Annotated in this window: 48 protein-coding genes and 2 tRNA genes (1 of these 50 running past the window's edge); 22 read left to right on the top strand and 28 right to left on the bottom strand. The window is 67.5% G+C overall.

The genetic code is table 11. The features are described 5' to 3' along the window. The 4 genes from AC1DCJ_RS11575 to cydD form a co-directional block, all read right to left on the bottom strand. Window positions 1–534: the 5' portion of an alpha/beta hydrolase gene (locus AC1DCJ_RS11575; protein WP_478071002.1), read on the bottom strand. 525 nt of this gene lie to the left of the window's left edge; the window shows 534 of its 1059 coding nt (coding positions 1–534); it begins with the start codon at window positions 532–534; its stop codon lies off the left edge, out of view. Window positions 535–753: 219 nt separating this feature from the next. After that, window positions 754–1848: an alpha/beta hydrolase gene (locus AC1DCJ_RS11570; protein ID WP_478071001.1), complete on the bottom strand. Its 1095-nt coding sequence runs from the start codon at window positions 1846–1848 to the stop codon at window positions 754–756. Window positions 1849–2002: 154 nt separating this feature from the next. Further along, complete coding sequence (cydC, locus tag AC1DCJ_RS11565) at window positions 2003–3673, bottom strand: thiol reductant ABC exporter subunit CydC (RefSeq protein WP_478071000.1); 1671 nt, start codon at window positions 3671–3673, stop codon at window positions 2003–2005. Beyond that, window positions 3670–5400 (bottom strand): thiol reductant ABC exporter subunit CydD, encoded by a 1731-nt coding sequence (cydD, locus tag AC1DCJ_RS11560; RefSeq protein ID WP_478070999.1) that lies wholly within the window; start codon window positions 5398–5400, stop codon window positions 3670–3672. The genes cydC and cydD overlap by 4 nt, the downstream gene beginning before the upstream one ends. A 229-nt stretch (window positions 5401–5629) precedes the next feature. Here cydD and AC1DCJ_RS11555 point away from each other — a divergent pair, with 229 nt between their 5' ends. The 10 genes from AC1DCJ_RS11555 (at window position 5630) to pgaD (ending at window position 16803) form a co-directional block, all read left to right on the top strand. Further along, window positions 5630–7213, top strand: coding sequence for a cytochrome ubiquinol oxidase subunit I (locus tag AC1DCJ_RS11555; RefSeq protein WP_137189938.1), 1584 nt, complete (start codon window positions 5630–5632; stop codon window positions 7211–7213). A gap of 15 nt (window positions 7214–7228) precedes the next feature. Beyond that, a complete protein-coding gene (gene cydB / locus AC1DCJ_RS11550) occupies window positions 7229–8383 on the top strand; it encodes a cytochrome d ubiquinol oxidase subunit II (RefSeq protein WP_038687450.1) in 1155 nt (384 codons plus the stop codon). Between the two features lie 58 nt (window positions 8384–8441). Beyond that, window positions 8442–8555 carry a cytochrome bd-I oxidase subunit CydX gene (cydX, locus tag AC1DCJ_RS11545; protein WP_038687448.1) on the top strand — a complete coding sequence of 38 codons (114 nt, stop codon included), beginning with the start codon at window positions 8442–8444 and terminating at the stop codon, window positions 8553–8555. Window positions 8556–8611: 56 nt separating this feature from the next. After that, window positions 8612–8688, top strand: a tRNA-Pro gene (locus tag AC1DCJ_RS11540). Window positions 8689–8826: 138 nt separating this feature from the next. Continuing rightward, a tRNA-Pro gene (locus AC1DCJ_RS11535) sits at window positions 8827–8903 on the top strand. A gap of 690 nt (window positions 8904–9593) precedes the next feature. Continuing rightward, the gene (locus tag AC1DCJ_RS11530) at window positions 9594–10805 is read left to right on the top strand and encodes a CynX/NimT family MFS transporter (protein WP_478070998.1); all 1212 of its coding nucleotides are present in this window, start codon (window positions 9594–9596) and stop codon (window positions 10803–10805) included. 333 nt (window positions 10806–11138) lie between these two features. Further along, a complete protein-coding gene (gene pgaA / locus AC1DCJ_RS11525) occupies window positions 11139–13172 on the top strand; it encodes a poly-beta-1,6 N-acetyl-D-glucosamine export porin PgaA (protein WP_478070997.1) in 2034 nt (677 codons plus the stop codon). Window positions 13173–13182: 10 nt separating this feature from the next. After that, complete coding sequence (gene pgaB / locus AC1DCJ_RS11520) at window positions 13183–15081, top strand: poly-beta-1,6-N-acetyl-D-glucosamine N-deacetylase PgaB (RefSeq protein ID WP_478071054.1); 1899 nt, start codon at window positions 13183–13185, stop codon at window positions 15079–15081. A gap of 7 nt (window positions 15082–15088) precedes the next feature. Then, window positions 15089–16336, top strand: a complete 1248-nt coding sequence (gene pgaC, locus AC1DCJ_RS11515; RefSeq protein ID WP_141059256.1) for a poly-beta-1,6-N-acetyl-D-glucosamine synthase — start codon at window positions 15089–15091, stop codon at window positions 16334–16336. Then, complete coding sequence (gene pgaD, locus AC1DCJ_RS11510) at window positions 16333–16803, top strand: poly-beta-1,6-N-acetyl-D-glucosamine biosynthesis protein PgaD (RefSeq protein WP_448134050.1); 471 nt, start codon at window positions 16333–16335, stop codon at window positions 16801–16803. Before pgaC ends, pgaD begins: the two co-directional genes overlap by 4 nt. Window positions 16804–17384: 581 nt before the next feature. On the opposite strand, the gene AC1DCJ_RS11505 is transcribed toward pgaD, so the two are convergent. The 11 genes from AC1DCJ_RS11505 to AC1DCJ_RS11455 form a co-directional block, all read right to left on the bottom strand. Continuing rightward, window positions 17385–18683, bottom strand: coding sequence for a glutamate-5-semialdehyde dehydrogenase (locus AC1DCJ_RS11505; protein ID WP_478070996.1), 1299 nt, complete (start codon window positions 18681–18683; stop codon window positions 17385–17387). Window positions 18684–18761: 78 nt separating this feature from the next. Beyond that, window positions 18762–19910, bottom strand: a complete 1149-nt coding sequence (proB, locus tag AC1DCJ_RS11500) for a glutamate 5-kinase (protein ID WP_137189944.1) — start codon at window positions 19908–19910, stop codon at window positions 18762–18764. Between the two features lie 14 nt (window positions 19911–19924). Next, window positions 19925–20185, bottom strand: a complete 261-nt coding sequence (locus AC1DCJ_RS11495; protein WP_428711020.1) for a YciI family protein — start codon at window positions 20183–20185, stop codon at window positions 19925–19927. A gap of 77 nt (window positions 20186–20262) precedes the next feature. Beyond that, window positions 20263–21558 (bottom strand): argininosuccinate lyase, encoded by a 1296-nt coding sequence (gene argH / locus AC1DCJ_RS11490; protein ID WP_137189946.1) that lies wholly within the window; start codon window positions 21556–21558, stop codon window positions 20263–20265. Between the two features lie 70 nt (window positions 21559–21628). Continuing rightward, window positions 21629–22591 (bottom strand): N-acetyl-gamma-glutamyl-phosphate reductase, encoded by a 963-nt coding sequence (gene argC / locus AC1DCJ_RS11485; protein ID WP_038687429.1) that lies wholly within the window; start codon window positions 22589–22591, stop codon window positions 21629–21631. Then, window positions 22588–23187 carry a GNAT family N-acetyltransferase gene (locus AC1DCJ_RS11480; RefSeq protein ID WP_478070995.1) on the bottom strand — a complete coding sequence of 200 codons (600 nt, stop codon included), beginning with the start codon at window positions 23185–23187 and terminating at the stop codon, window positions 22588–22590. The genes argC and AC1DCJ_RS11480 overlap by 4 nt, the downstream gene beginning before the upstream one ends. Before the next feature lie 5 nt (window positions 23188–23192). After that, window positions 23193–24518, bottom strand: a complete 1326-nt coding sequence (locus AC1DCJ_RS11475; RefSeq protein ID WP_478070994.1) for an acetylglutamate kinase — start codon at window positions 24516–24518, stop codon at window positions 23193–23195. A 73-nt stretch (window positions 24519–24591) separates the two neighbouring features. Continuing rightward, window positions 24592–25680, bottom strand: coding sequence for an acetylornithine deacetylase (locus AC1DCJ_RS11470; RefSeq protein ID WP_478070993.1), 1089 nt, complete (start codon window positions 25678–25680; stop codon window positions 24592–24594). Window positions 25681–25835: 155 nt separating this feature from the next. Further along, a complete protein-coding gene (locus AC1DCJ_RS11465) occupies window positions 25836–27029 on the bottom strand; it encodes an argininosuccinate synthase (RefSeq protein ID WP_478070992.1) in 1194 nt (397 codons plus the stop codon). A gap of 155 nt (window positions 27030–27184) precedes the next feature. After that, window positions 27185–28195, bottom strand: coding sequence for an N-acetylornithine carbamoyltransferase (locus AC1DCJ_RS11460; RefSeq protein WP_038687420.1), 1011 nt, complete (start codon window positions 28193–28195; stop codon window positions 27185–27187). A gap of 395 nt (window positions 28196–28590) precedes the next feature. After that, window positions 28591–29154: a hypothetical protein gene (locus tag AC1DCJ_RS11455; protein WP_038687418.1), complete on the bottom strand. Its 564-nt coding sequence runs from the start codon at window positions 29152–29154 to the stop codon at window positions 28591–28593. Between the two features lie 191 nt (window positions 29155–29345). Here AC1DCJ_RS11455 and cysS point away from each other — a divergent pair, with 191 nt between their 5' ends. The 3 genes from cysS (at window position 29346) to AC1DCJ_RS11440 (ending at window position 32533) form a co-directional block, all read left to right on the top strand. Then, the gene (cysS, locus tag AC1DCJ_RS11450) at window positions 29346–30716 is read left to right on the top strand and encodes a cysteine--tRNA ligase (protein ID WP_141059263.1); all 1371 of its coding nucleotides are present in this window, start codon (window positions 29346–29348) and stop codon (window positions 30714–30716) included. Window positions 30717–30836: 120 nt separating this feature from the next. Continuing rightward, window positions 30837–31283 carry a SufE family protein gene (locus tag AC1DCJ_RS11445; RefSeq protein WP_141059264.1) on the top strand — a complete coding sequence of 149 codons (447 nt, stop codon included), beginning with the start codon at window positions 30837–30839 and terminating at the stop codon, window positions 31281–31283. After that, window positions 31280–32533: an MFS transporter gene (locus AC1DCJ_RS11440; RefSeq protein ID WP_038687413.1), complete on the top strand. Its 1254-nt coding sequence runs from the start codon at window positions 31280–31282 to the stop codon at window positions 32531–32533. The genes AC1DCJ_RS11445 and AC1DCJ_RS11440 overlap by 4 nt, the downstream gene beginning before the upstream one ends. 438 nt (window positions 32534–32971) lie before the next feature. On the opposite strand, the gene dksA is transcribed toward AC1DCJ_RS11440, so the two are convergent. Next, entirely contained in the window at window positions 32972–34210 is a 1239-nt protein-coding gene (gene dksA, locus AC1DCJ_RS11435; RefSeq protein ID WP_478070991.1) for an RNA polymerase-binding protein DksA, read from the bottom strand. Between the two features lie 271 nt (window positions 34211–34481). Here dksA and yidD point away from each other — a divergent pair, with 271 nt between their 5' ends. The 3 genes from yidD to AC1DCJ_RS11420 are packed head-to-tail and all read left to right on the top strand — an operon-like array spanning window position 34482 to window position 36932. Further along, on the top strand, window positions 34482–34739 hold the full coding sequence (yidD, locus tag AC1DCJ_RS11430; RefSeq protein WP_478070990.1) for a membrane protein insertion efficiency factor YidD: 258 nt from the start codon (window positions 34482–34484) through the stop codon (window positions 34737–34739). Between the two features lies 1 nt (window position 34740). Next, window positions 34741–36087: a dihydroorotase gene (locus AC1DCJ_RS11425; protein WP_137189955.1), complete on the top strand. Its 1347-nt coding sequence runs from the start codon at window positions 34741–34743 to the stop codon at window positions 36085–36087. Then, window positions 36087–36932: a M23 family metallopeptidase gene (locus AC1DCJ_RS11420; protein WP_478070989.1), complete on the top strand. Its 846-nt coding sequence runs from the start codon at window positions 36087–36089 to the stop codon at window positions 36930–36932. Before AC1DCJ_RS11425 ends, AC1DCJ_RS11420 begins: the two co-directional genes overlap by 1 nt. 748 nt (window positions 36933–37680) lie before the next feature. Here the strand turns inward: AC1DCJ_RS11420 and AC1DCJ_RS11415 are convergent. From AC1DCJ_RS11415 to efp, 5 genes are all read right to left on the bottom strand, one after another. Beyond that, window positions 37681–38388 carry a squalene/phytoene synthase family protein gene (locus tag AC1DCJ_RS11415; RefSeq protein ID WP_478070988.1) on the bottom strand — a complete coding sequence of 236 codons (708 nt, stop codon included), beginning with the start codon at window positions 38386–38388 and terminating at the stop codon, window positions 37681–37683. 173 nt (window positions 38389–38561) lie between these two features. Further along, the gene (locus tag AC1DCJ_RS11410) at window positions 38562–39251 is read right to left on the bottom strand and encodes a phosphoglycolate phosphatase (RefSeq protein ID WP_478070987.1); all 690 of its coding nucleotides are present in this window, start codon (window positions 39249–39251) and stop codon (window positions 38562–38564) included. Continuing rightward, window positions 39235–39966, bottom strand: a complete 732-nt coding sequence (gene ubiG / locus AC1DCJ_RS11405; protein WP_141059268.1) for a bifunctional 2-polyprenyl-6-hydroxyphenol methylase/3-demethylubiquinol 3-O-methyltransferase UbiG — start codon at window positions 39964–39966, stop codon at window positions 39235–39237. The genes AC1DCJ_RS11410 and ubiG overlap by 17 nt, the downstream gene beginning before the upstream one ends. Window positions 39967–39982: 16 nt before the next feature. After that, the gene (locus AC1DCJ_RS11400) at window positions 39983–41326 is read right to left on the bottom strand and encodes a TRZ/ATZ family hydrolase (protein WP_478070986.1); all 1344 of its coding nucleotides are present in this window, start codon (window positions 41324–41326) and stop codon (window positions 39983–39985) included. Between the two features lie 252 nt (window positions 41327–41578). After that, window positions 41579–42148 carry an elongation factor P gene (efp, locus tag AC1DCJ_RS11395; RefSeq protein WP_038687396.1) on the bottom strand — a complete coding sequence of 190 codons (570 nt, stop codon included), beginning with the start codon at window positions 42146–42148 and terminating at the stop codon, window positions 41579–41581. 100 nt (window positions 42149–42248) lie between these two features. Here efp and epmB point away from each other — a divergent pair, with 100 nt between their 5' ends. Beyond that, window positions 42249–43277 (top strand): EF-P beta-lysylation protein EpmB, encoded by a 1029-nt coding sequence (epmB, locus tag AC1DCJ_RS11390; protein ID WP_137189961.1) that lies wholly within the window; start codon window positions 42249–42251, stop codon window positions 43275–43277. Window positions 43278–43732: 455 nt separating this feature from the next. On the opposite strand, the gene AC1DCJ_RS11385 is transcribed toward epmB, so the two are convergent. Genes AC1DCJ_RS11385 through AC1DCJ_RS11375 form a run of 3 tightly spaced genes read right to left on the bottom strand, consistent with a single transcriptional unit; the run spans window position 43733 to window position 47608 of the window. Beyond that, window positions 43733–45859: a putative bifunctional diguanylate cyclase/phosphodiesterase gene (locus AC1DCJ_RS11385; protein WP_137189962.1), complete on the bottom strand. Its 2127-nt coding sequence runs from the start codon at window positions 45857–45859 to the stop codon at window positions 43733–43735. Beyond that, window positions 45856–46785: a phosphate/phosphite/phosphonate ABC transporter substrate-binding protein gene (locus AC1DCJ_RS11380; protein ID WP_181406270.1), complete on the bottom strand. Its 930-nt coding sequence runs from the start codon at window positions 46783–46785 to the stop codon at window positions 45856–45858. Before AC1DCJ_RS11380 ends, AC1DCJ_RS11385 begins: the two co-directional genes overlap by 4 nt. 55 nt (window positions 46786–46840) lie before the next feature. Beyond that, window positions 46841–47608 (bottom strand): RNA methyltransferase, encoded by a 768-nt coding sequence (locus AC1DCJ_RS11375; RefSeq protein WP_038691999.1) that lies wholly within the window; start codon window positions 47606–47608, stop codon window positions 46841–46843. 121 nt (window positions 47609–47729) lie between these two features. Here AC1DCJ_RS11375 and AC1DCJ_RS11370 point away from each other — a divergent pair, with 121 nt between their 5' ends. Together AC1DCJ_RS11370 and AC1DCJ_RS11365 are read left to right on the top strand one after the other, a co-directional pair. Beyond that, window positions 47730–48557, top strand: a complete 828-nt coding sequence (locus AC1DCJ_RS11370) for an inositol monophosphatase family protein (protein WP_038687391.1) — start codon at window positions 47730–47732, stop codon at window positions 48555–48557. 164 nt (window positions 48558–48721) lie between these two features. Then, window positions 48722–49108 carry a hypothetical protein gene (locus tag AC1DCJ_RS11365; RefSeq protein WP_478070985.1) on the top strand — a complete coding sequence of 129 codons (387 nt, stop codon included), beginning with the start codon at window positions 48722–48724 and terminating at the stop codon, window positions 49106–49108. Window positions 49109–49831: 723 nt separating this feature from the next. Here the strand turns inward: AC1DCJ_RS11365 and htpX are convergent. Next, the gene (gene htpX / locus AC1DCJ_RS11360) at window positions 49832–50698 is read right to left on the bottom strand and encodes a protease HtpX (RefSeq protein WP_038687387.1); all 867 of its coding nucleotides are present in this window, start codon (window positions 50696–50698) and stop codon (window positions 49832–49834) included. Window positions 50699–50791: 93 nt separating this feature from the next. Here htpX and gluQRS point away from each other — a divergent pair, with 93 nt between their 5' ends. The 3 genes from gluQRS (at window position 50792) to phaR (ending at window position 53405) form a co-directional block, all read left to right on the top strand. Continuing rightward, on the top strand, window positions 50792–51676 hold the full coding sequence (gene gluQRS, locus AC1DCJ_RS11355) for a tRNA glutamyl-Q(34) synthetase GluQRS (protein ID WP_478070984.1): 885 nt from the start codon (window positions 50792–50794) through the stop codon (window positions 51674–51676). Window positions 51677–51749: 73 nt separating this feature from the next. After that, entirely contained in the window at window positions 51750–52490 is a 741-nt protein-coding gene (phbB, locus tag AC1DCJ_RS11350; RefSeq protein ID WP_038687383.1) for an acetoacetyl-CoA reductase, read from the top strand. A gap of 384 nt (window positions 52491–52874) precedes the next feature. Next, window positions 52875–53405: a polyhydroxyalkanoate synthesis repressor PhaR gene (gene phaR, locus AC1DCJ_RS11345; protein WP_137189966.1), complete on the top strand. Its 531-nt coding sequence runs from the start codon at window positions 52875–52877 to the stop codon at window positions 53403–53405. Between the two features lie 76 nt (window positions 53406–53481). On the opposite strand, the gene AC1DCJ_RS11340 is transcribed toward phaR, so the two are convergent. Genes AC1DCJ_RS11340 through mutL form a run of 3 tightly spaced genes read right to left on the bottom strand, consistent with a single transcriptional unit; the run spans window position 53482 to window position 57251 of the window. Continuing rightward, complete coding sequence (locus AC1DCJ_RS11340; protein ID WP_478071053.1) at window positions 53482–54393, bottom strand: TraB/GumN family protein; 912 nt, start codon at window positions 54391–54393, stop codon at window positions 53482–53484. Between the two features lie 39 nt (window positions 54394–54432). After that, a complete protein-coding gene (locus AC1DCJ_RS11335) occupies window positions 54433–55371 on the bottom strand; it encodes a DUF1684 domain-containing protein (RefSeq protein ID WP_141059274.1) in 939 nt (312 codons plus the stop codon). Between the two features lie 11 nt (window positions 55372–55382). Next, window positions 55383–57251, bottom strand: a complete 1869-nt coding sequence (gene mutL / locus AC1DCJ_RS11330) for a DNA mismatch repair endonuclease MutL (RefSeq protein ID WP_478070983.1) — start codon at window positions 57249–57251, stop codon at window positions 55383–55385. Between the last annotated feature and the right edge of the window lie 420 nt (window positions 57252–57671).

The following is a 57671-nucleotide window of genomic DNA, read 5'->3' as shown; positions in this document are numbered from 1 at the left end:
GGCCATGAACCGCTTGTCAGTCTGCGCGGCCGCTAACGAATAGCCGCCGCCGCCACAGATGCCCAGCAAACCCAGGCGCGCAGTGTCGACCCAGGGGAATCGACTGATGAAGTCCGCCATGCCGTGGATGTCTTCGATGCGGTGTGAAGGCATGTCCACGCTGCGCGGCTGGCCGCCACTCGCGCCCTGATAGGCCGCATCGGCGGTAATGGCGATGTAGCCCTGCTCGGCCAAACGCTGCGCGTACAGGCCGGCCACCTGCTCCTTGACCCCACCATTGGGGTGGGCAACCACGATGGTCGGGTATTTCCGCGCGGCATCGAAGTTGGCCGGCGTGTAGAAGTTTGCCGCGATCTCGATTCCATTCAGCGGATAGGACACCGAGTGGACGTTGACCTCGCTGGGCACATTCCGCGTGATCGCACCTTCGTAGGCCAATTTGAAGGGGTTGAGCGTGTAGTCGGCGGCGGACGCGTTGCCTGCCGCCAGGCCAAGGGACATCGCCAACAGCGTGGCGTGCACGATGTGCTTCATTCAACTGCTCCCAGTGTGGACGTTACCCCGGCCGGTGCATGTGGCGCGCCCACGTTGGCCGGGATCAGGCGTAAAACTAACCGCCGTGCACTCATGGAAAAAGAGCATCAGCCGGATATCACTCATGCATGAATGATATGAATTATGGATCGGAGAGCGATACAGCACCGGCGCGCCACAGTCCTTTCATGGCGCGATCAATGCATGAGGCAATCCGGCTCAATGATCCAGATTCTTCTTCGATAGAAACTCGCTCACCAGATCGGCGATCTGGACGTTGTTGAGGTCCGAGAACAAGAAATGGCTGTTGCCACGGATTCCCAGGTCCGGCAAATGGATCAGGGTGACGTCCCCGCCCTGCCGATTGACGGCGTCGCGCCAGGCGCGGGCCATTTCCAACCGCGCCCGCCAGCTGTCCTGCGCGGGCAGGTCAACGGGCTTGTCAGGGATGTTGTCGCCATACAGCACCAGAATGGGGATCCGCGTCAGCGCCTTGAACGCTTCGGGCGACACCACCGCCGGTGCGACCGTATCGAATGCACTGGGAATCGGCGCCGGCGCGTCGTTTTTGGCAAATACGAAACTGCTGCCAGGCTCGAAGGCGACGATGGCGCGCACATTGGGGCTCTTTATCGCCGTCATCCAGCCAGGGCCTCCCGCCTGCGAATGGGTAAACAAGATCGCGGGCCCTGTTTTTTGCAGCACGGTAGCTACTCCGTCAGAGACTACCCCGAGGTCGAACGGCCCCGTGTTCGGCGTGACCGAACGGAAAAACTGGTCCAGCGTGGCCTCCCCTGTCGGGAATTGACTGCCGTCGAAGTATGTCGGCCAGAGGCCAATTCGGAACTGGTTGAACCACATCTGATCGTCTGCCACGGGCTTCAGCGTGGACTCGACCATGCTTCGGCCGGCTTTGCCTCGCCGTGGCTGATCGATCAGGTAGGTAGTGAAGCGACGACGCAGGAACAGGTTCTGGAAGCCCTCGCGCCCATCGGCCGTCGTTTCCCAACTCTTGGACGACTGGCCCGCACCGTGCCACATCACGATCGGCAGCGAACGCGCATTCACCGGCTTCTGGTAGAAGGCATAGACGTGATCACCGTGGTAGCTCTGGCCCTCCGGATTGGACGGTTTCAACGGATCGAACGTGCCAGGTTCCGTCTTTTCCATGCCACCTGCGAGGAAACTCCCCTGCGCCTCGATCTGCAGTGGCTCGTTGGCCATGGCGGTCGTGGCACAGAGGGAAACCGCCATCCAGATCAGTGAGGAGGGGAAGCCAAACACCAGAGTGCGAAGGCGGGTGCGTGTCTGCATGGGTCACTCCGTGACAGATTGTCAGGAGAATCTACCCTCGGGTTCACCTTGGAAGAAGCGCGGACGCGCATATCACTCATGCATGGAGGGTATAGATGCCATGTCTACGACATGGCAGTGGCGGTGGCCTGCCAGTGCCCTTCGTGCCGCACTTCTATGCCAACTTCCCATCCCGCAACCGGTAGCTCCGATGCACGATGCCGTCCGGCAACACATCATGCGTAATCATCACCAGACTTCGGCTACCCAGCGCAGCCACCATGTCATGCAACAACGCATGCGCGGTATCCACATCCAGCCCTTCGGTAGGCTCATCCAGCAACAGAATCGGTGAGCCGCGCAGCAGCGCCCGCGCCAGCGCCAGGCGCCGCGCCTGCCCGGCCGACATGGTGGCGCCGTTCTCGCCCACCCACGCCTGCAACCCGCCAATCTGTTCGGCCCAGCCCTGCAGGCGCACATCGGCCAGCACCTGCCACAACTGCGCATCCGTCGCCTGCGGATCACCCAGGCGCAGATTGTCGGCCACGCTGCCCGCAAACACCGGCGCGTTCTGCGGCAACCACGCCACCTGCCGGTGCCAATCGGCCTGGGCGAACTGGCGGATGTCGACGCCGCCGTAGCGCACATAACCCGCGTCGGGGTCCCACAGGCGCAGCAGCAGCGACGACAGCGTGGTTTTGCCACAGCCGCTGTCGCCCTGGATGGCGATACGATCACCCGGGCGCAGCTGCAACTGCAGCCCGTCCAGCAATGCCCGCTCCTGCCCCGGCCAGCGGAACGCCACGTGTTCAACGCGGAGCGTGGCCGGTTCGGCGGGCACCGGCACCGGGTTCACCGGCTCGGCGACACCGGCGGGTTGATCGACGATCTGCTCCAGCCGCACCGCCGCCACCCGTCCGGACAGCCACGACTGCCAGGCCAATCCGATGGCCGCCCACAGTTCCAGCAGCGCGACGGTGAGGAATACCAGGCCCGCGGCCAAGGCGGCATCGATGGCGCCGCGCTCGAAGCCGCGCAACGCCAGCCACAGCATGGCCACCAGTCCAGCGGCCGCGCACACGCCATGCAGCGCATTGCCGCCGATCAACCGCCAGCGGCGGCGACGGTCGCGCGATTTCAGCTGTTTGGCGGCCACCAGCACGCGCAGGTTCCAGTGCTCGCGCGCCTGCAGGGCGGTCAGGTCCGCCGCGCCTTCCAGGCCTTCGAAGGACTGCGCGCGCAGCTGTGCGCGATGCAGCGCGCGGTCGCGCTCCTGGTCGCCGGCACCACGCACAGTGAGCCACGGCACGCCCGCGCCGATCACCAGCGCCAGCACGCCCAGCAGCACCGCCGCAGGCGGATGGATGATGCCGGCGGCGATCACGCCCACCAGCGAGATGCCGCCCAGCGCCAGCAGCGGGCCGATGGCGCGCACCAGCAGGCCGTCCACTTCGCCGATGTCCGACATCAGCCGCGCCAGCAGCTCGCCGGTGCGCACACCGGCCAGTCGCGCCGGCGCCAGCGGCAACGCGCGGCGGAAGAACCACACGCGCAGGTCGCGAGCGATGCGCAGGGTGACGTCGTGGCCCACCAGCTTTTCAAAATAGCGCGAGGCGATCCGCGCCATGGTCAGCCCGCGGATGCCCGCCGAGGGCGAGAAGAAGTTGAAGCCGCTGCCCAACCCGGCCGCACCGGCCAGTGCAGCCGCGGTGAGGAAGCCACCGGACAGCCCAAGCAAGGCGGTGCCGGCCAGCATGGTGGTCCACAGCAGCAGCACGGTCAGTACCAGGCGGCCGCGGTGCCGGGTGAAGACCTGCTTCAACGAATCGATACGCGGCGCACTCATGCCGGCACCTCCCGCGTGTTGCGGGTGCCGCTGGCGGTCAAGGTCAGGCGCGTATCGGCCCAGGCCATGGCGGTGTCGCTGTGGGTGGCGATGATGACGCTGCGGCCGCGCGCGAACGCGGCCAGCGTGCGCAGCAGGTCGGCCTCGGTGTCCGGATCAAGAAAGGCGGTGGGCTCGTCGAGCAGCAGCAGCTGCGGGTCGCGCAGCAGCAACCGGGCCAGACCGATGCGGCGTGCTTCGCCGCCGGACAGACCAAAGCCACGCTCGCCGATCACCGTATCCAGGCCGTTCGGCAGGGCGGACGCGAAGCGCATCACCTGCGCCGCCTCGGCAACCGCGCGCAGGTGCGCATCGGTGGCGCCCGGGTCGGCCAGGCGCAGGTTGTCGGCAATGCTGCCGTGGAACAGGTAGGGGCGCTGCCCGGCATAGCCGATCTCCAGCCCGGGGCGCAGCACGATGCTGCCCGACTGCGGCGGCAGCCAGCCGGCCAGCGCTTCCAGCAGGGTGCTCTTGCCACTGCCACTGGGGCCCACCAATGCCAGCCGCTGCCCGGGCTCGATCTGGAAGGACAACCCTTGGATCACATCGTGCTGCGCCCCCAACGGGCGCAACACCAGGTCGCGCACCTGCACCGGCGGTGCATGTTGTTCCAGCAGTTCGGGGGCACGTGCAACGGCGGCCTGCACATCGCCGCCCTCCTCCGCATCGGGCAGCTCGCCGAGCAGGCGCTCCACCTCGGCCGCGGCGGCCAGCGCGTTGGCGCGGTCGTGGTAGTGCGCGGCCAGGCGCCGCAGCGGCGCGTAGAACTCCGGCGCCAGCAGCAGGCAGAACATGCCCACGCCCAGTGTGGGCACCTGCGCGTGCAGCGACATCAGGCCCAGGTAGCTCAGGCCGAAATACAGCGCGACCATGGCGACGCTGATCGAGGCGAAGAATTCCAGCACCGTAGACGACAGGAACGCGATGCGCAGCACCTTCATGGTGCGCTCGCGCACGCCTTCGGCGGCAGCGGCCACGCCCTCCAGTTCGGCCTCGCCCCGCCCGTACAGGCGCAGCAGGCCCAGGCCCTTGATGCGATCGGCGAAATGCCCGCTCATGCGCGCCAGCTCGCCCAGCTGCGCGCGCCCGGCCGCTTCTGCGCCCCAACCCACCAACATCATGAAGAACGGCACCAGTGGCGCGGTGAACACCAGGATCAGCGCCACCACCCAGTCGGTCCAGGCCACCGCCAGCGCGATCAGCAGCGGCACCACCACCACTTCGATGCGGACCGGCTGATAACCGGCGTAATAGTTCTCGATTGCATCGGCATGGGCCAGCATCAGCTCGCCCAGTTCACCGGTACGCTGCTGGCGCAGCCACAACGGCCCGCGCCCCAGCAGGCGCCGGTAGACCCGCTCACGCAGGGCCAGCCGCGCGGCATCGGCCACATCGCCGGCTGCGGCCTGGGTGGCGCTGCCCAGCAGCGCGCGCGCCACCAGTACCACCAGCAGGCCCAGCAGCACTGGGGTGGCGTCGGCCAGCGGCCGGTGCTCCACCAGCACGGCCTGGATCAACCAGGCAATGGCCGCGGCCTGGCCGATCAACAGCGCCCCGGACACACAGATGCACAGCGCAGCCATGCGCTGGCGCCCCCGCGCGGCCACGCCCAGCCCGCCCAGCCAGTGCAGGCGGCGACGGCGCAGGGCCGCGTTTTCAACAACAGTGGCGTCGGGGGGTATGCTCAAGGCAGATCACGCAGGGACACAGGGAGGTTTCCGTCGATTGTAGTGGGTGCCGGCATGGCCCCCGTGCGGCAAGCGGTCGCAGGTTGCCAGGAACGCATACGATTCCTTGCAAAGACCGCTCGTACATTGATCTGAATCAAGGCTATTTGAAGTTGCAGGTCACAGAATTCATCCCGTAGACCCCCCTTCCCGCCACCTGAAACGCTAAACCCAACGAGGTAGCCAGGCCATGATTGATCAGACAGTCGTAGAACTGTCGCGGCTGCAATTCGCTCTGACCGCGATGTACCACTTCCTATTTGTCCCCCTCACGCTCGGGCTGTCCTTCATGGTGGCCATCATGGAGAGCGTGTACGTCATGACCCGCAAACAGGTCTGGCGGCAGATGACCCTGTTCTGGGGCACCCTGTTCGGCATCAACTTCGCCATCGGCGTGGCTACCGGCCTGGTGATGGAATTCCAGTTCGGCATGAACTGGTCGTACTACAGCCACTACGTCGGCGACATCTTCGGCGCACCGCTGGCCATCGAAGGGTTGATGGCGTTCTTCCTGGAAGCCACCTTCATCGGCCTGTTCTTCTTTGGCTGGAAGCGGCTGAGCGCGGTCAAGCACCTCACCGTGACCTGGCTGATGGCGCTGGGCACCAACCTGTCGGCGGTGTGGATCCTGATCGCCAACGGCTGGATGCAGAACCCGACCGGTGCGGTGTTCAACCCTGAAACGATGCGCATGGAAGTGGTGGATTTCGCCGCGGTGCTGTTCAACCCGGTGGCCCAGGCCAAGTTCGTGCACACCGTCAGTGCCGGCTACGTGACCGGTGCGATCTTCGTGATGTCCATCAGCGCGCTGTACCTGCTGCGCGGCAAGTACAAGGACATGGCCCGCCGTTCGTTCGCGGTGGCTGCGGCCTTTGGCCTGCTGTCGTCGCTGTCGGTGGTGGTGCTGGGTGACGAAAGCGGGTATGCCGCCAGCGAACACCAGAAGATGAAGCTGGCCGCGATCGAAGCGATGTGGGAAACCGAGCGTGCCCCGGCCGACTTCACCGCCTTCGGTATTCCCAACCAGACCACCCATACCAACGACTACGCGATCAAGATTCCGTACCTGATGGGCCTGATCGCCACCCGTTCGCTGGACCAGCCGATCCCGGGCATCCTGGAACTGGTGGGCCGCGCCGAGAACCGCATCCGTGGCGGCCAGCTGGCTTACGGTGCACTGGAACGCGTGCGCAAGGACAAGAACGACGTCGAAGCGCGCGAGATGTTCGACCGCCATTGGCAGGATCTGGGCCACGGCCTGCTGCTTAAGCGTTACCGCGAGGACATCCTCAACGCCACCCCGGAAGAAATCTCCAAGGCGGCGATGGACACGGTACCGCGCGTGGCACCGCTGTTCTGGACCTTCCGCATCATGGCCGGCCTGGGCTTCTACCTGATCGCCTTCTTCGCCCTGGCGTTCTACTTCTCGTGCCGCAACAGCTTCCAGGACAAGCGCTGGTTCCTGCGCCTGGCCGTGTGGTCGCTGCCGGCGCCGTGGATCGCGATCGAGTGCGGCTGGTTCGTGGCCGAATACGGTCGCCAGCCGTGGGCGGTGGATGGCGTGCTGCCCACCTTCTATGCCGCATCGGGCCTGGCCCTGCATGAAATCCTGACCACGCTGGCGGTGTTCACCGGGTTGTACACGGTGCTGCTGGTGATCGAGGTCAAGTTGATGCTGAAGGCGATCCGCAAGGGTCCGGACGAGATCCTGCCCACGTTGCAGGCCGACATCCGCCCCGTTTCCCCCGTTGCCGCCGCCCCCGGCCAAGCCTGAGGCAGGAGAATCCAGATGGAATTCATTGCACTTGATTACACCACGCTCCGCGTGATCTGGTGGCTGCTGCTCGGCATCCTGCTGGTCGGCTGGGCCGTCATGGACGGGTTCGACCTGGGCGTTGGCACCCTGCTGCCGTTCGTGGCCCGCACCGATGACGAACGCCGGCTGGTGATCAACACCGTCGGCCCGGTATGGGAAGGCAACCAGGTCTGGTTGGTGCTGGGTGGCGGCGCGATCTTCGCGGCGTGGCCCCCGCTGTACGCGGTCAGCTTCTCCGGCTTCTACCTCGCCGTGTTCCTGATGCTGTTCGGGCTGATCCTGCGCCCGGTCGCCTTCAAGTACCGCAGCAAGATGCCCGGCAAGCGCTGGCGCCAGAACTGGGACCGGGCGCTGTTTGTCGGCGGCCTGTTGCCGGCCCTGATCGCCGGCGTGGCGGTGGGCAACGTGCTGGTGGGTGTGCCGTTCCACTTCGATGACAGCATGCGCATCTTCTACACCGGCACCCTGATCGGCCTGCTCAACCCGTTCGCCCTGGTGGCGGGTCTGGTCAGCGTGGCGATGGTGGTGTCGCACGGTGCGGCGATGCTGGTGCTGAAGACCGATGGTCCGGTGGCCGAGCGTTCGGCGCGCTATGGCAGCGTGGCTGCACTGGCGAGCTTCGTGTTGTTTGCCGCCGCCGGCGCCTGGGTGGCCTTCGGCCTGCCGGGCTACCAGATCACCTCGCAGGTGGTCACCGATGGCCCGACCAACCCGCTGTTGAAGACCGTTGAACTGGGCAGCGTCGCCGGTGGCTGGCTGCGCAACTACAGCAGCATGCCCGCCACCGTGGTGTTCCCGTTGATCGGCCTGCTGGGTGCCCTGGCCAGCGCAGTGCTGCTGCGTGCCCGTCGTGGCGGCCTGGCCTTCCTCGCCTCGGGCGCGTCCATCGCCGGCATCATCCTCACCGTCGGCTTTGCGATCTTCCCGTTCCTGCTGCCGTCCTCCAGCCAGCCCATCTCAAGCCTGACCGTCTGGGACAGTTCGTCCAGCCATCTGACGCTGTGGATCATGCTGCTGGCCACGGCCATCTTCCTGCCGATCATCATCGCGTACACGAGCTGGGTATACCGCGTCATGAAGGGCAAGACGACCGCCGAGGAAATGGGCGACAACCCCAACGCGTATTGAGTGTTTTCACGCGTGCCGACCCACGGTCGGCACCGCCCCCGAATGAAGGAGAGTGAACATGTGGTATTTCGCCTGGATCCTCGGCGCCGGCCTTGCCTCGGTCGTGGCCATCCTCAACGGCATGTGGTTCGAAGCCCGCGAAACCAGCCGACTGGACAACGAGCAACGCTGAAAGTGTAAAAAAGAGTTGCCGATACGGCCTTCACACCGTATTCTTGGCGGCTCCTTCGGGGTGTAGCTCAGTCTGGTAGAGCGCTACGTTCGGGACGTAGAGGTCGCAGGTTCGAATCCTGTCTCCCCGACCACTCAGGTGGTCGCATTGAAGCCTGGAAACACGATTTCCAGGCTTTTGTGTCTAAGCCGTGGCAACACGGCACCGAAGGAAAGCAACACGGTCCCCCTTGCCGCCGAAGGGCGGGATCGATACAATAGGCGGCTCCTTACGGGGTGTAGCTCAGTCTGGTAGAGCGCTACGTTCGGGACGTAGAGGTCGCAGGTTCGAATCCTGTCTCCCCGACCATTTGATGGTCACATTGAAGCCTGGAAGACATATGTCCTCCGGGCTTTTTTGTGTCTGACGTTCAGGGCACGCACCCGTGGCGCGTGGCCATGCGGGACACGCCGGTAGAGCCGACCGTTGGTCGGCTGCACGTCCATGCGGTGGAGGGATCCGCGTACCCACACGCCGCGGCCTGGCCCGGACTGACGACATCGGCATCCGGGGGATCTGGCGCTGGCGTCAAAGCGCAGCCGACCAACGGTCGGCTCTACCGGGGTGGTTTGCACATCCACATGACCCGGTCCGGTGTTTCGCATACCCACATGCCCCGGTCCGGTGGTTTGCACATCCACACGCCCCGATCCGGTGGTTTGCACATCCACACGCCCGGGTCCGGTGGTTTGCACACCCGCATGCCCCGTTCGGTGTTTGCACACCCACATGCCCCGATCCGGTGTTTTCGCATGGCTACACGCCCCGGCCCTGTGGTTGGCATAGCCACACGCCCGACGCGGTGTTTTGTATGGCCAGACGCCCGGGCCGTCGGCACGACCCATTCATTTGGCGCAGGTACAATGCCCCGCTTCGGGACGCGCGCGGCGCGCGCCATTCCTCTTCTACCCCACGCAGCCTCCGGCCATGCGCCAGCGGCGGCGTTTCCGCACATCCGGCCCCCACCGTGATCGCGCCACCTGCATGAGATCCACGTCCATGACCCAAACCGACCCACACGCCTCGTCCCTGCTGCGCGGACGCGTGCTCGCCTTTGCCGCCATCCTGCTGGCCGCGCTCAACCTGCGCACCGCCGTCACCTCGGTCACCCCGCTGCTGGACCTGCTCGGCCAGACCTTCGGCTTCGGCACCACCATGACCGGCGTGCTCGGCATGCTGCCCACCGCCTCGTTCGCCCTGTTCGGCGTCACCACCCCCATGGTGGCCCGCCGCATCGGCCTGGAGCGCACCGCCCTGCTCGCCATGGGCCTGGCCACCGTCGGCCTGCTCCTGCGCTCCATGGCCGGGGGTATTGGCAGCCTCCTGTTCGGCTCCATCGTCGCCCTCGCCGGCATGGGCATCGGCAACGTCGTCGTCCCGCCGCTGGTCAAGCGCTATTTCGCCAACCGCGTCGGCACCGTCAGCACCCTCTACATCAYCGTCCTGCAGATCGGCACCATGATGCCCGCCCTGCTCGCCGTGCCCCTGGCCCAGAGCGCCGGCTGGCGCGTCTCGCTCGGCATCTGGGCCATCCTCGCCCTGGCCGCCGCCCTGCCCTGGATGATGCTCGCCCGCCGCCGGCCCCATCCGGACCCGCTCGACACCGCCGCCGACCCGTCCGCCCAGCCGCACGGCAAGGTCTGGCGCACCCCGCTTGGCTGGGGCATGACCCTCATGTTCGGCATGACCTCGCTCATGACCTACTCCATGTTCACCTGGCTGCCGCGCATCGTCGTCGAAGCCGGTGCCACCCCCGCCTTCGGCGGCATCATGGTGGCCATCTTCGCCGCCTGCGGCCTGCTGCCCTCGCTCACCATGCCCGCCCTGGCGGTGCGCCTGCGCAACCCGTTCCCGCTGGTCCTGATCGGCTTCTCGGCCTTCCTGATCGCCTTCGCCGGTCTGCTCTTCGCCCCGATGAAGGCACCGTGGCTGTGGGCCATTCTGCTGGGCGTCGGCCCGTCCACGTTCCCGCTCGCGCTGACCCTGATCAACCTGCGCACCCGCACCCCCGCGGGCTCGGCCGCGCTGTCCGGCTTCATGCAGGGCGTCGGCTACGCCTTCAGCTGCCTGGGCCCGTTCCTGTTCGGCTGGCTGCACGAAATGAGCGGTGGCTGGCACCTGCCGTTCGGCTTCCTGGTGGTCTGCGCGGTGGTGCTGCTCACCGCCTCGTGGGTGGCCTGCAAGCCGCAGAAGCTGGAAGACCAGTGGTAAGCGTCGCTTCTACACACCGCTTGCGCACCTGCTGACGTAGCGTGTCAGTCACTGACCTGCCGACAACGGCAGGCAGTCGGGGCCTGGAGCATTCCAGCGCGTTTCACTGAACGGCTTCAGTACGCAACGACCCCCGGGACATCGCCGTGGCGGCGGCCTGCCGGTCTTTGCGATCAGTACGTTACATCCTGTTTCTCTTCCCGCTCCACAGCGGGGGACGGACGCGCGTGCTTTAACGATTTGTAAACAACTGCGCAGTCAGGCACGATTGGCATGTGATGTGCGTCACATTTTTGCACACCATATTCTCTGAAGGGATGCACTGGGGGTTCCATGTACAACCATCGGCCGCTGGCGCTTTGCGTCGGCCTGGCATGCGCCACACTCTGTCTGACCAGCACCGGCGCACGCGCCGCCGCGACTGCGGATCAGCTCGGGCAGATCAGCCAATTCCGCGACCATGCCCAATGGCTGGATGCGCTGGCCGCCATCGAGCGGGCCCAGCTGCAGTCGCCCGACGACGAGCTTCTGTACAAGCTGCAGGTGCTGACCCTGTCCGACATCGGCAACGCACACCGCGCCTGGCAGCTGTATCAGGCCCGCCCGCAGCTGTTCGACGACGGCCAGAAGCAGCGCTTCGAGGCTAACTACCTGGCCAAGCTGGTGGGCTGGAGCCTGGCCTACGGGGCCAGCGAAGACACCCGCCTGGACGAAGCCGAAGGCGCGCTGGCGCAGATGCAGCAGTATCTCGACCGCGACGGCAGCAGTGTGCAGGCCGCGCCGCTGCGCATCCGCTACGACCGCCTGATCCTGCTCAACCGGCTGGGCCGGCACACGCAGGTTCGCGACGAGTACCGCAGCCTGTTGGCCGAAGGCCATCCGGTGCCGAACTACCTGATGGCCCCGATCGGCGATTCGCTGATGGCCACCCAGCATCCGCAGGAAGCCATTCCCGTGCTCGAGGCGGCCATGAAGGCCGACCCCTCGCAGCCGCAGGTGCGCTCCGAGCTGGCCTACGCCTACCTGGAAAGCGAACAAGCCAACACCGCCATCGCGCTGCTCACCAAGTGGCAGGCCGACGAGCCCGCATGGCGCTGGACCAACGGCGCCAAGGCACCGCACGCCAACTGGCCACGTTACGAAGCCGACCTCAACCTGGCCATGGTGCGCGCCTACAGCGGCGACCTGCCCACCGCCCAGCGCGACCTGGAGAAGATGGTCGACATCGGCCCGGGCAACACCGGCACCCAATCCTCGCTGGGCAACGTCTACCTCATGCGCGGTTGGCCACGCCGGGCGCTGGAACGCTACAGCATGGCCAACACGCTGGACCCGCGCGACGTACCGGCCCGCCTGGGCCAGTACGACGCCTACGTGGAGCTGCAGCGCGACGACCTCGCCCGCCCGATCCGCGACACTCTGCTGGAACGCTACCCCGGCCAGCCGTCGGTGCAGCGCCTGGACCGCAGCTGGCGCGCCCACCGCGGCTGGCAGCTGCATGCGTACGCCGAGGGCGGGCGCAGTTCCGGCGGCGGCGGTGCATCGCCGTTGGGCAACGATGACGGCCGTTACGGCGTGGAAGTGCAGTCCCCGATCCTCGACGACCGCTGGCGCGTGGTGGCCTTTGCCGACCGCCGCAACGTCGACTTCCAGGACCAGACCATCAACCCGCTGCGGGTGGGCCTGGGCACGCGCTACCGCTATGGCCGCGCCGACGCCGAAGCCTTCGTCAACCGCGCCAACGACCACATCGGCGATACCGGCCTGAGCGCCGGCCTCGGTTGGCAGTTCAGCGACCAGTGGCACGTGGGCGTCACCGCCGCGCGCAACGATGCCGATGCGTCGATGCAGGCGCGCGTGGCCGGCATCACCGCCGACAGCGTGGCCGTGGCCGCGGACTACCGCCGCAACGAACGCACCCACTGGAGCATCGGCGCCAGCCAGTTCCGCTACGACGACGGCAACCGCCGCGATACCGTCACCACCGCCATCGAGCAGCGCCTGCTGACCCGCCCCACCCTGATCCTGGATGGCCTGGGCAGCCTCTACGCCAGCCAGGGCAGCCGCGACGACGTGCCCTACTTCAACCCGTCCGAGGACCACTCGGTGGAACTGGGCCTGCGCGTGGACCAGCAGCTGTGGCGCCACTACGAGCGCCACTTCCGGCACCGCCTGACGGTGTCGGTGGGCCAGTACTGGCAGCAGGGCTTTGGCAGCGCGATCGTGCCGTCGGCCGAATACCGCCACGAATGGCAGATCGGCGAAGGCCGGATTTTCGAGTACGGCGTGAGCTGGTCGCGACCGGTCTACGACGGACAACGCGAACGACACGTCGGCCTGGATGTCGGCCTGCGCTGGGGAGAATGAGATGGACCATATGGATCTGAAACGCTGGACCCTGGGCCTGCTGCTGGCATTGCTGGCCGTGGTCGTTCCCGCGCACGCACAGCCGCCCTCGGCCGCCGTGCTCGACGCGGCCGACAATGGCCTGCTGGTGCTCAGCTACCACGACATCCGCGATGACGTGGCCACCACCAGCGACCTGGACGCCTATGCGGTCAGCACCCAGAACTTCGCCGCGCACCTGGACTGGCTGTCCGCGCACGGCTACCACCCGGTGTCGCTGTCGCAGCTGATCACCGCCTCGAAGGGCGGCACCCCGCTGCCGCCCAAGCCGGTCCTGCTGACCTTCGATGACGGCCTGCGCAGTGTGTACAGCAAGGTGTTCCCGCTGCTGCGCGCCTACAACTACCCGGCACTGGTGGCGGTGATCACCGACTACGTGGACATGCCCGCCGGCCGCCAGATCGACTACGGCTACCGGCCCTTCACCCGCGACGATTTCCTGACCTGGGAACAACTGCGCGAGATGCAGAAGAGCGGGCTGATCGAACTGGCCAGCCACACCGACAACCTGCACCACGGCGTGCAGTCCAACCCGCAGGGCAACTCCACCCCGGCGGTGATCACCCGCATCTACGACCCGACCGCCAAACGCTACGAAACCGCGGCCCAGTACGAAGTCCGCCTGCGCGCGGACCTGCAGCTGAGCGTGGACCGCATCCAGAAGAACGTGGGCGTGTCGCCCAAGGCGATCGTGTGGCCGTATGCCGCCTACAACGCGCTGAGCAACGACATCGCCGAGCAGCTCGGCATGCCGGTGTCCTTCGACCTGGAAGGCCGCAGCACGCCGGTGACGCGTGACCTGCACGGCCTGGCCCGCTTGCTGGTGACCAACAACCCGACCGTGGTGCAGCTGGCCTACGAACTGCGCCGCGACGTCGAGCGCGACGGCATGCGCGCCCTGCAGATCGACCTGGACGCGGTATACGACGCCGACCCGGCGCAGCTGGGCAAGAACCTGGATGCGCTGATCGAGCGGGTCAAGAAGATCGGCCCCACCCACGTGTTCCTGCAGGCCTTCGCCGACCCGGACGGCAACGGCTCGGCCGACGCGCTGTACTTCCCCAACCGGCACCTGCCGATGCGCGCGGATCTGTTCAACCGCGTGGCGTGGCAGCTCAAGACGCGTGCCGGGGTGAAGGTGTTCGCGTGGCTGCCGGTGCTGGGTTACGAGCTCAAGGACCCGGCCATCCGCACCGCGCTGGCGATCGAGAGCCCCGAGCGCGATGGCATCTTCCGGCTGGATTTCACCAACCCGAAGGTACGCCGGATCATCGATGACATCTACGAAGACCTGGCGATCAACTCCTACTTCGAGGGGCTGCTGTTCCACGACGATGCCTACCTGCGCGACACCGAGCTGAGCCAGCTGCCGCCCGAAGGCGACGACGGCGCGCGGACCCAGGCACTGATCGACTTCACCCTGGAGCTGCGCACCGCTGCACAGCGCTGGCGGCCCAAGCTGGCCACCGTGCGCAACCTGTATGCGCAGCCGGTGCTGCAGCCGCAGAGCGCCAGCTGGTTCGCCCAGCGCCTGGACCTGTTCAACAAGGCCTACGACCACACCGCGTTGATGGCGATGCCGTGGATGGAAGGCAGCCGCAACCCGGAAAAATGGCTGGACACGCTGGTGGTGGCGGTGCGTGCACACGACCCGCAGCTGTCCCAGACCATGTTCGAACTGCAGACGGTGGACTGGCGTACCCAGAAACCGATTCCCGGTGAGCGCCTGCGTGCGCAGATCCGTCGCCTGCAGGCGCAGGGCGTGCGTCATTTCGCCTGGTACCCCGACGACTTCATCGCCGGCCGTCCGTCCACTTACGATGCGCGCGCGGCGATGTCCTCGCGCAGCTTCCCGTACGAGGAAAAGTGAGGCTGCCATGCATCCCTTCCTGTTCGCGCTGTTCCAGTTCGCCTTCTTCTATCCGATGGTGATGGCGTTCTTCTGGATGTCCGGCGGCCTGTACTATTTCTTCCGACGTGAGCGAAAGGCGCGCGATCGCAACGATCCGCCGCCGATGGACAGCTACCCGTTCGCGTCGATCCTGATCCCGTGCCACAACGAAGCGGACAACCTGGCCGACACGCTCGGCTCGGCGCTGCGCCAGAACTACCCGGACTTCGAAGTGATTGCCATCAACGATGGCAGCAGTGACGACACCGGCGCCCGCCTGGACGCGATGGCCGCCCTGCATCCGCGGCTGCGCGTGGTCCATCTGGACCGTAATCTGGGCAAGGCCAACGCGCTGCGCATGGGCGCACTGGCGGCACGCTCGGAGTACCTGGTGTGCATCGATGGCGATGCGATGCTGGAGGAATACGCCACCCACTGGATGGTCTGGCACCTGACCAGTGGCCCGCGTGTGGGCGCGGTGACCGGCAACCCGCGCATCCGCAACCGCTCCACCCTGCTGGGCCGCCTGCAGGTGGCCGAGTTCTCTTCGATCATCGGCATGATCAAGCGCGCCCAGCGCGTGTACGGGCGCATCTTCACCATCTCCGGGGTGATCGCCGCGTTCCGCCGCACCGCGCTGCACCGTATCGGCTACTGGGCCGATGACATGGTCACCGAGGACATCGACATCAGCTGGCGCCTGCAGCTGGACCACTGGGACATCCGCTACGAACCCAACGCGCTGTGCTTCATCCTGATGCCGGAAACGCTGAAGGGCCTGTGGCGGCAGCGCCTGCGCTGGGCCCAGGGCGGCGTGGAAGTGATGCTGCGGCATGGCAGCTCGCTGTTCCACTGGCGCAAGCGCCGCATGTGGGGCGTACTGCTGGAATACCTGCTGAGCGTGCTGTGGGCCTACACCATGCTGGCCATCATCGTGCTCTGGGCATTGGGCAAGTTCATGCCCCTGCCGCAGGATCTGTACATCGCCACGCTGCTGCCGCAATGGCACGGGGTGATCCTGGCGCTGGTGTGCCTGCTGCAGTTCGCCAGCAGCCTGATCATCGACCGCCGTTACGAAACCCACATTGGACGCAACTACTTCTGGGTGATCTGGTACCCGATGGCGTACTGGCTCATCAGCCTGTTCACGACCCTGGTGGCCCTGCCGAAGACGCTGCTCAAGCGTCGTGGCAAGCGGGCGGTCTGGGTCAGTCCCGACCGGGGTATCCGATGAACACTGTCAAATCCACCCGCCGTTTCGACTCGCGCCTGATCCAGAAACCGCGCCAGCAGCCGCGTCTGCAGCGCACCGCCTGGGGGTTTGTGACCCTGGCGTTCTGGGGGTTCTACTTCTACCTGTGGGCGCCGCTGGTGACGTTGATTTCCTGGCTGCTCGGCGGGCGCATGGCCTGGCTGCAACTGTACGAGTACAAGCAGGCCATCGACCCGTTCATCATCATCGCGCTGCCGGTGATGCTGGTCTGCACGGCGGTGCTGCTGATCGCCTGGGCCGAGTACAACCGCATGCGGTTTGCCGGCAAGGAGCGCCGCACCCCGCATGAGGACACCACCCGCGAGGAGATCGCCCGCGACCTGGGCGCCAGCCCGGAACTGGCGGCGCAACTGGCCAGCGGGAAGGCGGTTACGTTGCATATGGACGATCACGCGAGGCCGGTGGGCGTGACCCACCAGCTGCTGTAGGAGGGGTCGGCAGGGCTGCGCCCTGCACCTGCCGACGCCGGAGCCGAAGCCGAAGCCAGAGCAACGTCAACGGCTGAAGCGGCTCTGTATTTCTGCTGGTTGGGCGGGGCGGTGTGGGTGGGCAGGACACGCCGTGAACCCGTCCATGGGGGCTCGGCGGCGCCATCCATGGCGCCAACGGTCCTGCCCACCCACACCACCCCACCCCCGACAGTTTCCGGGTGACGGTTGGTAGAGCCATGGCATGCGGGGATCAAATCCGATCGATATCGATATCGAAATCGAATAATTCAAATCGAATAGTTCAAATCGAAGAATTCAAATTGAAATCGAAAATCGTCCACGCACGCCGTGGCTCTACTGTCAGCCACGGGAACTGTCGAAGGCGGGGTGGGTCCGGTTGCGGGGGTGTCCGCGGCATGGATGCCGCGGCCAAGCCCCCAAGGACGGGTTTACGGCGTCCCCCGCAACCGGACCCACCCCGCCATCCCACGGATAGCCCGCTTCTGACGTTGACGTTGCCGTTGCCGTGGCCTATAGCGGGTGCAGGGCGGCAGCCCTGCAAACAAACAAACAAACCTCTACCGCGTCTGCCCTTCCCCGCGCACCACGAACCGCTCCACCGTCAGCGCTTCCAAGCCCATCGGGCCGTAGGCATGCAGGCGCGTGGTCGAAATCCCGATCTCCGCGCCCAGGCCCAGTTCGCCGCCGTCGGAGAACCGCGACGACGCGTTCACCATCACCACCGCCGAACGCAAGGCGTGCACGAACTGCTCCGCCGCCTGCGCATCCTCGGTGGCAATCACCTCGGTGTGGTCCGAGCTGTACTGCTGGATATGCGCCAGCGCCTGATCGAGGTCATCGACCACGCGCACCGCAATGATCAGGTCCAGGTACTCGGCCGCGTAATCGGCGTCGGTGGCCGGCTGCGCATCGGCCAGCCACTGCCGCGCGCGGTCATCGGCCCGCACCGCCACACCGCGTTCGCCCAGCGCCTTCGCCGCCAACGGCAGGAAGGTCGCGGCCACATCGGCATGCACCAGCAGCGTTTCCAGCGAATTGCATGCCGACGGCCGGCTGCACTTGCCGTCAACCAGCAGCGCCAGCGCCCGCTCGAGGTGGGCAGCGCGGTCCACGTACAGGTGGCACACGCCCTTGTAATGCTTGATCACCGGCACCCGCGCATGTTCGGCCACGAAGCGGATCAAGCCTTCGCCGCCGCGCGGGATCGCCAGGTCGACCAGGTCGTTGAGCTGCAGCAGTTCCAGCATCGTCTCGCGGCGCAGGTCCTCGACCAGCGTCAATGCCGCCTCGGCCACGCCCGCCTCGCGCAGCGCGCGCTTGAGCGCGGCGGCAATGGCGGTGTTGGAGTGGATGGCCTCCGAGCCACCGCGCAGGATCACCCCGTTGCCGGCCTTGATGCACAGCGCAGCGGCATCGGCGGTCACGTTCGGGCGGGCTTCGTAGATCATCACGATCACGCCCAGCGGCACGCGCACTTTCTGCACGCGGATGCCGTTGGGGCGCACGTCGTCGCGGGTGACCACGCCCACCGGATCGGGCAGCGCGGCCACGTCGCGCAGGGCCGCGGCGATGCCGGCCAGGCGTGTGGGGTCCAGTGCCAGGCGGTCGAGCATGGCGCTGCCGGTGCCTTTGTCGCGCGCAGCGGCCAGGTCGCGCGCGTTGGCGTCCAGGATCAGCGTGGCATCGGCTTCCAGCGCGGCCGCCATGGCGTCCAGCAGCGCGGTCTTGGCGCTGGACGACAGCTGCGCCAGCTGCTGCGCCGCGGTGCGGCAGGCCAGCGCCTGGGCGCGGGTGTCGGAGGGGGAGCTGGCAACCATCTCAATATCCTCTGAAGATGCAGGGTAGCGCCACGCCATGCGTGGCTGCGGGATGTCGAACGGGCCCAGGCTGCGCGGCCACGCATGGCGTGGCGCTACCGTGGATGTTCTTACGCTTTACAGCAGCACCAGATCGTCGCGGTGGATGACGTTGCCGCCGTAGTTGTAGCCGAGCACGCTCTCGATGTCGCGCGAGTGGCGGCCGGCGATGCGGCGGATGTCGCTGGCCGAGTACTGGCTGACGCCGCGGGCCAGGCGCACCTCGCCCTGCTCGCCGCGCAGACGCACTTCGATCATGTCGCCGCGGCGGAAGTCGCCGTCGGCGCCGCGCACGCCCCCGGGCAGCAGCGAGGCGCCCTTGTCGCGCAGCGCGGCGGCGGCACCGTCGTCGATGAGAATCGCGCCGGGCTCCAGCGGCGCATGCCGCAACCAGTACTTGCGGGCGGCCACGCGGGTCTGCCCGGCGTGGATGCGGGTGCCGAACAACCGGCCCTGGGCCAGCGCGCGTACTACGTCGCTGTCGCGACCGTTGAACAGGCAGGTGTCGATGCCGACCCGCCCGGCCTTGGCCGCGGCTTCCAGCTTGGTGTGCATGCCGCCGGTACCGGCCCCGCTGCCGGCGCCGCCGGCCATCGCCAGCACCTCGCCGGTGAGCTCGGGCACGTCGTGGATCGGCCGGGCCTGCGGGTCACGGCGCGGGTCGGCGCTGTACAGGCCATCGATGTCGGTGGCGATGAACAGCACGTCCGCATCGATCAGTGCCGCGACCGTGGCGGCCAGGTTGTCGTTGTCGCCCAGCTTGAGCTCGTCCACCGACACGGTGTCGTTCTCATTCACCACCGGCAACGCGCCCAGGCGCAGCAGCTCGTTGAGGGTGGCGCGCGCGTTGAGGTAGCGGCGGCGGTTGCGCAGGTCGTCGTGGGTGAGCAGCACCTGCGCCACCGGGCGCTCGAAGAAACGCTGCCACAGGCCGATCAGCTGCGCCTGGCCGAGCGCGGCCAGCGCCTGGCGCGCGGCCATCGCCGCACCGGCTTCCAGCGCGCGCGGCACGATCGCGCGGCCTGCGGCCACTGCGCCGGACGACACGATCACCACCTCGCGCCCGGCCAGCACGTTGGCCGAGACGAACTGGGCCAGGCCCAGTGCATGACGCGGTGACAGCCCGCCGCCGTCGGCGGCCAGCAGGCTGCTGCCGACCTTGAGCACGGCGCGCTTCCACGGCGGCAGGGTCTGTTCGGGAAACGGCGATTGCACGGTCGGGCTCATCGGGGGTGCATGCCTCAGCGGGTGGCCCATTCGTGGATGCGGGCGGTGGCGCTGCCGTGCACCAGCAGCGGATCGGTGTCCACCAGCGCCTGCGCGGCGGCCAGGTCGGCCACGTCCTGCAGCACGTAGGCGCCCCCGCTCTTGTCGGTGAAGCCGCCGGTCAGCAGCAGCTGGCCGCGGGCGCGCACGTCATCGAGGAAGCGTACATGCTCGGCGCCCACCTCGTCGCGGAAGGCCGGGGTGCGGGTGACCAGTACCAGGTAGCAGATGTTCATGGGTGTCCATTTTCGGGTGTCGGGCAGCGCCGTTGGTGTGGTTTGCCGGGCAGAGCCCGGCACTACCGTCGTTGTGGTTACACCAGCGCGGCCCAGCGGGCGCGCAGTTCGTCCAGCCGCAGGTCGGCGGCCGCACCGGGCGACACGCGCGCGGCCAGGCTGCCTTCGGGCGTGCGCCCCTGCCCGGCACTGTCGGCGCCGGCCGCGGCGGCCTTGTAGGCCTCGCGGAACGGTACGCCGGCCACCGCCGCTTCGACCGCCACGTCGGTGGCATACATGCCCGAGTCGATCGCCGCGCGCAGCTTGTCGTCGCGCCATTCCAGATTGGCCAGCAACGCCGGCAGCAGTTCCAGCGCGGCCAGACCGCGGCCGAAGCCGTGGAAGATGGCGCCCTTGCTGCTCTGCAGGTCGCGGTGGTAGCCGGACGGCAGCGACAGCAGCTGCTCGATCTCGGTACGTGCGGCGGCCACGCTGGCGTGGGTGGCACGCATCAGTTCGATCACGTCCGGGTTGCGCTTGTTGGGCATGATCGAGCTGCCGGTGGTGTACTGCGCCGGCAGTGCCACGAAGCCGAACTCGCCGCTGGTGAACAGCGACAGGTCCCAGGCGATGCGGCGCAGGTCCAGGGTGGCACCGCCCAACGCTTCCAGCGCGGCCAGTTCGAACTTGCCGCGCGACAGCTGCGCGTAGATCGGCGACACCTGCATCCGCGCAAAGCCGAGTGCGGCGGTGGTATGGGCGCGGTCCAGCGGCAGGTTCACGCCGTATCCGGCAGCGGTGCCGAGCGGATTGGCGTCGATCAGCGCGAAGGTGTCGTGCGCGCGGATCGCGTTGTCGATGAAGGCCTCGGCCCAGCCGGCCCACCACATGCCCGCCGAGGACACCACGGCGCGCTGGATGTGGGTGTAGCCCGGCACCGGCAGGTCCTTTTCGGCCTCGGCGCGGTCCAGCGCCACCTTGGCGATCTCGCGGCTCAGGCCGGCCACGTGCAGCAGCTTGTCCTTCAACCACAGGCGGGTGGCCACCAGGATCTGGTCGTTGCGGCTGCGCCCGGTGTGGATCTTGCGACCGGCATCGCCCAGGCGCTCGGTCAGGCGGGCTTCGATCGCCGAATGGCAATCCTCGAAGCGCTCATCCAGCACGAATGCACCGCTGCGGAAATCGGCACCCAGCACGTCCAGCTCGCGCAGCAGGCCATCCAGCTCGTCGCTGGACAGGATGCCGATGTGCTGCAGGCCCTGCGCGTGCGCCTTGCTGGCGGCCACGTCATACAGGAAGAACTCGCGATCCAGGATCACGTCATCGCCGGCCAGGAAGGTCTGGATCTTGGCGTCGACGGCGACGCCCGGCTTCTGCCACAGAAGGTCTGCCATGTCTTGCTCCGTTGGCGGAATCGCTCCGCCGGGTTGTGCGCGCACCGCTGCCGGTGCGCGCCGGAAGGGTTCAGTGCGGGATCGCGGCCAGTTCGTCCAGGCCCAGCGCCAGGTTGAGGTTCTGGATGGCCTGGGTGGCCGCGCCCTTGAGCAGGTTGTCCAGGGTGGCTACCACCACCACCCGCTTGCCGCCCGGGGCCACGTCGAAGCCGCCGATCTGCACGCCATGGCGGCCGGCGATCTGGCTGACCCACGGGGCCTCGTCGATCACTTCCACCAGCGCTTCATTGGCGTAGTACTTCTGGTACAGCGCCATCACGTCCTCGCGCTTGACCACGGTGTTCAACCACAGGTTCACGGTCATGGTGATGCCGCGGAAATGTGGTGCCACGTGCGGCATGAACTCCACCGGCACGCGCAGGTGCGCGGTGACTTCGCGCTCGTGCATGTGGTTGGTGAGCGCGTACGGCATCAGGTTGTCGCGCAGCAGCTCCGGGTTGTTCTTGTCCGACGGGGTGGTGCCGGCCCCGGAATACCCGGACACGCCGAAGCACTGCGGCGGGCCGGCCAGCTGGGTCAGCAACGGGCTGATCGCCAGCTGCATCGCGGTGGCATAGCAGCCCGGGTTGCTGATGTGCTTCTGGCCCAGGTAGTCGCCCCGGGTCAGTTCGGGCAGGCCGTAGTACCAGCTCGGCTCGAAGCGATGGTCGGCCGACAGGTCCACGATCACCGTATCCGGCCGGGCCGCGTCCAGCGCGGTGACGAACGGCGCGGCCAGCCCGTTGGGCAGCGCCAGGATCACCGCGTCCATGCCCTTGGCGGCGACCGCGTCGGCGTCGAGGTTTTCGAACAGCAGGGCAGAGCCCTGCTCCACGTCGGGGTGATGGTCGGCCACACGCTGCCCGGCCAGTTCGCGCGAGGACACAAAGCCCAGCTGCAGGTTCGGGTGCGCGGCTATCAGCTTGATCAGCTCGGCGCCGGTGTGGCCACGGGCGCCGACGATGCCGACGGTGTACTGCGGGGAGCTGCTCATGCGTGTGCGTCCAGGCGGTGCTGCAGGTGGCGCTTCACGCCCTGCCATTCCGCGTCGATGATGGAGAAGATGACGGTGTCGCGCGGGGTGCCGTCGGGGTGGCGCTTGTGGTTGCGCAGCACGCCGTCCTGCTTGGCGCCCAGCCGCGCGATGGCGGTGCGCGAGGCGAAGTTGAACCAGCTGGTTTCGAACACCACGCTCAGGCACTCCAGCCGCTCGAACGCATGGGTGAGCAGCAACAGCTTGGTTTCGGTGTTGATGCCGGTGCGCTGCGCGTCCTGCCCGTACCAGGTGTAGCCGATGCTCAGGCGCGGCACCTCTTCTTCCATCGCGTAGTAGCGGGTGGTGCCCACGACTTCATCGGCCGCGTTGAGCACCACGAACGGCAACACCTTGCCTTCGGCCTGGGCCTGCAGCGCAGCCTGCACGTAGCCGGTCATGGTCTTGGCGCTGGGCACCTGGGTGTACCAGAGGCTGGACAGCGTGCCGTCGCCCAGCGCGCCGCGCAGACCGTCGATGTGCGCCATCTGCAGCGGCTCCAGCCGGGCGTGGGCGCCGGCCAGCGTGGGCACTTTGGTCCAATCGGCGTGATTCATCGGGTTCAGCCCTCCAGGCTCGGGGTGCGCAGGGCGCAGTGTTCAACGTAGGTGCGGATCCGCTCGAAGCCGTCGGCGCCAAACCAGAACACCTTCCAGGTGCCCTGCTTGTAGCAGCCGTCGGACTCGGCATAGTAGAAGTGGTTGATCGGGTTGCCGTTGCGCGAGCGCCAGAACAGCTGCGGGGTTTCCTCCAGCATCACGTTCCACACCGCGCGGCCCAGGCCTTCACCCTGCGCGTCGTCCAGCACCGCGAACTTGTCCAGGTACACGCCTTCGGCCTCGTCGGTGAGGATCACCGCGGCGCGGTAGTTCTCGCTCACATAGGCGCGCAGCAGCTTGGTTTTCTGGAAATAGTCCGGCACCAGGGTGCGGCCGAAGCTGGATTCGATCAGCTGCTTCAGGCGTGGCAGGTCCAGTTCGTCCCAGGCGGTGGCGCGCAGGACTTTCTCGCCCTTGCGCACCAGCGTGCCCGAGCCCTTGTGGGTGAACAGTTCCTTGGCCAGGTCCGCCGGCCGGGTGATCGACACCGACGACTCCAGCGGCAGCCGATCCAGCAGATCCTTGATCTGTTCGATCTTCACCCGCATGCCGCCGTGGATCCACGGCTGCTGCATCAGCTGGTCGTACTCGGTGGACAGGTTGATCGAGTCGATCACCTTGCCCTCTTCGTCGAGCAGGCCGCCGGTGCCGGTCAGGAAGATGATCTTGTACGGCTGCAGTTCCTGCACGAGTTCGTTGGCGGCAAAATCGGCGTTGACGTTGAGGATCTGTCCGCAGCGGGTTTCACCCAGGCTGGTGATCACCGGGATCGAGCCGGCGCGCAGGCTGGCTTCGATAGGGGCCAGGTTGACCTTCTTCACCTCGCCCACCAGGCCATAGGTGGCCTGGTCCATGTACTCGGCTTCGAACACGCCGCCGGTGATCGAGGTGGCGCGGGCGCCGTTCTGCTGCAGCGCCTCCACCAGCTGCAGGTTGGACGCCTGGAATACCCGACGCACGATCGCCAGGCCTTCCGGCGAGGTCACGCGCAGGCCGTTGACGGTTTCCTTGACGATGCCGGCCGCCGACAGTTCGGCGTCCAGCTGCGGGCCGGCGCCGTGCAGCACGATCGGGGTCAGCCCGACTTCCTGCAGGAACGACAGCGAGGAGGTCAGCGCATCCAGGTCATCGCGCAGCACCGCGCCGCCGACCTTGACCACGGCGAAGCGCTTGGCGTCCAGCTGCGAGAAACGCTTGAGGTACTGGCTGATCTCCTTCGCGCTGGCCATGCTCGAGAGCAGGCGCACGATGGTCTGGCGGGTCTGGCGGTGGGGCTGGGAAGAAGGCATTTCGGTATCGTCACAGGCGGCCGGGGCCGCGATGGGAGTTCCGTCAGTGGGAGGCCACGACGGCGTCATTCGATCAGGCACCGTGCGCGATGATGCGGTGCACGGATGCGGTGTAACGCTGCAGCTGCTCCAGCGTCACGAACTCATCGGCGGTGTGGGCCTGGGCAATGTCGCCCGGACCGTACACCAGCGTGGTGTAGCCGCCGGCCGAGAACAGCGAGGCCTCGGTCCAGAAGTCCACCGCGTTGCCGATCGGAATATCCAGGGCATCGGCCACGTCGCGCGCGGCCAGGCGGCGGTTTTCCGCTTCGGCGATGTCGCCGGCCGGGAAACTGGGGCCACGGAAGGTTTCGGTGAACTGCGCGGCTGCCGGTTCGGCAAACCCGGCGAAGGTCGCCAGCAACGCGTCGATGTCCATCGACGGCAGCGGGCGGAAGCCGAACCGCACTTCGGCAGCAGGCGCGATCATGTTGGCCTTGATACCGCCTTCCACCCGACCGATGTTGAAGCGCAGGCCGGTCAGCCCGCCGAAGCGTGCATGGGCCAGCGATTCCACGTGGTCCAGCGCGCGGTTGCCCCAGCGCATGGCCTGGTGCAGCGCACTGGCCGCCGCGTCCTGCTTGCCCGAGGCATGCCCGGCGCGGCCGGTGAACTGCATCAGCACCGAACTGATGCCACGGTGCGCGAGCACCGCTTCGCTCATGGTCGGCTCGGCCACCAGCACCGCTTCATACGGAATGCCACGGGCCAGGAAGGCGGCGATGCAACGCGGATCGTTGGCTTCCTCGTCGCTGGAGAACAGGAACGCGGCATCGCCATCGCTGGCGTTGGCAGCAGCCACCAAGGCCGCCGCAGCGCCCTTGATGTCACACACGCCCAGCCCGATCACGCGGTCCTCGGCGCGCCGCATCACGTGCGGGTCGGCCGTCCAACGCGGCGAGTCCGGCACGGTATCCAGGTGCACGTTGAACAGGTACTTCGGGGTGCCACGCACCGCATACAGGCTGACCGCACCGTCGCCATGGTCGATCACCTCCACGGTGAACCCGGGCAGGTTCGCACGCAGGTAATCGAAGATGCCGCCGGTGGTGATCGCCCGCGGCGGATTGCGCGTGTCGAAGGACACGAGCTGCTGCAGGTGATCGAGTGTCTGTTCCAACATGTGTCTGAGTATCCGTAGGGTTCGAAATCGGTAGTGCCGGCCGCTGGCCGGCTCTGCAATGATCCAGCTGTTCCAGGAGCCGGCCAGCGGCCGGCACTACCCCTCCATCGGCTTTGCGAGGCGCCGGCCAGCGGCCGGCACCCCGGCGAATCGCCTTAGCGATTGACCTGCGCGTACAAGGTCGAGCTCATACCAAACAGCTTGATGAAGCCTTCGGCCTCTTCCACGCCCCAGTCGGCCGACTGTGCATACGTGGCGCCCTTGGTGTTGAGCAGGTGCGGCGACTTCACCGCCACGGCATCCACACGGCCACCGCGGGTTTCCAGCACCACTTCGCCGTTGACCTTGGCCTGCGAGGACTTCAGGAAGGCTTCGATGTCGGTCTTCAGCGGGTCGTGGTAGAAGCCTTCGTACACCAGCTCCACCCACTTGCGCGCGACGTCCGGCTTGAAGCGGTTCTGCTGCTTGGTCAGCACGGCGTCTTCCAGCGCGCGGTGCGCGGCCAGCAGCGAGACCAGGCCCGGTGCTTCGAACACGATGCGGCCCTTCAGGCCGATCACGGTGTCACCGGTGTACACGCCACGGCCCACGCCGTACGGGGCGAACAGCTTGTTGAGCTTGGCCAGGATCTGTTCACCCGGCAGCGCCTTGCCGTCCAGCTCGACGGCTTCGCCTTCGACGAACTTCAGGGTGACCGTCAGTGCCTGTTCCGGCCATTCGCTGCGCGGTGCGCACCAGCCGCGGGCACCTTCGCCCGGGGCTTCCCAACGATCGATCTCGCCGCCGGACATGGTCAGGCCCAGCAGATTCTCGTTGATGGTGTAGGCCTGCTGCTTGGCGCGCACGCCGAAGCCGCGCTCTTCCAGGTACTTCTGCTCGTAGGCGCGGGTCTGGGTGTGTTCCTTCTGGATTTCGCGGATCGGCGCGACGATCTGGTAGTCGCCCAGTGCCTTCACGGCCAGGTCGAAGCGGACCTGGTCATTGCCCATGCCGGTGCAGCCGTGGGCGATGATGTTGGTGCCCAGCTCGGCGGCGCGCTTGAGTGCGGCATCCACGATCAGGTAACGGTCGGACACCAGCAGCGGGTACTGGCCCTGGTAGCCTTCGCCGGCCCACACGAACGGCTTGACGAAGCCGCTCCAGATCGCCGGGCCACCATCGACGGTGACGTGGCTGGTGACGGCCAGTTCGGCGGCACGCTTCTCGATGAAATCGCGCTCTTCGTCATCCACGCCGCCGGTGTCGGCGAACACGGTATGCACGTTGTAGCCGCGCTCCTGCAGGTACGGCACGCAGAAGCTGGTGTCGAGTCCACCGGAGAAAGCCAGGACGATGTCTTTGTTGCTCATGGGGGTCAGGTCCAATTGGAAGATAGAGATTCGGTGTAGAGCCGACCGTTGGTCGGCTGAAGTGTTCGGTACGCCGGTCGGCTGAAATGTTCTATGCGCTGGTTGGGTAGAGCCGACCGTTGGTCGGCTGCAATGTTCGATACCCGTTGATGGCGTTACCGCCCGATCAACGCCGACATGATCGCCTTCTGCACATGCAGGCGGTTTTCAGCTTCGTTGATCGCGATGCACTGCGCCGAGTCCATCACGCCGTCGGTGGCCTTCACGTTGCGGCGAAGCGGCAGGCAGTGGCTGAACACGCCGTTGTTGGTCAGCGCCATCTTGGCTTCGTCCACGATGAAGTGCTGGTACTGGTCACGGATCGGCTTTTCCGGTTCCCAGTTGCCGAAGAACGGCAGCGCGCCCCAGCTCTTGGCGTACACCACGTCCGCGCCGGCGTAGGCGCTGGCGATGTCGTGGCTGACCTGCAGCGACCCGCCGCTCTCGGCCACGTTCTGCTCGGCCCAGCCCATGTAGCGCTCGTCCAGGATGTAATCCGGGGTCGGGCACAGCAGGGTCACGTCCATGCCCATGCGGGTGGCGATGGTCAGCGCCGAGTTGGCCACGGCGGTGTTCAGCGGCTTGGGGTGGTAGGTCCAGGTCAGCACGTACTTCTTGCCGCGCAGGTCCTGGGTACCGAAATGTTCCTGCAGCGCCATCACGTGGGCCAGTTCCTGGCACGGATGGGTGATGGTTTCCATGTTGATCACCGGCACCGGCGAGTACTTGGCGAAGCTCTTGAGCACGATGTCTTCGCGGTCCTTGGCCCAGTCGATGAACTTCGGGAAGGCACGCACCGCGATCAGGTCGCAGTAGCGGCCCAGCACCTTGGCCACTTCGGCGATGTGCTCCTCGGTGTCCCCGTCCATCACCGTGCCCAGGTTGAACTCGATCGGCCATGCATCCTTGCCCGGCTGCAGCACGATGGCGTGCCCACCCAGCTGGAAGGCACCCAGCTCGAAGCTGGTACGGGTGCGCATGGAGGGATTGAAGAACACCAGGGCAATCGACTTGCCCTTGAGCTCGTCGCCCAGCTTGTTGCGCTTGAACAGCGCGGCCTGGGTCAGCAGGGCATCCAGGTCGGTGCGGCTCCAATCCTGGGTGTTCAGGAAGTGCTTCAGGGACATCGATCGATCCTTTGCGGCTGGTTTTCCACCGTTTCCGGCGGAGGTTGGGGGCGCCGGGGCGCGTTCAGGGCTCAACAAAACGTATACAGATGAAACTTTTCAGATCGTAGAAACGAAAAAACCCAGCGCGGGGGCTGGGTTTTCCGAACAGACAGCACGAAGCTCCGGTTACCCAGCGAAAATGTGGGGTTCCGGTCGGCGGGCACGCGACGTCATGCCCGTAGCCATACGGGCGGCGCTGGTGTCGTGCTGGAAGTCGGTGAGTTTCATGGCCGCCCATCTTTGCATGCACCCCGGGTGGGTGCAAGGCCTGAATGTCAATTGTGGGCACCCGCCCCGGTCGGGCACGGCTCGTCACGGGATGGGACTGCCCCTCACAGGGCCGGCGAGCCGCCTCAGGGATTGGCCGCGCTGCCCTGCTCGGCGCCGATCCACGGGGTGATCGAGACGCGGATCTTGAGCCGGTTGCCCGGATCTTCGGGCAGGCGCGAGCGGTACTTGGTGCCCTTGTAGACGTAATCCACGTCGTAGGCGATCGGCCGGCGGAACTCGCGGCCCACCGGGATGATCCGGCATTCACGGGTCAACAGCGGGCCGTTGTTGGCCGCCGGTGCGGGTGCTTCGGCCACCGGCATCTCTTCCTCGGTGCCGTCTTCGCGGCGGAAGATCGAGCGCACCGAGTCCATGAAACGGCCGAACCGGCCCTTGTCTTCCTGCGGCTCTTCGCCGGTGACGTTGACCGGGGCCAGCGTACGCGTGGACACCGGCTCACAGTGTTCTTCGGTGCGGGTCGCGCGCAGTGTCTGGAACACCGGTTCGACGTTGAGCACCTGGGCGTAGTCGAACTTCACGTTCTCCACGATCACCACCCGGTTCCGGACCTCGCCGTCCTGGGCGCAGGCCACGGAGGCAGCACCGCCAAGCAGGCAGGTCAGGGTCAACAACGAAGCGGATTTCATTGGCAACAGGGAAGTGGACAAGGTGGATAGTTTAGGCAGTGCCAGGCACAAGGGGCTGAACATTACCCTTCCGCGATGATTCTGCCCATAGCCCCCCCTGCCCCGGGCCGGTTGCCGCGCGGCCCCGGCGCTGGGCGCCGATGTGATCTAAAATCGCGGGCTTGCCCCCTTTTGCCCCCACCACCGCCCCCATGACCCTGCGCCTGCACAACAACCTGACACGCCAGCTCGAACCGTTCACCCCGCTCGATCCGACCTGTCCGACCCTGTATGTGTGCGGCCCCACGGTCTACAACTATGTCCACATCGGCAACGCCCGCGGCCCGGTGGTCTTCGGGGTGCTGGCCGACCTGCTGCGGCGCCGCTTCGGCGGCCTGCGCTACGCCCGCAACATCACCGACGTGGACGACAAGATCAACACCGCCGCGCGTGAACAGGGCGTGCCGATCTCGACGATCACCGACCGCTTCGCCGCGGCCTACCGGGAGGACATGGCCGCGCTGGGCGTGGTGCCGCCGGACATCGAGCCGGAGGCCACTGCGCACATTCCGCAGATCGTCACCATGATCGAGCAGCTGATCACGGCCGGCCACGCCTACGCCGCCGAAGGCCACGTGCTGTTTTCGGTCGGTTCCTATGCCGGGTATGGCAAGTTGTCGCGCCGCGACCCGGACGAAATGCTGGCCGGCGCACGCGTGGACGTGGCCCCGTACAAGCGCGACCCGGGCGATTTCGTCCTGTGGAAGCCCTCCAGCGACGACCTGCCCGGCTGGGAATCGCCGTGGGGCCGGGGTCGTCCGGGCTGGCATATCGAATGCTCGGCGATGGCGGCCGCGCACCTGGGCCCGACCATCGATATCCATGCCGGTGGCGTGGACCTGCAGTTCCCGCACCACGAGAACGAGATCGCGCAGAGCGAGTGCGCCCACGGCGGCCAGACCTTCGCCCGGTTCTGGCTGCACAACGGCATGCTCAACTTTGGCGGCGCCAAGATGAGCAAGTCGATCGGCAACATCGAGCGCGTGCACGACCTGGTGCGCAAGCATGCGCCCGAGGCGCTGCGCTATGCGCTGCTGTCGGCGCACTACCGACAGCCGCTGGACTGGTCGGATGCGCTGATCGAACAGTCCGCGCGCACGCTGGACCGGCTGTACGGCACCCTGCGCGACCTGGCCGCCGTCGAGGCCACTGCGGTCATCCCCGCGGAGATGGACGCGGCCCTGGACGACGACCTCAACACGCCGCAGGCCTTGGCCGAACTGGCCCGCATCGCTGGCGAAGCCCGCAAGGCCGCGCCGGCCGACCAGGCCCGCTGGAAGACCGCGCTGCTCGGGGCCGGCCTGGCGCTGGGCCTGCTGCAGCAGGATCCGGCCGCCTGGTTTGGCAACGCACCGGGCGACACCGATGACGATGCGCGCATCCAGGGCTTGATCGATGCCCGCACCGCCGCCAAGCAGGGCCGTGACTTCGCCCGCGCCGACGCCATCCGCGACCAGCTGGCCGCCGAAGGCATCGCGCTGGAAGACACCGCCCAGGGCGTGCGCTGGGTGCGCAAGCGTTGATGCCTGGCCCGGCCGACCGCCGGGCGCTACCGCGACACAGATCCGGCCACGGATGGCCGGGTGTTCCCCCCGAACCACCACGGCCTGACCACGGAAGGCAGCTACCGGCCCGGAGTCCCCATGACCGCTTCCCCGTTCCCGCTTGAACCCACCGCCGCCGAGGCACAGGTGGCCATCGCCGACGAATTCGCCTTCTTCAGCGACTGGTCCGAGCGCTACCAGTACCTGATCGACCTTGGCCGCAAGCTTCCCACCTTCCCCGACGCGTGGAAGACCGAAGAGCACCGCCTGCTCGGCTGCCAGTCGATGGTGTGGATCGTGCCCGAGGGCAACGCGCAGCAGCTGCGCTTCCACGCCATCAGCGACTCGGCGATCGTCTCCGGGCTGATCTACCTCGCCCTGCGGGTGTATTCGGGCCGTTCGGCCGCCGAGATCCTGGCCACCGAACCGACCTACATCCAGGACATCGGCCTGTCCCGCCATCTGTCGCCCACCCGCAGCAACGGCGTTGCGGCGATGCTGGCCTTCATCCGCGAGACCGCGCAGTCGCAGCACGCCCAGTCGTGAGTACCGACGCCCCTGCCGAGCCCGCCGAAAGCGCGCTGACCCTGCTGGCCCGTCCCGGCTTCTCGCTGCTGCTGGCCTACCGCATCTGCGCGATGCTGTCCTACCAGATCGTGGCGGTCACGGTGGGCTGGCACATCTACGAAGTGACCCGCAATCCGTTCTCGCTGGGTTTGGTGGGGCTGGCCGAGGTGCTGCCGTTCTTCTGCGTGGCCCCGTTCGCTGGCTACCTGGTCGACCACCTGCCCCGCCGCCGGCTGGGCATGGTCGCCGCCAGCGGCCTGGTGCTGACCGCCGTGGTGCTCACCGCCGTTGCCCAGGGCTGGCTGCCGTTCCACGGGGTGTGGCCGATCTATGCGGCCATCGCCATGACCGGCATGGTCCGCGCGTTCCTGTCGCCGATCTACAACGCCCTGTTCGCCCGCGTGCTCGAGCGCCAGCAGTACGCGCGTGGTGCGGGCCTGGGCGCAGTGGTGTTCCAGGCCGGCATGGTGGCCGGCCCGGCACTGGGCGGCCTGCTGGTGGCCTGGGGCGGCAAGGGGGTGGCCTATGGCGTGGCGGTGGCCGTGGCGTTGATCGCGGTTGGCTGCCTGGCCGTGCTGCGCGTCTCCGAACCGGTGCACACCGGCCCGGCCGCGCCGATCTTCAAAAGCATCGCCGAGGGCGGCCGCTTCGTGCTCGGCAACCGCATCATGGTCGGGGCGATGGCACTGGACATGTTCTCGGTGCTGCTCGGCGGCGTGGTGGCGATGCTGCCGGCGTTCCTGCATGAAATCCTGCACCACGGCCCGGAAGGCCTGGGCATCCTGCGCGCGGCCCCCGCGCTCGGGTCGGTCTGCGTGGGCCTGTGGCTGGCCCGCCGGCCGCTGCAGCGCAATGCCGGCCGCGTGCTGCTGTTCGCGGTGGCCGGCTTCGGCCTGTGCGTGATCGGCTTCGGACTGTCGCACAGCTTCTGGCTGTCGGCGCTGATCCTGTTGTTCTACGGAGCGTTCGACGGCGTGTCGGTGGTGGTCCGCTCGACCATCCTGCAGCTGGCCACGCCGGAGGAGATGCGCGGCCGCGTGTCGTCCATCAATGGCATCTTCATCAGTTCGTCCAACGAACTGGGCGCCTTCTATGCGGGCACGATGGCCAAGCTGTTGGGTCTGGCCCCGGCCGTGGTCCTGGGCGGTTTCGCCGTGCTCAGCGTGGCCGGCATCACCGCCTGGAAGAACCCGACGCTGCGCCGATTGAACTTGCGGGATCTGCAGTAGGTACCGACCGTTGGTCGGTACGCCGTTGTCGCAGGTGCAACCCGCGGTAGGTACCGACCGTTGGTCGGTACGGCGTTATCACCCCCGTGGCGACGGCAGCCGACCAACGGTCGGCTCTACCCCCCCGTGCAACCCGCGGTGGGAAACGACCGGGGTGATCCGCAGCCGACCAACGGTCGGCTCTACCCCCGTGCAACCTGCGGTGGGATACGACCGGGGTGATCCGCGGTAGGTACCGACCGTTGGTCGGTACGGCGTTATCACCCCCGTGGCGACGGCAGCCGACCAACGGTCGGCTCTACCTCCGTGCGGCCCGCGATGGGTTCCCACCCGCACATGCGACGCACCGTCAAGGCGCTGGCGGGTCACCCTCGCCACCGAACCACAAAAAAGCCCGGCCGAAGCCGGGCTTTTCACTATCCATCAACCACCAGAAACTCAGTCGCCCTGCTGCTTCTGCAGGTGCTCCCAACGTTCCTGGGCGTCGATCGTGCGCTCAGCGGTGAGACGCGCTTCCAGACGATCCAGACCGATCTCTTCGCCGGTGTCCACGCAGTAGCCGTAGTCACCGTCTTCCAGACGCTTCAGCGTGCTGTTGATCTTGCCGATCAGCTTGCGGTAACGATCGCGGGTACGCAGTTCCAGCGAGTTCTCGGTCTCGCGGGTGGCGCGCTCGGCTTCATCGCCGATGTCACGCACTTCTTCCTGCAGGTTGGCGATGGTCTGCTTGGATTCTTCCACCAGATCATTGCGCCAGTGCTGCAGGCGCTGGCGGAAATACTCCAGCTGCAACGGGCTCATGTATTCCTCTTCCGCACTCGGCTTGTAGCCGTCGGGCAGGATCGGACGACCGGTGGCTTCGTCAGTCTTGTACTCCACCACCTTCACCTTGGTGCGCGGTGCCGGGGCGGACGAGCGCGCTGCCACGGCAACGGCGACCTTGCCGACCGGACGCGACACGGGCTTGGGGGCGGACTCGGACTTGGCGGGGGTTTTTGCAGGCGATTTCGAAACGGGCACGGGATTCTTGTTTTGCGGGGCCTTGGAGGCGGGGGCGGCTGCTGCCGGCGCCGGCGCGGACGCCGGAGGGGTAACAGGTTTGGCCGCGCTCTTGGCCGGGACAGACTTGGCCGGCGCCGGCGATGCCGGCTTCGGTGCGGACTTCACTACGGGTGCTGCAACCGGCTTGGCGGCCGGCTTGGTTGCCACGGGCTTGCTGGCGGTTTTGCTGGCCTTCACCGGCTTGGCCGGCGGCTGTTTGGCCGCCACCTTCTTCACCGGTGCAGGCGTGGAGGCCGGCTTGACAGCTGCCGGCTTCACGGATTTTTTCGCGGCGGTCTTGGCCGGTGCGGCTTTCTTCACCGGCGCCTTGGCGATCGGCTTGACTGCCGCGGCCTTCTTGGCCACGACCTTCTTGGCCGGCGCGGCCTTCTTCACCGGCGCCTTGCTCACCACCGGCTTCTTGGCGACGGTTTTCTTCACCGCCTTGGCCGGGGTCTTGGCGACAGGTTTCTTTACGGGTGCCGTCCTGGCCGCCGGTTGTTTGGATGCGGACTTGCCAGCCGGCTTGGCAGCCGGTTTCTTGGCAACGGACTTGGCCGCCAACTTCTTAACAACAGGCTTGGCGGTTTTCTTGGCGGCCTTGACGGCCTTCTTTGCAGTTTTTTTAGCAGCCACGAAACGCTCTTCCTTGGATTCCCCGGGGCCCGGGAAAGCGGGCCTTTATAGCCTACCCGACCAGCAGCAGCAACCACACCGCCTACTCCGTTCAGCCCCGGAGTCGCAAGGCGTGCGGCCGTTCCGCCCGGTGGGCGGACCGACCTGCGCCGATCGGTACCTGGCCCGGCCAACGGCCGGGGCGGCCCGCCACGCGCGTGGGCGCGGAGGGGACCAACGCCCCATCCTGCGACAAATGCGCCCTTCATGCCAACTGCCTTAAGATTGGCAGGTGATCTCACGCCTGCTCATTGCCCTGCTGCGCTTCTACAAGCGCTTCATCAGCCCGCTGTTGGGGCCGCGCTGCCGCTTCATGCCCAGCTGTTCTGAATACGCCATGCAAGCCATCGCCACGCATGGGCCCGCGCGCGGCAGCTGGCTCGCCGCGCGCCGCCTGGGCCGCTGCCATCCCTTCCATCCCGGTGGCATCGACGAGGTGCCCCCGCGCGCCGCGCACGACGCCGCCTTCCGCTGCACAGGAAAACACTGAAATGTCCTCCACGCTCATCGTCAACGCCCGCCTGGTCAACGAAGGCACCATCCACCAGGGCGACCTGCGCATCGAAAACGGCCGCATCGCGCAGATCGGTGCCGGCCTGGAGGCCCGCCCGGGTGAGACCGTGGTCGATGCCGCCGGCCGCTGGCTGCTGCCGGGCATGATCGACGACCAGGTCCACTTCCGCGAACCGGGCCTGACCCACAAGGGCGACATCGCCACCGAGTCGGCCGCGGCCGTGGCCGGCGGGCTGACCAGCTTCATGGACATGCCCAACACCAACCCGCCCACGCTCAACGCCGAGATCCTGCAGGCCAAATACGACGCAGCGGCCGGTCGCGCGCGCGCCAACTACGGCTTCTACATGGGCGCCAGCAACGACAACCTGGCCCACATCCAGTCGCTGGACCCCAAGACCGCGCCGGGCATCAAGGTGTTCATGGGCGCTTCGACCGGCAACATGCTGGTGGACAACCCGGAAACCCTCGACGCGATCTTCCGCGACGCGCCGACGCCGATCATCACGCATTGCGAAGACACCCCGATGATCGATGCCAAGGCCAAGGAGTACGCCGAGAAGTACGGCGATGCGCTCAGCGCCGAGCAGCACCCGGACATCCGCTCGCGCGAGGCCTGCCTGAAGTCCTCCGAGCTGGCCGTGTCGCTGGCCAAAAAGCACGGCACCCGCCTGCACGTGCTGCACATCTCCACCGCCGACGAGCTCAAGCTGTTCGAACGCGGCCCGCTGATCCGCGCCGATGGCAGCCGCAAGCAGATCACCGCCGAGACCTGCATCCATTTCCTGCGCTTTGACCGCAGCGATTACGCGCGGCTGGGCAACCTGATCAAGTGCAACCCGGCGATCAAGGAGGCCAGCGACCGCGAAGCGCTGACCCGCGCCGTGGCCGAGGACGTGATCGACGTGCTGGCCACCGACCATGCCCCGCACACCTGGGAAGAAAAGCAGAAGCCCTACCCGCAGGCGCCGTCGGGCCTGCCGCTGGTGCAGTACGCACTGGTGGCCGCGCTGGAGCTGGTGCACGAAGGCAAGCTGGAGATCACCCAGGTGGTGCAGAAGTTCGCCCATGCGCCGGCGCAGCTGTTCGACGTGAGCCAGCGCGGCTACCTGCGCGAAGGCTATTTCGCCGACCTGGTGCTGGTGGAGGACGTACCGTTCACGGTGAAGCGTGAGGACGTGCTGTCCAAGTGCGGCTGGTCGCCGTTCGAAGGCATGACCTTCCGCTCGCGCATCGCCTCGACCTGGGTCAATGGCGAGCTGGCGTGGGACGGCGAGAAGCTGGTGGGCGCGCCGAACGGCCAGCGCATGAGCTTCGACCGCTGATGCGGGCATCGATGCTGGGCCTGGCCCTGCTGGCGGTGGGTGGCGCGGGCGTGGCCGCCCTGCTGCCTGCGCCGGCGCAGGCACAGGCCGACACGCGCGTGGTGTTTCCGGCCAGCGCTTCGCAGGGCGCCATGGTCATCGGCAAGGTGCCGGCGGGCAGCGTGGTGCAGTACGCCGGCCGCACGTTGCGGGTGAGCGGCTATGGCAGCGTGGTGTTCGGCATCGGCCGCGATGAGAAGGGACCGCTGCAGCTCCAGGTGCAGCGCCCCGACGGCGGCAGTGACACGGTGAGCATCGCGGTGACCGCGCGCGACTGGCCGACCGAACGCGTCAACGGCGTGCCGCTCAAGACGGTCAACCCACCCCCGGCGATTGCCGAGCGGATCAAGCGCGAGCAGGCCCAGGTGACGGCGGCGCGTGCGCGCGACGACGACCGTGCCGACTTCGCCAAGCCCTTCATCTGGCCGGTGCAGGGGCGCATCAGCGGCCGCTTCGGCAACGCCCGGGTGTACAACGGCCAGCCCGGCGCAGGCCATTCGGGCATGGACATCGCCGTGCCCACCGGCACGCCGGTCAAGGCCCCCGCCGCCGGCGTGGTGACCTTCGCCGGCCCGGACCTGTACCTCACCGGCGGCACCTTGCTGCTGGACCACGGCTTCGGCATCAGCTCGAACTTCCTGCACCTGTCGCGCATCGACGTGAAGGTGGGCGATCGCGTCGAGCAGGGCCAGGTGATTGCCGCGGTCGGGGCCACCGGCCGTGCCACCGGCCCGCACCTGCACTGGGGCATGAACTGGTTCGACACCCGGATCGACCCGCTGCTGGTGCTCGACCGCAGCAAATAACCGGTAGGCATCGACCGTTGGTCGATGCATTTCTCCGACCCCGGTGGCATGGCCCATCGGTCCATGCACGCTCGGCAGCCGGTAGTGCCGGCCGCTGGCCGGCTCCCCAGCATCCATGCATCGCGCGAAGAGCAGCCGGGCAGAGCCCGGCGCTACGGCTGCTGCGATCCGCCGTGCCGACCAACGGTCGGCACCTACCCGGCGATATCGGCGCGACAGCGATTGCCCGTAACCGGTAGGCATCGACCGTTGGCCGATGCATTTCGCGGACCCCGGTGGCATGGCGCGTTGGTCGATGCACGCCCGCGACCGGTAGTGCCGGCCGCTGGCCGGCTCCCCGCCATCCATGCGTCGCGCGAAGAGCAGCCGGGCAGAGCCCGGCGCTACGGGTGATGCGATCCGCCGTGCCGACCAACGGTCGGCACCTACCCGGCGATATCGGCGCGACAGCGATTGCCCGTAACCGGTAGGCATCGACCGTTGGTCGATGCATTTCACGGAACCCGGTGGCATGGCCCGTCGGTCCATGCACGCTCGGCAACCGGTAGTGCCGGCCGCTGGCCGGCTCCCCGCCATCCAAGCATCGCGCGAAGAGCAGCCGGGCAGAGCCCGGCGCTACGGGTGCTGCGATCCGCCGTGCCGACCAACGGTCGGCACCTACCCCGGCGTGATCGGTCCGCCCCGCACGCCGCAACGATTCGATCGCCGGTGGGGTCGGTTCCCGGTCATCAACCGGCGTTGCGCCCGATCAGCCCCGGCCGGCCCACCACGTGCGCAGCAGCGTGCGCATGGGCGTGACCTTCAGTTCGCGGCCTTGGGCACTGGCCTGCAGCCGCGTGCGCGCCAGCGAGGCGTACATGCGCCGTGCGCGCGGGCCCGGCACGCGGGCGGGCCACCGCGCCAGCAGCTGCTGTGCCCAGCGCTGCGCGGCATCGCCTTCGCCGGCGGCCAGCAGCGAACGCGGCACGGCCGCCACACCGGCGGCATTCAGCCGCTGGGCCAGCGTCTGCACCAGCACCGGGGTGGCCACATCACCGCGCGCGGGCGTATCGAACATCAGCGCTTCCACTGCGGCCACCGCGGCCGCATAAGGGTGCAGCGCCTTGAATGCCTGCGCCGGGTCCGGTGCGGCGGCGCGGGCTTCGATCAGGTCCGGCAGCGCATCGGCCAGCGCGGTCCACGGCGCACGCACCGGCTCCAGCAGGCGGCCCAGCGGGTGGCGCGAGCGCTGCCCCGCCCAGCTGCGCAGCTCCTCGCCCCACCACGCCAGCTTGGCGTCGGCCGGCATCGGGTCGCCACTGGTATTGAGAATGTCGTCGAACTCCTGCAGCAGCGTGAACCACGCCACCACCAGGGTGCGCTGCGCCTCGGGCACGAACGGTTCGGCCACCGACCATTCCGGCCAGCGGGTACGCCACTTGTCCAGGAAGCTGTCGAGGGCGCTGGAAGTTGTCACGGGGGAAATCCTTGCAAAGGGGCGGTGCCCACCAACGGTGGGTACCTACCGGGGGTGCGCAGCGGCTCAACGCCGGTGCGTGCCTGGGTTGTGGTGTGTACCCACCAACGGTGGGCACCTACCGGATCACGTGTGTACCCACCAACGGTGGGTACCTACCGGATCGCTACGGGTCAGCCGCGGGCGGGCGGCCAGGCGTCGGCGCGTTGCAGCTGCGCGGGGTGCTCGATCATGCGTTCGGCGCCCCAGGCCAGCGGGTCGTCGGCGTCCAGCCGGTAGCCCCAGAGGGCAGCGACCGAGGCCATGCCCGCCCCGTTGGCGGCCACGATGTCGCGCTCGTCATCGCCCACGTAGATGCAGGTGCCCGGCGCGATGTTCATGCGCTCGGCCGCGGCCAGCAGCGGCAGCGGGTGCGGCTTGCGCTGGGCCAGGCTGTCGCCACCGATCAGCACTTTGCAGCGTGCGTCCCAGCCCAGCTGCGGCAGGATCAGCCGCGCCAGGTACTCGGGCTTGTTGGTCACGATCCCCCAGGCGCAGCCCGCAGCATCCAGTGCATCGAGCATGCCGGCCACGCCGTCGAACAGCACCGCGTGCTGGCCGATCAGCGCTTCATAACGCTGCAGGAACTCGGGTACCAGCGCGTCGCGCTCGACCTGGCCAAGCTCGGGAAACGCCACCGACACCATCGCGCGCGACCCCTTTGACACCACCGGACGCAAGGCGTCCAGGCGGATCGGGGCGCGGTCGCGCGCGGCCAGCATCGCGTTGGCGGTGGCCAGCATGTCCGGCGCGCTGTCCAGCAGCGTGCCGTCCAGGTCGAACAGCACCGCGTGCGGAAAACCGGACTCAGACACCGGCGGCATCGTCCGGCTTGACCGCGTGGGCCAGGTAGTTGATGTCGGTGCGGGTGCTCAGCCGCGCGCGGTTGCGCCACGGCTCGTAGGCCATGCCGCTGACATCGCGCAGGCTCAGGTCGGCCTCGCGCAGCCACTTGCCCAGCTCGGCCGGCTTGATGAAGTCCTGGTAGTGATGGGTGCCCTTGGGCAGCAGCCGCGCCACGTACTCGGCACCGACGATGGCCACCGCGAAGGCGGCCGGAGTGCGGTTGACCGTGGACAGGAACAGCTGGCCGCCCGGCTTGAGCAGGCGGTGGCAGGCGGCGATGATCGCGCCCGGGTCCGGCACGTGCTCCAGCATTTCCATGCAGGTGACCACGTCGAAGCTGCCCGGCTGTTCGGCGGCCAGGTCCTCGGCAGCCTGCACGCGGTAGTCCACCGTCACGCCCGACTCGAGGCTGTGCAGGCGCGCCACCTTGACCAGTTCCGGGGCCAGGTCGATCGCGGTGACATCGGCGCCCTCCTTGGCCAGTGCTTCGCTGAGCAGGCCGCCACCGCAGCCGATATCGAGCACGCGGGCGCCGCGCAGGGTGACGCGCTGGGCGACGTACTGCAGGCGCACCGGATTCAGCGCATGCAGCGGCTTCTGCGGGCCGTCGACGTCCCACCAGCGGTTGGCGAGGGCGGCGAACTTGTCCAGTTCGGCCTGGTCGAAATTGGTGGAAGCGTGGGGGGTGTTCATGGGGATCCTTGGTGCATCAAGCACGGATGTGTCGGATGCGCTCGCGCCACTGGCGCGCGTTGGCGACGATCGCCGCGGTGTCCATGCCGACCAGTTCGCGCTGCACCAGCTTGGGCTGGCCGGCAATCCAGACATCACTGACCTGGTGGCGGCCGGCGGCGTAGACAAGCTGCGAGAGCACGTGGTGCAGTGGCTGGGTTTCAAGCGCGGACAGGTCCACGCAGACCAGATCGGCCTGCTTGCCGACCTCGATCGAGCCGATGCGGTCGCCGAAGCCCAGCGCGCGCGCGCCGCCGAGGGTGGCCGCGCGCAGCGTGGTGGCCGCGTCCAGCGCGGTGGCATCGTTGGCCACGGCCTTGGCCAGGATCGCCGCGGTGCGGTTTTCGCTGAACATGTCCAGGTCGTTGTTGCTCGCGCAGCCGTCGGTGCCGATGGCCAGGTTCACGCCGGCACGCTGCAGCGCGCACGCCGGGCAGAAACCGGAGGCCAGCTTGAGGTTGGATTCGGGGCAATGCACCACGCTCACGCCGCGCTCGGCGCACAGGTGAATTTCCGCTTCGGTCAGCTGGGTCATGTGCACCGCGATCAGGCGGTCGTTGACCAGGCCCAGGCGGTCCAGCCGCGCCAGCGGGCGCTGGCCGTGCAGCTTGATCGAATCGGTGATTTCCTGCGCGGTTTCATGCGTGTGCAGGTGCACCTGCATGTCCAGCTGGTCGGACAGCATGCGCACGCGTTCGAAATTGGCGTCGTTGACGGTGTACGGCGCGTGCGGCGCGAACGAGGTGCCGATCAGCGGGTCGTTGCGCCACTGGTCGTGCAGCTCGCCGGCCTTGGCGAAGTATTCGTCGTCGGTCTTGGCCCAGGCGGTCGGGAAATCGATGATCACCGCGCCCACCAGCGCACGGAAGCCGTGCTGCTTGTAGACGGCAGCCTGGACGTCGGAGAAGAAGTAGTTTTCGTTGGCGCAGGTGGTGCCGCCGCGCAGCATCTCGGCGATGGCCAGGGTGGTGCCGTCGGCCACGAATTCCGGGCCGATCACCGCCGCTTCCACCGGCCAGATGTGCTGCTGCAGCCAGACCATCAGCGGCAGGTCGTCGGCGACGCCCCGCAGCAGGGTCATCGGGTTGTGGGTGTGCGCGTTGACCAGGCCCGGCATCAGGGCCGCGTCGGGGCGGGATACGGTCTGCTTGGGCGCAAAGCGGGCGCGGGCTTCGGCGCGCGGCAGGATCGCGATGATCTCGCTGCCGCGTACGGCCACGGCATGGTCTTCCAGCACCACCGCATGCGGTTCGATCGGGACCACGTAGCCGGCTTCGATCAGCAGGTCACAGGATTCGGGAATGCGTGCGGTGTCGGTCATGCGGGCTCACTTGTCTGGGCGGACGACCCGAGGGTGTGGGCGACCGGGACGCTCTGAACGGGACGCTCTGGAACGGGACGCTCTGGAACGGGACGCTCTTGACGTAGAGCCGACCGTTGGTCGGCTGYGCGTGGTATCGGCAGCCGACCAACGGTCGGCTCTACGGGATGCTGCAGCCGACCAACGGTCGGCTCTACGGGATGCCGCAGCCGACCAACGGTCGGCTCTACCGTAATCCGACCTTTGGTCGGATTACTTGCCTGCGCGTGCGGAGTATTCGCCCGAGCGGGTGTCGACCTTGATGATTTCATCCTGGTTGACGAACAGCGGCACGCGGACCACGGCGCCGGTTTCCAGGGTGGCCGGCTTGCCGCCGCCGCCGGAGGTGTCGCCACGGACGCCCGGGTCGGTTTCGGTGATCTTCAGCTCGACGAAGTTCGGCGGCTGGACGAAGATCGGCTCGCCGTTCCACAGGGTGACGATGCAGGACTCTTCGCCCTTCAGCCACTTCTCGGCGCCGCCCATGCCGGACTTGACGGCCTGGACCTGCTCGAAGGATTCCGGGTCCATGAAGTGCCAGTACTCGCCGTCGCTGTACATGAAGTCCATGTTGGTGTCGACGACGTCGGCCTTTTCCACGTCATCGGTGGCCTTCATGGTCATTTCGACCACGCGACCGGACTTGATGAAGCGGTACTTCATGCGGGTGAAGGCCTGGCCCTTGCCCGGCTTGACGTATTCGGTCTCGGTGATGACCGCCGGTTCATTGTTGACCAGGATTTTCATCCCGTTCTTGACATCGTTCATGCCCACAGTGGCCATGCTGAAACTCCTGAATGGGCAAACGCCGCGCAGGCGCGGCGAGCCGGATAGAATGGAAAACCCACCGGCACCGGTGGGGTGACTCGTTTTTCTGACCGACATGATAACCGCAGGCCCCCATTCCATGCAGCTTTCCGCCACGCCCCTGCCCACCCCCGTGCGCTGGCAACAGCTGTGGCGCCAGGCGGTACGCGACCCGCGGGTGCTGCTGCAGCAGTTGGGCCTGGACCCGGATGCCCTGCCCGTCTCGGCCGACGCGGCCCGCCAGTTCGCGGTGCGCGTGCCGCAGGGCTTCATCGCCCGCATGCGCCACGGCGACCGCCACGACCCGTTGCTGCGCCAGGTGCTGCCGATCACTGATGAAATGCAGGTGGTGCCCGGTTTCAGCCTGGATGCGGTTGGCGATGGCCTGGCCAAGAAGGCCACCGGGGTGATCCAGAAATACCGCGGCCGTGCCCTGCTGGTGACCACCGGCAGCTGCGCGATCAACTGCCGCTACTGCTTCCGCCGGCACTTCGACTACGGCACCGAGAACGCGGCCAAGGAAGGCTGGCGCGAGGCGGTGGACGCCATCGCCCAGGACCCGGACATCGACGAGGTGATCCTGTCCGGCGGCGACCCGCTGTCCCTGGCCACCCACAAGCTGGTCGAGCTGACCGATGCGCTCCGCCAGATCCCGCATCTGCGCCGCCTGCGCATCCACAGCCGCCTGCCCGTGGTGCTGCCCGAGCGCGTGGACGAGGACCTGGTGCAGTGGATGGCCAGCCTGCCCTGGCCGCTGGCGTTCGTGATCCATGCCAACCATGCCAACGAATTCGATGCCACCGTGGATGCGGCGATGGCCCGCCTGCGCGGTGCCGGCGCCACCCTGCTCAACCAGGCGGTGCTGCTGCGGGGCGTCAACGACTCGCTGCAGGCCCTGCAGGACCTGAGCGAGCGCAGCTTCGCCGCCGGCGTGCTGCCTTATTACCTGTATCAGGTGGACCGGGTGGAAGGCGTGGCCCACTTCGAGGTCAGCGACGAGACGGCCAAGGCACTGCACGCGCAGCTGACGACGCGGCTGTCGGGCTACCTGGTGCCCAAGCTGGTCCGCGAGATTTCCGGCGACGGCAGCAAGCGCCCGGTGTGAGGCCAGCGACCACCAACGGTGGTCGCCTACCGGCGGGGATGCGTTGCGACCACCAACGGTGGCCGCCTACCGGCGGGGATGCGTTGCGACCACCAACGGTGGCCGCCTACCGGCGGGGATGCGCTGCGACCACCAACGGTGGCCGCCTACCGGCGGGGATGCGCTGCGACCACCAACGGTGGTCGCCTACCGGCGTCGGCGATAGCGCGTAGAGCCGGGCTCTGCCCGGCTGAACCGCCAACGTACATTCCAGCCACGTAGAGACGGGCTCTGCCCGGCTGAACCGCCAACGTACATTCCAGCCACGTAGAGCCGGGCTCTGCCCGGCTGAACCGCCAGCGCGCATGCCAGCCGGGCAGAGCCCGGCTCTACGAGACCCTCCGCACACCAGCCGGGCAGAGCCCGGCTCTACGTGGTTTCAGCCGGGCAGAGCCCGGCGCTACGGGGCTTGCGCCCTACACCCCGGATTCGATCAATTCCACCACGTCGGTGGCGCTGACCGGGTGGCTCAGCCAGTAGCCCTGGCCCAGGTCGCAGCCGCGCTGGCAGAGCAGGTCGAACTGCACTTCCTGTTCGATACCTTCGGCCACCACGGTGATCCCCAGCGCATGGGCCATGGCGATGATCGCCGTGGTCAGGGCCAGGTCGTCCGGGTCGCGCTGCATGTCGGCCACGAAGCTCTTGTCGATCTTGACCCCGTCCACCGGCACCTGGCGCAGGTGGCTCAGGCCGGAGAAGCCGGTGCCGAAGTCATCCAGCCACACCTTCACCCCGGTCCGGTGCAGCTTGTCCAGCAGGGCCGCGGCCAGCATTTCGTCGCCGATCACCGCCGTTTCGGTCAGCTCCAGGTGCAGGCGCGAGGCCGGCAGGCCCGTGTCGCGCAGGCAGTCGGCCACCAGGTTGGGCAGCTCGCCGCCACGCAACTGGCGCGGCGATACGTTGACCGAGACAAACAGGCCGTCCCCGTCCACGCCGTGCGGCCACTGCACCGCCTCCATGCAGGCCGCGCGCAGCACCTTCGGGCCGATCACCTCGATCAGGCCGCTCTGCTCGGCCACTTCGATGAACACCGACGGCGGGATCGTGCCCAGCGTGGGGTGTTGCCAGCGCAGCAGCACTTCCACCCCGACCATGCGCCGGTCGCGGGTGCGGAAGATCGGCTGGTAGACCAGCCGCAGTTCGCCGCGCTCCCAGGCGCCGCGCAACTCCTGCTCCATGTGCACGCGGCGCTCCACCGCGTGGTCCATGGCCCGGCTGTAATAGCGGTAGCAGTTCTTGCCGGCCACCTTGGCCTGGTACATCGCGATGTCGCCGTTCTTCAACAGCGTGGTCGCGTCGGCCGCATCGTCGGGGAAAAGGGTCACGCCGATGGAGGTGCCCAGGAACAGTTCCCGGCCCTGCACGAACAACGGCTTGCCCAGTTCACGCACCAGGACCTCGGCGAGCTGGCGGGCATGGGCGGCCACATCGCCGTCACCGAGCAGGATCACGAATTCATCGCCGCCAAAGCGGGCCAGCAGGGCCTCGTCGCCGCCGGCCTGCGCCACCGCGGTGCTGATACGCTGGGCGAACTGCAGCAGCGCTTCATCCCCGGCTTCATGGCCCAGGGTGTCGTTGACGCGCTTGAAGTCATCCATGTCGGCAAACAGCAGCGCCAGCCGGTGGTTGGAGGCCCGCGCGGCCATCAGCCGGTGATCCAGCGCCTCACGGAAGGCCAGGCGGTTGGTTAGCCCGGTCAGTGCATCGGTATAGGCCATGTGCCGCACTTCGCGGTCGTGGCGGGCGATCGATTCACTCATCCGGCCAAACGCACGCACCAGTTCGCCCACCTCGTCCTTGCGCGGGCTTTCATGCAGCGTCAGCTGGTAGTCGCCCGCCTCGATCTGGCGCGCGGCCCCGGCCAGCCAGCGGATCGGAGCCACCAGGGTGCGCTGCACATAGATGATCATGCCCACGCCGATGCCGATCAGCAGCCCCAGCATCAGCAACAGCCAGCCGAGGTGGCGCTTGCCCACCTGCTGCAGGCGCTCGCCCAGGGTCTGGTTGGCGCGCTGCTCCATCGCCTGCACGTCATCCAGCGCCATGCCCACCCGGACCCCGCCGATGCGCTGGTTGCCGATCATGATCGGCATCGCGTTGTCGAGCACCTTGGGCGACTGCTGTACCACCAGCGTCCGCGCGGCGACGGCACCGGAGGCCAGCGGGTCGCTCATCGGCCGGCCGAAGTCGATCACCTCGGCCGAGCCGTCGTGGATCAGCTTGCCGTCCTCGTCGAACACCAGCACATAGCGCACCACCTGCTGCCGCGAGGTGTTGCGCACCAGCGCGCCGACCTGCTCCAGGTCGTTGTAGTACAGCGGGTTGGCCAACGCGTCGGACAGCTCGCGCGCCAGCGCTTCACCGCGGCTGCGCACGCTGCGGTCGAACAGGTCATGGATGACGTTGCCACTGAGGTGCTGGACCTCATCCTGCATCGTCGCCTGGCGCCCAAGCACCACCGCGACGATGGCGATCACCACCAGCATCGCACCACTCATCGCGAGCACGAACCGTGCCTGCATTCCGGAACCCAACAGCCTCATTCCACTTCCATCCGCACGCGAGCCAAGCCTTGTTTCAATTCATCCAACCGGTGCTGCATCTGCGCATCCACCCGGTGGAACCCGGAGGTACCAAAAAACGTGTGCAGCGCATCCTGCGCCTTGGGATCCGATGCCGCCTCCAGCAGCACCTCCTGCAACCGGTCGCGCACCCGCTCATCCAGACCGGCGCGCACCATCTCCACCGCGCGCGGATACGGCTCGGTACGATGGATGACACGGAAATCACGCAGGAAAGTGGCCGGAATGCGATGTCCGTCGGTCCAGTCCACGCTGCTGACCGCCCCGGCGTCCACCACGCCCTTGTGGACCAGGGTGGCGATATTGCCCTCCGTGCGTGCAAACACATAGCCCACCGTATCGGGGGCGGCCGCATCGCGCGCGGACAGCAGGATCTCCGGGGTCAGGCCCTGCTGCAACAGGGTCATCACCGGCACCAGGTAGGCACTGGTGGAGGCCACGTTCTGCAACGCCAGGGTGCGCCCCTTGAGGTCGGCCAGCGTCGCAATGGTGCTGTCCCGGCGTACGAAGAACACGGTGTGGTAGTCACGTACGCCGCTGCGCTCGGTCAGCAGCAGGGGCTGGGCGCCACTGCGCAGGCCCAGCGCCACCGCCGTACCGGAGGTTTCAGTGACCCAGTCCACCCGGCCACGGCGCAGGTAGCTGGCCATCTGCTGGGCGTCGGGTGCCATCAGGATGCGGCCTTCGGTGATGCCGACGTCGCGCATGCGCGGAACCACGTAATCGAGCAGGGGTTGCAGCTGCGCATAGTGTGACTTGGGGTTGTCGCTGATCCGGCCCAGCACCAGCACGTTGTCCGGTGCCGCTGACGCAGGTCCGGCCATCAGCACGATAGCCAGACACAGCAGACCTCCCTGCAGCAGCCATCGCAGACCCGGCACTCCCATCACTCCCCCCAAGGAATCCGAACAGCCTACCCGAAAAAGTGAGAACTGCGTCAGCTCATTCGGGCTTGGCGTTGGCCAATCGTGCCATCCGCTGGGCGTCGGACAGGATGCCGCGCAACAGGCGCACTTCCTGTTCGCTCAATCCGGTGCGCAGGAACAGGCGGCGCAGTTTGCGCATGGCCGATTCCGGGGCGCGGCCCTTGTGGAAGTCGATATCGTCCAGGGCCTGGCCGAGCTGGGTGAACATGCCTTCGACCTGCGCATGGCTGGCCGGCTGCTCGCGGAACTCGGGGTCGGCCGGGGCCGCGCCGTCGATACCACCGAGCACGGCCATGCGCGTTTCATAGGCCAGCACCTGCACGGCCGCAGCCAGGTTCAATGAACTGAAGTCGGGGTTGGACGGGATATGCACGGCCAGGTGGCACAGCTGCAGTTCCTCGTTGGTCAGGCCGGTGCGCTCGCGGCCGAACACGAAGGCCACTTCGGCCGGTTCGGCGGCCTTGGCCAGGGCGCGCTGGGCAGCGACGGCCGGCAGCAGTTCCTCCAGCTGGACCCGGCGGGCGCGGGCGGTGCAGCCCAGGACCAGGGTGCAGTCGGCGACGGCCTCGGCCAGGGTGGCCACGACCGGCGCATCGCCGAGCACGTCCTCGGCGCCGGCCGAGCGCCGGAACGCTTCATCATCCAGCGGCTTCTCCGGTGCCACCAGGACCAGCCGGGACAGGCCCATGGTCTTCATGGCGCGCGCCGCAGCGCCCATGTTGCCGGGGTGCTGGGTGCCGACCAGGACGAATCGGATACGGGTAGGAGCGGTTTCAACGGACATGAACAGGCCAAACGCGAGCAGGACAGCCACAGATGGTAAACTGTGCGACCGGCCTCTGCGCCGGGACCGCTCTTTTCCCCCGCCAGTACCCCCCACTCTGCCTTTCCGGGAGCTTTTCGCCATGCAGAAACCCGCCGTCACCGTCATGGTCAAGGCCGCCCGCCTCGCCGGCAACGTCCTGTTGCGCAACATCAACAAGCTGGAGGCGTTGAACGTCGTGCAGAAGGGGCGCATGGACTATGCCAGTGAAGTCGATGCGGATGCGGAAAAGGTCATCGTCAAGGAACTCAAGCGCGCCTATCCCGAGTACGGGATCATGGGCGAAGAAGGTGGTGTGCAGGGTGTAAACCGGTACATGTGGGTGATCGACCCGCTGGACGGCACCAGCAACTACCTGCGCGGCTTCCCGCACTACTGTGTGTCCATCGCGCTGGTCGAGAACGGCGAGCCGATCGATGCGGTGATCTTCGATCCGCTCCGCAATGAACTGTTCACCGCCAGCCGTGGCGCTGGTGCGGTGCTGAACGACCGTCGCATCCGCGTGGCCGACCGCAAGGACATGGGCGGTGCGATGATCCACACCGGTTTCGCCCCGCGTGAGCGCCAGCGCGCCAGTTCGCAGCTGAAGGCCGTGGATGCGCTGCTGGTGCACGCCGAAGACGTGCGCCGTACCGGTTCGGCCGCGCTGGATCTGGCCTACGTGGCCTGCGGCCGCGCCGACGCCTACTTCGAGGCCGGGCTGAAGGCCTGGGACATCGCGGCCGGCGTGCTGCTGGTGCGCGAGGCCGGTGGCCGGGTCTGTGACTACAAGGGCGCCACCCCGGCCCGTATGGACAGCCGCGGTCCGGAGACCCAGCAGATCGTGGCGGGCAACGTGAAGAACACCGATGTGCTGCAGAAGGTGCTGGTCAACACCGGCTACGCAGCGGAGTTCGACGCCAAGTTCTGATCGGCCACCGCGCTGAAACCGAAGAACGGCGCCCTTGGGCGCCGTTTTTTTGTGCCGGTGCGTCCGGCTTTCCACCGTGGCCGGGGTAGACGGGAGGCCGCAACGCACCGCCACGCGCGCTACACTTTTTGATTGCGCCGCGGCGCACCCTTCAAGGAAGACCCATGTACAAGCGCGCGATTCTTTCCCTGGCCTTTCTGCTGGGGGGATATGACGCGACCGCGTCGGTGGTGATGGACCCGTCGTCCACGGAAGGGCCGGTGGTCCTGCCCGAGGAGGTCGCGGCGACCTGCGCCGATCTGGTCGCGAGCCTGCAGGCGTCGGCCGCGCTGAGCCTGAAGAAGGCCGGCAAGGACGGCGGCGATGTCACCACGAGCCCGACCTGGGCGTACACCCCGTTCTCCCACCGCGTGCTGATGGCGTCCTGCGTGGCGTATGTCCTGACCGGCAGCACCGAGTCCCCCGCCCGCCCCTTGCGCTTCATCGATGAAGACAGCGGCACGCAGGTGGCGGTGCTGGACAAGACCGGCTACCGCGACATCACGCCCTGAGCCGGCGCACCGCCATATTTGACGGCAGGCTCTAATCCACTGCATCCCGCCACTACTCCGACCACGGCGCCCTGGGGCGCCGTTGTTGTTTGCGGGGACTGAGTGACTGCAAAGGCGACTGCGAAGGTAACTGCGAAAAGCGCCATGCGCATCGCCTGCTGGGGGCGGGCTGGCCCGGGCGGGGGTGCGGGACACGCCGTGAATCCATCCTTGGAGGCTCCGTCGCCGCATCCATGCGGCTCAGGGTCCCGCACCCCCACCCGGCCCAGCCCCTGACAGAGGTCGGTGGCCTGGGCAAAAGGCAGGGCGTAGAGCGGACTTCATCGGCAGGAGCTGGAAGCGCTGCGGGGCTACGTGCTTTTGCTTCGCATGGCCACCGACCCATTGTCGAGGGCGGGACGGTGTGGGTTCGCGGGACCCTGAGCGCCATGGATGGCGCGACGGAGCTTACAGGGGTGAGGGCGCATTGCTTGCGAGGCACTGCCTCGCATGCGTCCGAACGCACAGCCGCCGGCGGCTGGGCCGGGCCGCGGAGCGGGACTTGCAGCGTGTCCCGCGAACCCACACCGTCCTGCCCAGCCCGAGAATGCAGGGCAAATGAGGCCTTTGACGTTGCATTTGCCTCAAGGGCAGCCGGGCAGAGCCCGGCTCTACCAGGGAACAACGCAGACACAAAAACGCCCGGCCGAAGCCGGGCGTTCTGAGCTTTCAGTAAAACGTGGATCAGGCTGCGGTGCTGGCCTTCAGGGCGGCGATGCGCTCTTCCAGCGGCGGGTGGCTCATGAACAGCTTGCGGGCCGTCGAACCGGCGATGCCGAAGGCCGCGATCTGCGTCGGCAGCGTGCTCTGGCCGTGGTTGAGCTTCAGCCGCTCCAGCGCCGCGATCATCTTCTGCCGGCCTGCCAGGTGCGCACCACCGGCATCGGCGCGGAACTCGCGGTGGCGCGAGAACCACATCGAAATCATCGTCGCGAACACACCGAACACCATCTCCAGCACGAACACGATGATGTAGTACGCAAAGCCGCGGCCGCCGCCTTCGCGGTTGCCCGACAGCGCGCTGTCGATGAAACCGCCCACGATGCGCGCCAGCACGATCACGAACGTATTCAACACGCCCTGCAGCAGCGCCATCGTGATCATGTCACCGTTGGCCACGTGCGCGATCTCGTGGCCCAGCACCGCCTCGGCCTCGTCCTCGCTCATGTTGTGCAACAGCCCCGTGGACACCGCCACCAGCGCCTTGTTGCGGTTGGCACCGGTTGCGAACGCGTTGATTTCCGGGCCGTCGTACACCGCCACTTCCGGCATCCCGATGCCGGCCTCGCGGGCCTGCCGCTCCACGGTGGCCAGCAGCCAGCGCTCAGTCGGATTGCGCGGCTCGGTGATCACCACCGCGCCCGTGGAACGCTTGGCCATCCACTTGGACAGCAACAGTGAAATGAAGGAACCACCGAAGCCAAAGATGGCCGCCATCACCAGCAGGCCGCTCATCTGGTTGGGGTTCACGCCCAACACCGACATCACGATGCCCGCCAGGACCAGCACGGCAAGGTTGGTCAGAAGGAAGAGAGCAATGCGACTGAACATGGGGAAATGACGCTCATGGGAGGTGGATGAGTGCAAATCTGCGGGGACTTCAGGTTGAATTCAAGTCGCAAACTGACCGACGATTCATAGTTCATGTCCATGACCCCCTACCGCGGCCGCTTCGCGCCCTCGCCCACCGGCCCCCTGCACCCCGGCTCGCTGCTCGCCGCACTGGGCAGCTGGCTGCACGCCCGCCACGCCGGCGGGCAGTGGTGGGTGCGCGTGGAAGACGTCGACCCCCCGCGCACCGTACCCGGTGCCATCGACCAGCAACTGGCCTGCCTGAGCGCGCTTGGCTTGGCCAGCGACGGCCCGATCGTGCGCCAGAGCCAGCGCGACGCCCTCTACCAGCGCGCCCTGGAGCGCCTGCTCGACGAAGGCACCGCGTTTGCCTGCCACTGCAGCCGCAGCGAACTGGCCGACCAGCACGGCATCCACCATCGCTGTGTGGCACGCGGCCTGCGCGCGCAACCGGCCATCCGCCTGCGGGTGCCGCCCGGCACCCGGATTACCTTCCACGACGGCCTGCGCGGCCCGGTGGAACAGGACGTCCACGCCGACGTCGGCGATTTCGTGCTGCGGCGCGCCGATGGTTACTGGGCCTACCAGCTGGCCGTGGTCGTGGACGATGGGCAACAGGGCATCACCGACGTGGTGCGCGGCGCGGACCTGCTCGACTCCACCCCGCGCCAGATCCTGCTCCAGCGCGCGCTTGGCCTGCCCACCCCGGCCTACCTGCACCTGCCCCTGCTGCTGGACGCGCACGGCCGCAAGCTGTCCAAGTCCGACGCCGCCCGCCCGCTCGACCCGGCCGAACCGCTGCCGGCCCTGCGCCAGGCCTGGGCGGCCTTGGGCCAAGACCCGGCCGTGGTGCGCGACGCGACCGGCGTGACGCCGTTGCTGGCCGACGCCCGTGCCGGCTTCGATCCCACCCGCCTGCCCGCCCATGACATCGCCCCACCCGCCACGCCCGGCTGACGCCCCATTTGCCGCGGCGATGTTGCAGAATCCCCTTCCCCCTTGTTGGCACAGCCTTTCGGAGTAGCAGCCCATGACATCTCGCGTCGCACTGGTCACCGGCGGAACCGGCGGTATCGGTACTGCCATCTGCCAACGCCTGGCCGACCAGGGCCATCGGGTCGCCACCAACTACCGTGACCAGGCCAAAGCCCTGGCCTGGCGCGAAATGATGCTGGCGCGCGGCTGCGACGTGGCGATCTTCCCCGGCGACGTCGCCGACCCGGACACCGCCGAGGCCATGGTCCACGCGGTGGAAGCAGCACTCGGCCCGATCGAGATCCTGGTCAACAACGCCGGCATCACCCGCGACACCACCTTCCACCGCATGCGCGCCGACCAGTGGCACGACGTCATCAACACCAACCTCAACTCGGTGTTCAACGTCACCCGCCCGGTCATCGAAGGCATGCGCCGCCGTGGCTGGGGCCGGGTCATCCAGATCAGCTCGATCAACGGCCTGAAGGGCCAGTACGGCCAGGCCAACTACGCCGCGGCCAAGGCCGGCATGCACGGCTTCACCATCTCCCTGGCCCGCGAGAACGCCGGCTTCGGCATCACCGTCAACACCATTTCCCCCGGCTACGTGGCCACCGACATGGTGATGGCCGTGCCCGACGAAGTGCGCGCCAAAATCATCGCCGACATCCCTACCGGCCGCCTCGGCAAGCCCGAGGAAATCGCCTACGCGGTCGCCTTCCTGGTCAACGAAGAAGCCTCGTGGATCACCGGATCGAACCTGGACATCAACGGCGGCCACCACATGGGCTGGTAGAGCCGACCGTTGGTCGGCTGCACACAATCCGGTAGAGCCGACCGTTGGTCGGCTGCACACAATCCGGTAGAGCCGACCGTTGGTCGGCTGCACACAATCCCGGTAGAGCCGACCGTTGGTCGGCTGCACGCAATCCATCCAAAAAGGTAGGCGATCAAAGGCAGCCGACCAACGGTCGGCTCTACCCCGGGGATTTTCAAGAAAACGTTTGCAGGACTTTTTACGCCTGCACATATTCCCCCATTTGCAAATGCTGCACCCCGCGCAAATCCATGCTGCGCAACATAAAACCGGTCCTGTACCCCGCCGCATGGGCCTTCCGGCGGTTGCATGTGCTGCTGCACTGCGCCATGCTGCGCGCCTACTGTGATGAGTGACCGTTTCATGGCTGCGAACCGCATTATCAAGAAATACCCGAACCGCCGGCTCTACGACACTGAAATTTCCAGTTACATCACCATCGAAGATGTGCGCCAGCTCATCCTCGACGGCGAAGATTTCGAAGTGCGCGACGCCAAGAGCGGCGACGACCTGACCCGCTCGGTATTGCTGCAGATCATCGCCGACCAGGAACAGGACGGCGAGCCGATGCTGTCCACCCAACTGCTCAGCCAGCTGATCCGCTTCTACGGCGACTCGCTGCAGGGCTTCATGGGCAACTACCTGGAGCGCAGCATGCAGGTCTTCCTGGACCAGCAGCAGCAGTTCCGCCAGCAGATGGGCAACCTGCTCGGCCAGACCCCGTGGGCGATGATGAACCAGCTGACCGAGCGCAACCTCGAGCTCTGGCAGGACTTCCAGCGCAACATGGGCCCCGGCTTCGGCCCGCGCCCCGGTGGTACCTCGACCGGCACGGGTACCGGTACCGGCAAGCCGGAGACCCCGGCGCCCGGCGCAGGCAAGACCCGCCGCTGAGGCAACACCCAGCGCGGAGCAATGAAAAAGGCGCAGCCCCACGGCCGCGCCTTTTTCGTATCCGCCGCGCGTGCGATCAGCGCTTAGGCTTGGCGCACCCGGTGCACACGCGCTCGACCTTGAAGCCCTTGGCCTTGAGCTTGTCCACTACACCATCGTCGCCCAGCAGGTGCAGCGCGCCCACCACCACCAGCGTGCCGCCCTGCCCGGCCTGCAGGTACTGCTGCAGCTTGGGCACCCAGGCGTCATTGCGCTCGGTGTTGATGCGCTTGTACAGCTGCGGGTACTCACCGCGCATCTGCGCGGCCATCGAGGTCCACAGCAGCTTGTCATCGCCGCGGCGCCACGCGTCGTGCAGCTTGCGGCCTTCCGCATCGGCCTTGTCGGCCTGGTCCAGCGCCTCGGCCACCATCTGCTGCTGCTCGGCTGCCGACATCCCCGACAGCACGCCGACCTGGGTGTCGATGTCCTCCAGCCCGGAGGTCGGCTTGCCGGCCGTCGCGGCGCGCTGCATGAAGTGCCGATCCAGCCCGAGGTTCGGGTCCAGCCCCATCTTGGTGAACTGCCCCAGCGTGATGGTCAGCCCCACGAACCACGGCTTCATGCCCTGCAGCTGCGCCAGGGGCAGATTGTTCGCGGTAGCGTAGGCCTGCAGTTTGGTCCACGTCGCCGGGTCCAGGTCACGCTTGAGCTCGGTGCCGTCGGTGCGCACCGCCGCCTGCAGCATCTTCTGGGTCAGCTGCGGCGACTGCATGTCCTGCGGCGACAGTTCGAACACCACCCGCTTGGACGCCGCGAACGCCTGGTCCACATCGGCCGCCAGCGGATAGTCCTGCGCACGCAGCAGGTGGAACGAACCCAGCAGGTACACCCGGCTGTCGCCGGGGCCAGTCACCTTCCACAACAGCGGCACCGGCGGCGTGGCCTTGGCCGCCGGGGCGTCACCGCGCGCCTGCACCACGCCACTGCCCAACAGCAGGCCGACCATCAACACCGGGGACAGCATTCGCGACAACATCGACATGGTTCAGGCCTCTCCTTGAGGGGTATGGTAGGCCTGCTCGCCCGCGTCAATACGCAGGTCCAGGCGGTTTTCCGGTGGCGCCAACGGGCACGTTGCAAACGGCGTGAACGCGCACGGGGGATTGTAGGCGTGGTTGAAATCCAGCTGCACCTGGCCGTTCGCATCCGGTGCAGCCACGTCCAGATAGCGCCCGGCCGGGTAGCTGCCGTGCCCGCTGGTGCGGTCGGCGAAGATCACGAACAGCTCGCGCCCGGGTTCGCCCAGCGCTTCCAGCCGCCAGGTGCGGCCGTCGCGTTCGAACTCCAGTGCGCCGGCGTTGGGCATCTGCGTGGTCAGCCCGGTGATGTCCACGATGGGCAGCGTCTTGCCCGGCGCGTGTGGCACGAAGCGCGCGTTCACCCGCCACGACGGACCGCCCGGCCAGTACTGCAGCCCCGTGAAATTGGCCCGGCTGGCCGCGTCGGCATGTTTCACCCGCAGCGCATAGCGCTCGCCGCGATGGATCAGGCTCAACTGGCCCTTGCCGTCGTCGAAGGAAATCAACGTCGGGGCAGCGTCGCGGTCACTGGCAAAGCGGATGCGACCGGTAAGCGGCGTGTCGCCCACGCGCAGGGCAGCGCCACGCTCAGGCGTGAACCATACCGTGTCGCCGTCGCGCGCCACCATGCCCAGCTTGGCCGGCCCGACCGCCAGGCGGATGCCACTGCCCGGCCCGCTGCCGATGTAGTGCGCCTTGTACTCCAGCCAATGCAGGCCCACCAGGCTGGTCCAGCCGTCGGCGGCGTGCAGTTCTTCGTAGCGCTTCTGGCGCCACTGCTGCTGTTCGGCGGCGAATGCCGGATCCACCGCGGCAGCCACCGTGGGTGCCGCGTCTTTGTCGCCACACGCGGCCAGCCCCACCGCCAGCACGATCGCGCCCAGCGCCCTTCCCCAAGTTCGCATGATTGTCCCCTTCAACGTCCGCGCAGGAACCAGCGGTCGATTTCCGCCAGTGAAAAACGCGCCCAGGTCGGTCGGCCGTGATTGCACTGACCCGAGCGTTCGGTGATTTCCATGTCGCGCAGCAGCGCGTTCATTTCCGGCACGGTCAGGCGCCGATTGGCGCGCACGGCGCCGTGGCAGGCCATCGTGGACAGCAGCTCGTCGCGGGCGCTGGCGATGCGCCGGCTCTGGCCGTGCTCGCGCAGGTCGGTGAGCACGTCACGCAGCAGGCCTTCCGGTTCGGCATTGGCCAGCAGCGCGGGAATGCTGCGCACGTGCAGCGACCCCGGACCGGAGCGGGTGATCTCAAAGCCCAGCGCCACCAGCGTGTCGGCCTCGCGCTCGGCGGTGTCGGCATCGCGCTCGCCCACTGCCAGGGTGATCGGCACCAGCAGCGGCTGCGCGTGCAGGCCCATGCCGTCGTGCGCGGTCTTCAGGCGCTCGTAGCCGATGCGCTCGTGCGCGGCGTGCATGTCGACCACGATCAGGCCTTCGGCGTTCTCGGCCAAGATGTAGATGCCGTGCAACTGCGCCACGGCGTAGCCCAGCGGCGGCACGCCACTGTCGGCTGCGGTGGCGGGCAGGCCGTTGTAGCTGGGCATCGGCGGCAGCGCAGCGGACACGCCACCGGCAGGCGTGGCGTATAGCGCGGCGTAGGCCGACGGTGCATCGGCCACCTGCAGGCCCAGCGGTGACTGCTGCGGGCGCCACTGACCGGCCATGCTGCCACCCCCGCCACCACCGCCCAGCGCGTAGCCGCCGCCAGGCGTGCCGTAAGCGGCCGCACTGCCCGGCGCAGAGCCGGGCAACGCGTTCGCCTCGGCGGCACCTGCGGTGGCGGTCATGCCGGCGCGCGTTTCGGCCAGCGCTTCCTTCAGCGTGCGGTAGACAAAATCATGGATCAGGCGCGAGTCGCGGAAACGCACCTCGTGCTTGGCCGGGTGCACGTTGACGTCGACCCGGGTCGGGTCCAGTTCCAGGAACAGCACGTAGGCCGGCTGGCGGCCGTGGAACAGCACATCGCCATAGGCCATCTTCACTGCGTGGGCCACGCTGCGGTCACGCACCGAACGGCCGTTGACGTAGAGGTATTGCTGGTCGGTGCTGGCACGCGAATAGTGCGGCTGCGCGATCCAGCCATGCAGGCGCAGGCCGGCGCCGCTGTGATCCACGCGCAGCGCCTGCGCGGCGAAATCCTCGCCCAGGGTTTCGCCCAGGCGCGTATCGGAATACAGATCGCCGGGCTTGTAGCGGCGCGACGGCTTGCCGTTGTGCGACACCCGCAGCTCCACGTCCGGGCGGGCCAGCGCCAGCGAGCGCAGCCACTCTTCGATATGGCCCAGCTCGGTGCGTTCGGCGCGCAGGAACTTGCGCCGCGCCGGCACGTTGTAGAACAGCTCGCGCACTTCCACCGTGGTGCCCGGCGCATGCGCGCGCGGGGTCACTTCGCCGAGCTTGCCGCCTTCGATCTGCAGCGCCGAACCGTGCGCATCGCCGGGACGGCGCGAGGCCAGGGTGAAGCGGCTGACCGAAGCGATCGAGGGCAGCGCTTCGCCACGGAAGCCGAGCGTGGCCACCGCTTCGAGGTCGTCCAGGCTGGCGATCTTGCTGGTGGCGTGGCGGGACACCGCCAGCGGCAGTTCCTCCGGCGCGATGCCGCCGCCATCGTCACGGATCCGGATCAGGCGGACGCCGCCTTCTTCCAGGTCGATGTCCACGCGGGTGGCACCGGCGTCCAGTGCGTTTTCGACCAGTTCCTTAACCACCGACGCCGGGCGCTCCACCACCTCGCCGGCGGCGATCTGGTTGATCAGGATCTCGGGCAGCTGGCGAATGCTCATGCGTCGCTCCCGCAGCGGGAACAGGCGATGGCGGAAGCGAGGGGGAATCGGGGGCTGTACGTCATCGACAGATGATAGCGTAGGCCGCCAGCCGACCCACGGTCGGTTCTACGTGGTGGGGAGCCGGTAGAGCCGACCGTTGGTCGGCTGCTCTGCGACGGGGCAACGCGGTGACGGAACCGGACGCGGGCGCGCTTCGCGCGATAGCCGACCAACGGTCGGCTCTACGTGGTGGCGATCGTCGCCSCGGACYGGACCCAKMCCCGGTAGAGCCGACCGTTGGTCGGCTGCTCTGCGATGGGGCMACGCRGTSACGGAACCGGACGCGSGCGCGCTTCGCGCGRTAGCCGACCAACGGTCGGCTCTACGTGGTGGCGATCGTCGCCGCGGACCGGACCCAGACCCGGTAGAGCCGACCGT

This window comes from Stenotrophomonas sp. 10N36 (assembly GCF_056395005.1).
This window is presented reverse-complemented; position numbering and strand designations above follow the sequence as displayed.

Bases quoted from the DNA above. Each gene is read 5' to 3' on its own strand.
- pgaD (WP_448134050.1), top strand. From the start codon at position 16,333: ATGAACACTGTCAAATCCACCCGCCGTTTCGACTCGCGCCTGATCCAG.
- AC1DCJ_RS11380 (WP_181406270.1), bottom strand. From the start codon at position 46,785: ATGGGAGTGCCGGGTCTGCGATGGCTGCTGCAGGGAGGTCTGCTGTGT.
- AC1DCJ_RS11335 (WP_141059274.1), bottom strand. From the start codon at position 55,371: ATGCGAACTTGGGGAAGGGCGCTGGGCGCGATCGTGCTGGCGGTGGGG.
- AC1DCJ_RS11340 (WP_478071053.1), bottom strand. From the start codon at position 54,393: ATGGTCGGCCTGCTGTTGGGCAGTGGCGTGGTGCAGGCGCGCGGTGAC.
- mutL (WP_478070983.1), bottom strand. From the start codon at position 57,251: ATGAGCATTCGCCAGCTGCCCGAGATCCTGATCAACCAGATCGCCGCC.
- AC1DCJ_RS11480 (WP_478070995.1), bottom strand. From the start codon at position 23,187: ATGAATCACGCCGATTGGACCAAAGTGCCCACGCTGGCCGGCGCCCAC.
- phaR (WP_137189966.1), top strand. From the start codon at position 52,875: ATGGCTGCGAACCGCATTATCAAGAAATACCCGAACCGCCGGCTCTAC.
- proB (WP_137189944.1), bottom strand. From the start codon at position 19,910: ATGAGCCCGACCGTGCAATCGCCGTTTCCCGAACAGACCCTGCCGCCG.
- AC1DCJ_RS11475 (WP_478070994.1), bottom strand. From the start codon at position 24,518: ATGCCTTCTTCCCAGCCCCACCGCCAGACCCGCCAGACCATCGTGCGC.
- argC (WP_038687429.1), bottom strand. From the start codon at position 22,591: ATGAGCAGCTCCCCGCAGTACACCGTCGGCATCGTCGGCGCCCGTGGC.
- cysS (WP_141059263.1), top strand. From the start codon at position 29,346: ATGACCCTGCGCCTGCACAACAACCTGACACGCCAGCTCGAACCGTTC.
- cydX (WP_038687448.1), top strand. From the start codon at position 8,442: ATGTGGTATTTCGCCTGGATCCTCGGCGCCGGCCTTGCCTCGGTCGTG.
- AC1DCJ_RS11425 (WP_137189955.1), top strand. From the start codon at position 34,741: ATGTCCTCCACGCTCATCGTCAACGCCCGCCTGGTCAACGAAGGCACC.
- efp (WP_038687396.1), bottom strand. From the start codon at position 42,148: ATGGCCACTGTGGGCATGAACGATGTCAAGAACGGGATGAAAATCCTG.
- AC1DCJ_RS11420 (WP_478070989.1), top strand. From the start codon at position 36,087: ATGCGGGCATCGATGCTGGGCCTGGCCCTGCTGGCGGTGGGTGGCGCG.
- AC1DCJ_RS11505 (WP_478070996.1), bottom strand. From the start codon at position 18,683: ATGGCGTGGCGCTACCCTGCATCTTCAGAGGATATTGAGATGGTTGCC.
- AC1DCJ_RS11460 (WP_038687420.1), bottom strand. From the start codon at position 28,195: ATGTCCCTGAAGCACTTCCTGAACACCCAGGATTGGAGCCGCACCGAC.
- phbB (WP_038687383.1), top strand. From the start codon at position 51,750: ATGACATCTCGCGTCGCACTGGTCACCGGCGGAACCGGCGGTATCGGT.
- AC1DCJ_RS11445 (WP_141059264.1), top strand. From the start codon at position 30,837: ATGACCGCTTCCCCGTTCCCGCTTGAACCCACCGCCGCCGAGGCACAG.
- AC1DCJ_RS11410 (WP_478070987.1), bottom strand. From the start codon at position 39,251: ATGCCGCCGGTGTCTGAGTCCGGTTTTCCGCACGCGGTGCTGTTCGAC.
- cydB (WP_038687450.1), top strand. From the start codon at position 7,229: ATGGAATTCATTGCACTTGATTACACCACGCTCCGCGTGATCTGGTGG.
- epmB (WP_137189961.1), top strand. From the start codon at position 42,249: ATGATAACCGCAGGCCCCCATTCCATGCAGCTTTCCGCCACGCCCCTG.
- AC1DCJ_RS11465 (WP_478070992.1), bottom strand. From the start codon at position 27,029: ATGAGCAACAAAGACATCGTCCTGGCTTTCTCCGGTGGACTCGACACC.
- htpX (WP_038687387.1), bottom strand. From the start codon at position 50,698: ATGTTCAGTCGCATTGCTCTCTTCCTTCTGACCAACCTTGCCGTGCTG.
- pgaB (WP_478071054.1), top strand. From the start codon at position 13,183: ATGGATCTGAAACGCTGGACCCTGGGCCTGCTGCTGGCATTGCTGGCC.
- AC1DCJ_RS11370 (WP_038687391.1), top strand. From the start codon at position 47,730: ATGCAGAAACCCGCCGTCACCGTCATGGTCAAGGCCGCCCGCCTCGCC.
- AC1DCJ_RS11400 (WP_478070986.1), bottom strand. From the start codon at position 41,326: ATGACCGACACCGCACGCATTCCCGAATCCTGTGACCTGCTGATCGAA.
- AC1DCJ_RS11385 (WP_137189962.1), bottom strand. From the start codon at position 45,859: ATGAGGCTGTTGGGTTCCGGAATGCAGGCACGGTTCGTGCTCGCGATG.
- pgaA (WP_478070997.1), top strand. From the start codon at position 11,139: ATGTACAACCATCGGCCGCTGGCGCTTTGCGTCGGCCTGGCATGCGCC.
- AC1DCJ_RS11470 (WP_478070993.1), bottom strand. From the start codon at position 25,680: ATGTTGGAACAGACACTCGATCACCTGCAGCAGCTCGTGTCCTTCGAC.
- AC1DCJ_RS11365 (WP_478070985.1), top strand. From the start codon at position 48,722: ATGTACAAGCGCGCGATTCTTTCCCTGGCCTTTCTGCTGGGGGGATAT.
- AC1DCJ_RS11455 (WP_038687418.1), bottom strand. From the start codon at position 29,154: ATGAAATCCGCTTCGTTGTTGACCCTGACCTGCCTGCTTGGCGGTGCT.
- AC1DCJ_RS11555 (WP_137189938.1), top strand. From the start codon at position 5,630: ATGATTGATCAGACAGTCGTAGAACTGTCGCGGCTGCAATTCGCTCTG.
- pgaC (WP_141059256.1), top strand. From the start codon at position 15,089: ATGCATCCCTTCCTGTTCGCGCTGTTCCAGTTCGCCTTCTTCTATCCG.
- AC1DCJ_RS11375 (WP_038691999.1), bottom strand. From the start codon at position 47,608: ATGTCCGTTGAAACCGCTCCTACCCGTATCCGATTCGTCCTGGTCGGC.
- argH (WP_137189946.1), bottom strand. From the start codon at position 21,558: ATGGCAGACCTTCTGTGGCAGAAGCCGGGCGTCGCCGTCGACGCCAAG.
- ubiG (WP_141059268.1), bottom strand. From the start codon at position 39,966: ATGAACACCCCCCACGCTTCCACCAATTTCGACCAGGCCGAACTGGAC.
- gluQRS (WP_478070984.1), top strand. From the start codon at position 50,792: ATGTCCATGACCCCCTACCGCGGCCGCTTCGCGCCCTCGCCCACCGGC.
- cydC (WP_478071000.1), bottom strand. From the start codon at position 3,673: ATGAGTGCGCCGCGTATCGATTCGTTGAAGCAGGTCTTCACCCGGCAC.
- AC1DCJ_RS11570 (WP_478071001.1), bottom strand. From the start codon at position 1,848: ATGCAGACACGCACCCGCCTTCGCACTCTGGTGTTTGGCTTCCCCTCC.
- AC1DCJ_RS11495 (WP_428711020.1), bottom strand. From the start codon at position 20,185: ATGAACATCTGCTACCTGGTACTGGTCACCCGCACCCCGGCCTTCCGC.